The organism is Variovorax jilinensis (assembly GCF_030316885.1).
GTDB lineage: Bacteria > Pseudomonadota > Gammaproteobacteria > Burkholderiales > Burkholderiaceae_C > Variovorax > Variovorax jilinensis.
Map to the genome: position 1 here is coordinate 448,082 of NZ_JASZYQ010000002.1, position 57,671 is coordinate 505,752.

Annotated in this window: 46 protein-coding genes (2 of these 46 running past the window's edge); 26 read left to right on the top strand and 20 right to left on the bottom strand. The window is 69.4% G+C overall.

All coding sequences use genetic code 11. From position 1 onward, the window contains the following. Window positions 1-1,889 carry the start of an alpha-2-macroglobulin family protein gene (locus QTH87_RS09205; RefSeq protein WP_444812760.1) on the bottom strand. 4,096 nt of this gene lie to the left of the window's left edge, so 1,889 of the gene's 5,985 nt are visible here — the first part of the coding sequence; the start codon lies at window positions 1,887-1,889; its stop codon lies off the left edge, out of view. Between the two features lie 128 nt (window positions 1,890-2,017). On the opposite strand from QTH87_RS09205, the gene opgC reads away from it, so the two are divergent. Beyond that, entirely contained in the window at window positions 2,018-3,190 is a 1,173-nt protein-coding gene (opgC, locus tag QTH87_RS09210) for an OpgC domain-containing protein (RefSeq protein WP_286608612.1), read from the top strand. Here the strand turns inward: opgC and QTH87_RS09215 are convergent. The 5 genes from QTH87_RS09215 to argH all read right to left on the bottom strand — a co-directional run bounded on the left by QTH87_RS09215 (window position 3,155) and on the right by argH (window position 8,662). Further along, window positions 3,155-3,925 (bottom strand): SGNH/GDSL hydrolase family protein, encoded by a 771-nt coding sequence (locus tag QTH87_RS09215; RefSeq protein ID WP_286608613.1) that lies wholly within the window; start codon window positions 3,923-3,925, stop codon window positions 3,155-3,157. The genes opgC and QTH87_RS09215 overlap by 36 nt on opposite strands. An 89-nt stretch (window positions 3,926-4,014) precedes the next feature. Then, window positions 4,015-5,388 carry a UDP-glucose dehydrogenase family protein gene (locus QTH87_RS09220; protein ID WP_286608614.1) on the bottom strand — a complete coding sequence of 458 codons (1,374 nt, stop codon included), beginning with the start codon at window positions 5,386-5,388 and terminating at the stop codon, window positions 4,015-4,017. 4 nt (window positions 5,389-5,392) lie between these two features. Continuing rightward, on the bottom strand, window positions 5,393-6,364 hold the full coding sequence (locus tag QTH87_RS09225; RefSeq protein ID WP_286608615.1) for a UDP-glucuronic acid decarboxylase family protein: 972 nt from the start codon (window positions 6,362-6,364) through the stop codon (window positions 5,393-5,395). Window positions 6,365-6,666: 302 nt separating this feature from the next. Next, window positions 6,667-7,260 (bottom strand): LbetaH domain-containing protein, encoded by a 594-nt coding sequence (locus QTH87_RS09230; protein WP_286608616.1) that lies wholly within the window; start codon window positions 7,258-7,260, stop codon window positions 6,667-6,669. Window position 7,261: 1 nt separating this feature from the next. After that, the gene (gene argH, locus QTH87_RS09235; protein WP_286608617.1) at window positions 7,262-8,662 is read right to left on the bottom strand and encodes an argininosuccinate lyase; all 1,401 of its coding nucleotides are present in this window, start codon (window positions 8,660-8,662) and stop codon (window positions 7,262-7,264) included. Between the two features lie 49 nt (window positions 8,663-8,711). Between argH and QTH87_RS09240 the strand changes: the two genes are divergently transcribed. The 3 genes from QTH87_RS09240 to QTH87_RS09250 are packed head-to-tail and all read left to right on the top strand — an operon-like array spanning window position 8,712 to window position 11,844. Continuing rightward, window positions 8,712-9,812, top strand: coding sequence for a sensor histidine kinase (locus tag QTH87_RS09240; protein WP_286608618.1), 1,101 nt, complete (start codon window positions 8,712-8,714; stop codon window positions 9,810-9,812). Next, a complete protein-coding gene (locus tag QTH87_RS09245) occupies window positions 9,809-10,564 on the top strand; it encodes a LytR/AlgR family response regulator transcription factor (RefSeq protein WP_286608619.1) in 756 nt (251 codons plus the stop codon). The genes QTH87_RS09240 and QTH87_RS09245 overlap by 4 nt, the downstream gene beginning before the upstream one ends. After that, complete coding sequence (locus QTH87_RS09250) at window positions 10,561-11,844, top strand: AI-2E family transporter (protein WP_444812761.1); 1,284 nt, start codon at window positions 10,561-10,563, stop codon at window positions 11,842-11,844. Before QTH87_RS09245 ends, QTH87_RS09250 begins: the two co-directional genes overlap by 4 nt. A gap of 12 nt (window positions 11,845-11,856) precedes the next feature. Here the strand turns inward: QTH87_RS09250 and QTH87_RS09255 are convergent, their stop codons facing one another. The 3 genes from QTH87_RS09255 to ppc all read right to left on the bottom strand — a co-directional run bounded on the left by QTH87_RS09255 (window position 11,857) and on the right by ppc (window position 23,298). Next, window positions 11,857-20,052: a glycoside hydrolase family 94 protein gene (locus tag QTH87_RS09255; RefSeq protein WP_286608620.1), complete on the bottom strand. Its 8,196-nt coding sequence runs from the start codon at window positions 20,050-20,052 to the stop codon at window positions 11,857-11,859. Continuing rightward, complete coding sequence (locus QTH87_RS09260; protein ID WP_286608621.1) at window positions 20,049-20,267, bottom strand: hypothetical protein; 219 nt, start codon at window positions 20,265-20,267, stop codon at window positions 20,049-20,051. The genes QTH87_RS09255 and QTH87_RS09260 overlap by 4 nt, the downstream gene beginning before the upstream one ends. Before the next feature lie 184 nt (window positions 20,268-20,451). Then, complete coding sequence (gene ppc, locus QTH87_RS09265; protein ID WP_286608622.1) at window positions 20,452-23,298, bottom strand: phosphoenolpyruvate carboxylase; 2,847 nt, start codon at window positions 23,296-23,298, stop codon at window positions 20,452-20,454. A 53-nt stretch (window positions 23,299-23,351) separates the two neighbouring features. Between ppc and hemC the strand changes: the two genes are divergently transcribed. The 7 genes from hemC (at window position 23,352) to QTH87_RS09300 (ending at window position 31,568) form a co-directional block, all read left to right on the top strand. After that, window positions 23,352-24,287 carry a hydroxymethylbilane synthase gene (hemC, locus tag QTH87_RS09270; protein ID WP_286608623.1) on the top strand — a complete coding sequence of 312 codons (936 nt, stop codon included), beginning with the start codon at window positions 23,352-23,354 and terminating at the stop codon, window positions 24,285-24,287. Window positions 24,288-24,320: 33 nt separating this feature from the next. Further along, entirely contained in the window at window positions 24,321-25,079 is a 759-nt protein-coding gene (locus QTH87_RS09275; RefSeq protein WP_286608624.1) for a uroporphyrinogen-III synthase, read from the top strand. Continuing rightward, on the top strand, window positions 25,076-26,158 hold the full coding sequence (locus tag QTH87_RS09280; protein ID WP_286608625.1) for a uroporphyrinogen-III C-methyltransferase: 1,083 nt from the start codon (window positions 25,076-25,078) through the stop codon (window positions 26,156-26,158). Before QTH87_RS09275 ends, QTH87_RS09280 begins: the two co-directional genes overlap by 4 nt. A gap of 13 nt (window positions 26,159-26,171) precedes the next feature. Further along, window positions 26,172-27,455 carry a heme biosynthesis HemY N-terminal domain-containing protein gene (locus QTH87_RS09285; RefSeq protein ID WP_286608626.1) on the top strand — a complete coding sequence of 428 codons (1,284 nt, stop codon included), beginning with the start codon at window positions 26,172-26,174 and terminating at the stop codon, window positions 27,453-27,455. A gap of 278 nt (window positions 27,456-27,733) precedes the next feature. Further along, window positions 27,734-28,858, top strand: a complete 1,125-nt coding sequence (locus QTH87_RS09290) for a polysaccharide biosynthesis/export family protein (RefSeq protein WP_286609057.1) — start codon at window positions 27,734-27,736, stop codon at window positions 28,856-28,858. A 17-nt stretch (window positions 28,859-28,875) separates the two neighbouring features. Next, entirely contained in the window at window positions 28,876-29,316 is a 441-nt protein-coding gene (locus QTH87_RS09295; RefSeq protein ID WP_286609058.1) for a low molecular weight protein-tyrosine-phosphatase, read from the top strand. Next, on the top strand, window positions 29,313-31,568 hold the full coding sequence (locus QTH87_RS09300) for a polysaccharide biosynthesis tyrosine autokinase (RefSeq protein ID WP_286608627.1): 2,256 nt from the start codon (window positions 29,313-29,315) through the stop codon (window positions 31,566-31,568). The genes QTH87_RS09295 and QTH87_RS09300 overlap by 4 nt, the downstream gene beginning before the upstream one ends. A gap of 232 nt (window positions 31,569-31,800) precedes the next feature. On the opposite strand, the gene QTH87_RS09305 is transcribed toward QTH87_RS09300, so the two are convergent. The 8 genes from QTH87_RS09305 to QTH87_RS09340 all read right to left on the bottom strand — a co-directional run bounded on the left by QTH87_RS09305 (window position 31,801) and on the right by QTH87_RS09340 (window position 43,768). Further along, window positions 31,801-33,027, bottom strand: coding sequence for a glycosyltransferase WbuB (locus QTH87_RS09305; protein WP_286608628.1), 1,227 nt, complete (start codon window positions 33,025-33,027; stop codon window positions 31,801-31,803). After that, window positions 33,024-34,247, bottom strand: coding sequence for a glycosyltransferase (locus QTH87_RS09310; protein WP_286608629.1), 1,224 nt, complete (start codon window positions 34,245-34,247; stop codon window positions 33,024-33,026). The genes QTH87_RS09305 and QTH87_RS09310 overlap by 4 nt, the downstream gene beginning before the upstream one ends. After that, the gene (locus QTH87_RS09315) at window positions 34,244-35,599 is read right to left on the bottom strand and encodes a hypothetical protein (RefSeq protein WP_286608630.1); all 1,356 of its coding nucleotides are present in this window, start codon (window positions 35,597-35,599) and stop codon (window positions 34,244-34,246) included. The genes QTH87_RS09310 and QTH87_RS09315 overlap by 4 nt, the downstream gene beginning before the upstream one ends. After that, window positions 35,596-36,771, bottom strand: a complete 1,176-nt coding sequence (locus QTH87_RS09320; RefSeq protein WP_286608631.1) for a glycosyltransferase family 4 protein — start codon at window positions 36,769-36,771, stop codon at window positions 35,596-35,598. Before QTH87_RS09320 ends, QTH87_RS09315 begins: the two co-directional genes overlap by 4 nt. Next, window positions 36,768-37,808, bottom strand: a complete 1,041-nt coding sequence (locus QTH87_RS09325; RefSeq protein ID WP_286608632.1) for a hypothetical protein — start codon at window positions 37,806-37,808, stop codon at window positions 36,768-36,770. The genes QTH87_RS09320 and QTH87_RS09325 overlap by 4 nt, the downstream gene beginning before the upstream one ends. A 29-nt stretch (window positions 37,809-37,837) precedes the next feature. Next, a complete protein-coding gene (locus QTH87_RS09330) occupies window positions 37,838-39,277 on the bottom strand; it encodes a mannose-1-phosphate guanylyltransferase/mannose-6-phosphate isomerase (RefSeq protein ID WP_286608633.1) in 1,440 nt (479 codons plus the stop codon). After that, on the bottom strand, window positions 39,274-39,996 hold the full coding sequence (locus tag QTH87_RS09335) for a sugar transferase (RefSeq protein ID WP_286608634.1): 723 nt from the start codon (window positions 39,994-39,996) through the stop codon (window positions 39,274-39,276). Before QTH87_RS09335 ends, QTH87_RS09330 begins: the two co-directional genes overlap by 4 nt. A gap of 526 nt (window positions 39,997-40,522) precedes the next feature. Further along, a complete protein-coding gene (locus tag QTH87_RS09340) occupies window positions 40,523-43,768 on the bottom strand; it encodes an Rne/Rng family ribonuclease (protein WP_286608635.1) in 3,246 nt (1,081 codons plus the stop codon). 545 nt (window positions 43,769-44,313) lie between these two features. Between QTH87_RS09340 and QTH87_RS09345 the strand changes: the two genes are divergently transcribed. The 4 genes from QTH87_RS09345 to QTH87_RS09360 are packed head-to-tail and all read left to right on the top strand — an operon-like array spanning window position 44,314 to window position 47,442. Then, window positions 44,314-45,369 (top strand): RluA family pseudouridine synthase, encoded by a 1,056-nt coding sequence (locus tag QTH87_RS09345; RefSeq protein ID WP_286608636.1) that lies wholly within the window; start codon window positions 44,314-44,316, stop codon window positions 45,367-45,369. After that, window positions 45,362-46,030 carry an HAD-IA family hydrolase gene (locus QTH87_RS09350; protein ID WP_286608637.1) on the top strand — a complete coding sequence of 223 codons (669 nt, stop codon included), beginning with the start codon at window positions 45,362-45,364 and terminating at the stop codon, window positions 46,028-46,030. The genes QTH87_RS09345 and QTH87_RS09350 overlap by 8 nt, the downstream gene beginning before the upstream one ends. Before the next feature lie 7 nt (window positions 46,031-46,037). Continuing rightward, window positions 46,038-46,406: a Rieske (2Fe-2S) protein gene (locus QTH87_RS09355; protein ID WP_286608638.1), complete on the top strand. Its 369-nt coding sequence runs from the start codon at window positions 46,038-46,040 to the stop codon at window positions 46,404-46,406. Between the two features lie 7 nt (window positions 46,407-46,413). Continuing rightward, window positions 46,414-47,442 (top strand): S49 family peptidase, encoded by a 1,029-nt coding sequence (locus tag QTH87_RS09360; RefSeq protein ID WP_286608639.1) that lies wholly within the window; start codon window positions 46,414-46,416, stop codon window positions 47,440-47,442. A gap of 7 nt (window positions 47,443-47,449) precedes the next feature. On the opposite strand, the gene QTH87_RS09365 is transcribed toward QTH87_RS09360, so the two are convergent. From QTH87_RS09365 to QTH87_RS09375, 3 genes are read right to left on the bottom strand one after another with little or no spacing between them, the layout of a single operon-like run. Next, window positions 47,450-48,586 carry an MFS transporter gene (locus QTH87_RS09365; protein WP_286608640.1) on the bottom strand — a complete coding sequence of 379 codons (1,137 nt, stop codon included), beginning with the start codon at window positions 48,584-48,586 and terminating at the stop codon, window positions 47,450-47,452. A gap of 16 nt (window positions 48,587-48,602) precedes the next feature. Beyond that, the gene (locus tag QTH87_RS09370) at window positions 48,603-49,364 is read right to left on the bottom strand and encodes an SAM-dependent methyltransferase (protein ID WP_286608641.1); all 762 of its coding nucleotides are present in this window, start codon (window positions 49,362-49,364) and stop codon (window positions 48,603-48,605) included. After that, on the bottom strand, window positions 49,361-49,942 hold the full coding sequence (locus QTH87_RS09375) for a Maf family protein (RefSeq protein ID WP_286608642.1): 582 nt from the start codon (window positions 49,940-49,942) through the stop codon (window positions 49,361-49,363). The genes QTH87_RS09370 and QTH87_RS09375 overlap by 4 nt, the downstream gene beginning before the upstream one ends. Window positions 49,943-49,979: 37 nt before the next feature. Between QTH87_RS09375 and QTH87_RS09380 the strand changes: the two genes are divergently transcribed. The 11 genes from QTH87_RS09380 to QTH87_RS09430 all read left to right on the top strand — a co-directional run. Beyond that, entirely contained in the window at window positions 49,980-50,543 is a 564-nt protein-coding gene (locus QTH87_RS09380; protein ID WP_286608643.1) for a YceD family protein, read from the top strand. A 129-nt stretch (window positions 50,544-50,672) separates the two neighbouring features. Then, the gene (gene rpmF / locus QTH87_RS09385) at window positions 50,673-50,855 is read left to right on the top strand and encodes a 50S ribosomal protein L32 (protein ID WP_213959550.1); all 183 of its coding nucleotides are present in this window, start codon (window positions 50,673-50,675) and stop codon (window positions 50,853-50,855) included. Window positions 50,856-50,950: 95 nt separating this feature from the next. Next, complete coding sequence (gene plsX / locus QTH87_RS09390; RefSeq protein ID WP_286608644.1) at window positions 50,951-52,003, top strand: phosphate acyltransferase PlsX; 1,053 nt, start codon at window positions 50,951-50,953, stop codon at window positions 52,001-52,003. After that, a complete protein-coding gene (locus QTH87_RS09395; protein ID WP_286608645.1) occupies window positions 52,003-52,980 on the top strand; it encodes a beta-ketoacyl-ACP synthase III in 978 nt (325 codons plus the stop codon). The genes plsX and QTH87_RS09395 overlap by 1 nt, the downstream gene beginning before the upstream one ends. A gap of 51 nt (window positions 52,981-53,031) precedes the next feature. Continuing rightward, window positions 53,032-53,985 (top strand): ACP S-malonyltransferase, encoded by a 954-nt coding sequence (gene fabD / locus QTH87_RS09400; RefSeq protein ID WP_286608646.1) that lies wholly within the window; start codon window positions 53,032-53,034, stop codon window positions 53,983-53,985. 25 nt (window positions 53,986-54,010) lie between these two features. Continuing rightward, complete coding sequence (gene fabG / locus QTH87_RS09405) at window positions 54,011-54,754, top strand: 3-oxoacyl-ACP reductase FabG (protein WP_286608647.1); 744 nt, start codon at window positions 54,011-54,013, stop codon at window positions 54,752-54,754. Between the two features lie 100 nt (window positions 54,755-54,854). Then, the gene (gene acpP / locus QTH87_RS09410) at window positions 54,855-55,094 is read left to right on the top strand and encodes an acyl carrier protein (RefSeq protein ID WP_007830471.1); all 240 of its coding nucleotides are present in this window, start codon (window positions 54,855-54,857) and stop codon (window positions 55,092-55,094) included. A gap of 93 nt (window positions 55,095-55,187) precedes the next feature. Further along, window positions 55,188-56,432, top strand: a complete 1,245-nt coding sequence (fabF, locus tag QTH87_RS09415) for a beta-ketoacyl-ACP synthase II (RefSeq protein WP_286608648.1) — start codon at window positions 55,188-55,190, stop codon at window positions 56,430-56,432. Between the two features lie 13 nt (window positions 56,433-56,445). Beyond that, on the top strand, window positions 56,446-56,922 hold the full coding sequence (locus QTH87_RS09420; protein WP_286608649.1) for a hypothetical protein: 477 nt from the start codon (window positions 56,446-56,448) through the stop codon (window positions 56,920-56,922). A 5-nt stretch (window positions 56,923-56,927) separates the two neighbouring features. Further along, a complete protein-coding gene (gene rpoE, locus QTH87_RS09425; RefSeq protein ID WP_444812762.1) occupies window positions 56,928-57,611 on the top strand; it encodes an RNA polymerase sigma factor RpoE in 684 nt (227 codons plus the stop codon). A 13-nt stretch (window positions 57,612-57,624) separates the two neighbouring features. Continuing rightward, a protein-coding gene (locus QTH87_RS09430) for a sigma-E factor negative regulatory protein (protein WP_286608651.1) crosses the window boundary here: on the top strand, window positions 57,625-57,671 show its 5' end (the start). It continues 610 nt past the right edge of the window; only the first 47 of its 657 coding nucleotides appear in the window; its start codon is at window positions 57,625-57,627; its stop codon lies beyond the right edge, outside the window.

Below are 57,671 nucleotides of genomic sequence, written 5' to 3' on the forward strand. Positions count from 1 at the left end.
GTGAAGGCCAGGTCCTCGACGCCGTCGGCGTCCTTCGCGCGTGCGCTCACGAAGTAGGCGGGGGCGTCGTAGTCGTCGTCGCCGTTGCACGAAGGCGCATCGGGCGAGATCCCAGACAGCTGCACGAGGCCGTTGGCGCCGGTGCGGCCGCTGGCCACCTCGCGGCCGTCGCAGGTCGACACGCGCACCATCGCATCGGCCGCCACGCGGCCCTTGTCGAGGGTCGTGACCCAGGCCAGCGAGTTCTCGCGGCCGAGCTTGAAGTGCACCGCGAGGTTGGTGGCCAGCGCCGTGGTGCGCACGTACATCGTGCGACCGCTGCCGTAGCGCTCGTCGAGCAGCGCGTCGCCGAGCTTCTGCGAGGCGATCTCGAGCACGTGGAAGCCCGGTGTCAGCGGGATGCCGATGACCTCGAAGGGCCGCGGATCGCCGCCCTCGGCACGCGGCATGTCGAGCGCGCGCACGCCGGGCTGGCCGCCCAGCAGCGACACCATCCGGGTCTGGACGCGGTCGCGGTCGTCCTTGTCGATCACGGCCGGCAGCGCCCCCCTGACGTCGCGCGAGGCGAGCTTGCGCGTGACCGTGTCGCCGTCGAAGCGCCGCACCCGGCGGAACCAGGCAATGATCTCGGCGTCGCTCTTCGGATTCAGGTCGCTGACCCGGCCCGGCGCGCCACCCAGGGCAAGCGCCTGCACCTGCAGCGCGGGTTCGACCCGCCGCACGGTCACCGGCATCAGCGCCACGCCGCCGGGCTCGGCCAGCCGCTCGACCACGCCGAAGGGCGAGGCCGCGAACTTGGCCAGGGGCGGCATCGCGCCGGTCCCGACCTGCAGCGGGAAGCTGCCGGGCGAGGCCAGCGGTCGGCCCGAGGCGTCCTCGAAGCGCTGCGGCAGCTCGATCGTGTAGCGCGCCTGCTCGGCGAAGGGCGCGGGAAAGCTCACGGATTCGACCACGCCGTCGTCGTCCTTGGCGGCGCCGTCCTCGAAGCGCGGCTTCATGCTCTTGCCGGCGCCCTGCAGCGTGATGGCGGCGGCCAGCCGGCGTGCCACGGGCGCATTGAACTGCAGCACCATCGGCTTGAGCGGCAGGCAGGCCGACTGGGCGTTCTCGCGCTCGCAGCTGAACGAGACCGCGAAGGGCTCGCGCACCTCGAAGGGCAGCCTGCGTTCGACGTTGTTGGCCACGCCCGACGGCGTCGCCACGCCCTTGCCGTACACCAGCTGCACGCGGGCCGCCGGTGGCAGGGTGCGGTTGCACTGCAGCGTGAGAAAGCGCAGCGGCTCGCGCCCGGCGTCCTTGTCGCGCCCGAGCGCCTTCAGCAGCGCGGTGCGCTGTTCGCCGTCGATCCGCTTCACGGGGATGCGCTCGCCGATGCCCGAGGCGCTGCACCAGACGTTGTCCTGCACGCTCTCGGGGGTGGCCGGGCCGTTGAGCTCGAGCATGAAGATCTGCTGCTCGTCGATCCGGCCGTAGCTCGGCTGCCAGTTGCGGATGAAGGGGCCGCCGCTGCTGAAGCGCCAGCTCTCGGGGCCGGTCAGCGCGGCGCCCGCGGCCGACTGGAAGCCGGGCACCCGGGTGACGGTGCAGCGCACGCCGGGCGGCAGGTCGTCCGCGAAATCGAACACCCACTGGCGGTCGGCGGTCCAGCGGCCGCTTCCCTTGCCTGCGGCCGCATCGTCGCACTCGACCTGCAGCGGTGCCGGAGCCTTTGGGTCGCCGAAGCGAACCGCGGGCTGGTCGAACTTCGCGACCACCTGGCGCACGCGCGAGACCTCGCCCTGCGGCACGAGGCTGGCGACCTGCAGCGCATGGGCCGGCAGGGCGAAAAAGACGCCGGCGGCTGCCAGCGCAAGGTGGGTGATCGACTGTCTCAAGGCGTGCTTCTCCATCCGGCTCGCGTCGAGCGTAGCCCATTTGCCGGTGCGCCACGGGGCCTTTCGACGGCCGCGCCTCCCTACAATTCGAGCCTCGTCGTGCGGGTGTCGCGCGGGACCGCCACACAAATCCACGCCGACCGATGAAACGCTTCTGGGAAATCGACGCATTGCGCGGGCTGATGCTCGTGCTGATGACCGTCACCCACCTGCCGACCCGGCTCACCGACCCGCTCGGGCAGCCTTTCGGCTTCGTCTCGGCGGCCGAGGGCTTCGTGCTGCTGTCGGCCTTCGTGGCAGGCCTGGTCTACAGCCGGATCGCGCGCAATCAGGGGGTGGAGCCGATGCGGCGCGCCTTCTGGCGCCGCGCGCTCAAGGTCTACCTGAGCCAGGCGGCGACGCTGCTCTTCCTGTTCACGGTGATCACCTTCGTGGGGCTGCGGATCGACCAGCCCGCCGTGAAGAACCTGCTGTCGTTCTACCTCGCAAACCCGCACGAGGGCTTCCTCTATTCGCTGCTGCTCGTCTACGAGCCGGCGCTGCTCGACATCCTGCCGATGTACGTGTTCTTCATGCTGCTGAGCCCCTGGGTGCTGGCCTACGCGCTGCGCCATGGCTGGGGCGGCCTGATGGCGGCCAGCGCCACGCTGTGGGCGCTGGCGCAGTTCGGGCTCAGCGAATGGCTGTACGGGCTGGCGGTGCGGCATCTCGGCTTGTCGGTTCCGTTCCACGAGATGGGCGCCTTCAATGCCTATGCATGGCAGTTCCTGTGGTTCATCGGCCTGTGGATCGGTGCCGGCCGCAATGCGCCCGACGCGCGGCCGCTGCGCTTCCCGACCTGGCTGGTGGCCGTGGCCGGCGCCATCGCGCTCTACTGCTTCTGGTGGCGACACCACGGGGTCCACGGCCAGGCCCCCTTCGGCGCCGACATCGAGCTCAACCTGCTGTTCGACAAATGGCAGCTCGGGCCGTTGCGGCTGGTCAACCTCGGCGTGCTGGGCATCGTGGCGGTGCGCTTCGGGCCGGACCTGATGCGCCGCATCCCGCGGCTGCATGTGCTCGAGGAATTGGGCCGCGCCTCGCTGCCGGTGTTCTGCGCCCACCTGGTGGCGGTGTTGCTGGTGCTGGCGATCTACGGCGACAGCCAGACCGCGCGGCCCGCCTGGGGCGATGCGCTGCTGCTGGTGCTTGTCTTCGGATGGCTCTATGCGGTGGCAAGCTTCACCAGCTGGTGGGAAGACCGCGGCGAGCGCAGGCGCCGGGGCCAGCCCGGACAGGTGCTACCGGATGCCCTGGGCGACCGAGGTCGAGGGTGAGAGGTGCGAGGCAATCAGCGATTGCCAGAGCCGGTAGCCTTCGTCGTTCATGTGCAGCCGGTCGCCCAGGAACAGCTCGGCCCGCGGCCGGCCTTCGGCGTCCAGCATCGGCGTGAAGACGTCGATGTAGTCGCTGTCGGGCAGCCGCTGCAGATAGGCTTCGATCGCGTGGTTGGCTTCGCGCACGAGCGGCAGCAGCTTCTCGCGCGAGGGGCTGGGCTTGATCGAGATGTAGGCGATGCGCGTGCCGGGCAGCTCGGCGCGCACGGTGTTCACGAACTGGGCAAAGCTCTCGAGCACCTGAAGCGGCGTGCGGCCTTCGGCCAGGTCGTTGTCGCCCGCATAGACGAGCACCAGACGCGGCTGGTAGCGGACCACCAGATCGCGCGCGAACAGGCTGCAATCGGCCATGGTCGAGCCGCCGAAGCCGCGGTTCAGGACCACCGGGTGGTCGCGGAAGTCCTGTGCCAGGCGCGACCACATGCGGATCGTCGAACTGCCGACGAACAGCACGCCGCCGGCTGCGGGCAGGCGGTCGCGGTCGGTCGCGGCGAAGGCACCGAGTTCGTTCCTCCAGCGCGCCTGGGCGGCGGCGTAGGCGGCGGCGGAGGCGGGTGCGGGTGCGGGTGCGGGGGTTGCCGCGTCGGCGGCGGTAGCGGGCTGCGCCTGTGCGGCCAGCGCACTCAGGAGCGCGAGGCAGGAAAGGGCTAGGCGGGCGGTGGCTTTCGTCGGCATGAGGGGACTCAACGCGCCAGGTTGCGAATGCGTTGTCATCGTGCCGCTGCGGGGCCGGAACGGGCCGACCCGCTGCAGCGGCGGCTGGCCTACAGGCTGTTGCGGCCGATGCCCTGGTAGCCCACGCCGGCCTCCTTCAGGACGCCGGGCTCGTAGAGATTGCGGCCGTCGAAGATCTCCGGGGTCTTCATGAGCGACTTGAGCCGCTGGAGATCCGGGCTGCGATAGGCCTTCCATTCGGTCACGATGATCAGCGCATCGGCGTCCTTGAGAACCTCCATAGGGTCCTTGGCGGCGCTGAAGCTGATGCGCTCGAGCAGCGCCGGCGCGTCGGCGAAGTCGAGCTGGAGCACACGGCGGGTCTCGTCGACCGCGATCGGGTCATGCGCCACCACACGCGCACCGGCGCGCAGCAGAACGTCGATGACGACCCGGCTCGGCGCCTCGCGCATGTCGTCGGTATTGGGCTTGAAGGCCAAGCCCCAGAGCGCGAACGTGCGGTCGCTGAGGTCGGGCCCGAAACGGGCCAGCACCTTGTTGGTCAGCACGCGCTTCTGCTCGTTGTTGACTGCCTCGACCGATTCGAGCACCTTGAGCGCCTGGCCGTTGTCGCGCGCGATGCGCGTCAGCGCCTGGATGTCCTTGGGAAAACAGCTGCCGCCGTAGCCGGTGCCCGCGTAGAGGAAGCTGTAGCCGATGCGCGGATCGGAGCCGATGCCCTGGCGCACGGACTCGATGTCGGCACCGACGCGGTCGGCCAGGTTGGCCAGCTCGTTCATGAAGCTGATCCGGGTCGCCAGCATGGCGTTGGCCGCGTACTTGGTGAATTCGGCCGATCGCACGTCCATCACGCGCGAGCGTTCGTGGTTGCGATTGAAGGGCGCGTAGAGCCGGCGCATCCAGACCAGCGCCTCGCGGCCGTCCTCGTCGTCGCTGTAGCCGATCACGATGCGGTCGGGCCGCATGAAGTCGTCGACCGCGGCCCCTTCCTTGAGAAACTCGGGATTGCTGACGACCGAGAAGCGCAGGTCGGCACGGCCGCGCTTGTCGAGCTCCTCCTGGATGACGGCCTTGACCTTGTCGGCCGTGCCCACGGGCACGGTCGACTTGTCGACCACGACCTTGAAGCCGTTCATGTACCTGCCGATGTTGCGTGCAGCAGCGAGCACGTACTGCAGATCCGCGCTGCCGTCCTCGTCGGGCGGCGTGCCGACCGCGATGAACTGGATATCGCCGTGCGCGACCGAGGCCTCGATGTCGGTCGAGAAGCTCAGCCGGCCGGCCGCCACGTTGGATTCGACCACGGCATCAAGGCCGGGCTCGTAGATGGGGATGCCGCCGCCGTTCAGCGTGGCGATCTTGCGCGGATCGACGTCCAGGCAGAACACATGGTTGCCGATGTCCGCCAGGCAGGCGCCGGTGACCAGACCGACGTAGCCGGTGCCGATGATCGAGATATTCATGGGGTCAGGCCGCGGCGGGTTCCGAGAGAATCTGGTCGAAGTAGGCGATGGTCTTCTTGAGGCCTTCCTCGAGCTGGGTCTGTGGCGCCCAGCCGTCGAGTTTCTTCTGGGCCATCGAGATGTCGGGGCGGCGCTGCTTGGGGTCGTCCGCAGGCAGCGGCAGCTTGACCAGCTTGCTCTTCGAGCCGGTGAGCTCGATCACCTTGTTGGCCAGTTCGAGCATCGAGAACTCGCCCGGGTTGCCGATGTTGATCGGTCCCGGCAGGTCGTCGCCGGTGTTCATCATGCGCAGCATGGCTTCCAGCAGGTCGTCGACATAGCAGAAGCTGCGCGTCTGCTGGCCGTCGCCGTAGATCGTGATGTCCTCGCCCTTCAGCGCCTGCACGATGAAGTTCGACACCACCCGCCCGTCGTTCAGGTGCATGCGCGGCCCGTAGGTGTTGAAGATGCGCACCACCTTGATGCGCAGCTGGTGCTGGCGGTGGTAGTCGAAGAACAGCGTCTCGGCGCAGCGCTTGCCTTCGTCATAGCAGCTGCGGATGCCGATCGGATTGACCCGGCCCCAGTAGGCCTCGACCTGCGGATGGATGTCCGGGTCTCCGTAAACCTCGCTGGTTGAGGCCTGCAGGATCTTGGCCCGCACGCGCTTGGCCAGCCCCAGCATGTTGATGGCGCCGTGCACGCTGGTCTTGGTGGTCTGCACCGGGTCGTGCTGGTAATGGACCGGCGAAGCCGGACACGCCAGGTTGAAGATCTCGTCGACCTCGACGTAGAGCGGAAACGTCACGTCGTGGCGCATCAGCTCGAAGCGCGGATGGTCGAGCAGGTGCTCCACGTTGCGCTTGCTGCCGGTGAAGAAGTTGTCGACGCAAAGCACGTCGTGGCCCTGTTCGATCAGGCGGTCGCACAGGTGGCTGCCGAGGAAGCCGGCGCCGCCAGTGACGAGCATCCGCTTGGAGGCGTTGTATTTGCGCATGTGCGTTCTTACTCCCTAAGGTTCGGTTCGAGGAATGTCGGTTGCGCTGCTCATGCAATTTGCGTCCACAGGCACGCTGACGTCAGCGTCTGGGCGAGGGCTGGATCGAAAGCGAGCCATCAAGGAAACCCACGCGGGACAGGCCCAAGCGGAACAGGCAGGCGCAGATGGTAGTTCAGAGAACACGTCGAGGGGCAGGAAGGCATGCCGACGCGCTCGCGGGCCGGCAGCCGCGCGGGCAGTTTTCATCGAAATCGGCGGAAATCCGGCGCGCGAAACGCGGTCGCGCCAGGCCGCCATGCTCAGAAAGGCGGCGCGAAGCGCTTGCGTTCGCGCACCGGACGTGCCGGATTGCCCGCGTAGACGGTCCAGGGGTCGAGCCGGCCGAAGGCGACGCCGCGGGCGCCGAGTACGGCCCCTTCGCCGATCGTGGCGCCGGGGCCCACGAAGGCCTCGGCGGCGATCCAGGCCTGGGCGCCGATCACGATGTCGCGCGCCACGAGCTGGAAGCCGGCATCGTCGAAATGATGGGTGCCGCCGCACAGGCTGGCGTCCTGCGAGACGCTGGCGCCGCGCTCGAGCGTGATCAGGCCCATGTTGTAGCAGTTGACCCTGGGCCCGATCAGGGCCCGCTCGCGCATCACGAGGTTGGGCGGATACCAGACGCGGGCGCTGCCGCGCACGTCGCTGCCGGCATCCATGGTGGCGCCGAAGCTGCGCAGCAGCAGCCGCCGCCATGGCGCGAGCTGGCGCGGCGTCCATGACGCGCAGATGCCCCAGACCAGGATCCAGATCGCGCGCTGGATGCGGTTGCCGAGCGAGAAGCTGGGGCCGCCTGCCGCCATGCCGGCGTCGGGGCCTTCGAGGATCCTGGCCTTGGTCCGGGTGTCGCTCATTTCAGCTGCCCAGCCGCGCGCGGTGGCGCGCGATCTGCAGTCGCACCTGGGCCGGCGCCGTGCCGCCGAGGATGTTGCGCGCGTTGAGCGAGCCGCGCAGGCTCAGCACGTCGTAAACGTCCTTCTCGATCTGCGGATGGAAGGTCTGCAGCACCGCGAGCGGTAGCTTCGACAGGTCGACCTGGTGCGAGATCGCGGCCTTGACCGCATGGGCCACGGTTTCGTGGGCATCGCGGAAGGGCAGACCCTTCTTGACCAGGTAGTCGGCCAGGTCGGTCGCGGTGGCATAGCCGCGCAGCGCGGCCTTCTCCATCGCCTCGGGCTTCACGGTGATGCCGCCGACCATCTCGGCGAAGATGCGCAGCGTGTCCTTGAGCGTGTCGACCGTGTCGAACAGAGGCTCCTTGTCTTCCTGGTTGTCCTTGTTGTAGGCCAGCGGCTGGCCCTTCATGAGCGTGATCAGCCCCATCAGGTGGCCGACCACGCGGCCGGTCTTGCCGCGCGCCAGTTCGGGCACGTCGGGGTTCTTCTTCTGCGGCATGATCGAGCTGCCCGTGCAGAAGCGGTCGGCGATGTCGATGAAGCCGAAGGACTGGCTCATCCACAGCACCAGTTCCTCGCTCAGGCGGCTGATGTGCACCATGGCGAGCGAGGCGGCGGCGGCGAACTCGATCGCGAAGTCGCGGTCGCTCACCGCGTCGAGGCTGTTCTGGCAGACGCCGTCCATCCCGAGGGCGCGGGCCACGGCCTCGCGGTCGAGCGGATAGCTGGTCCCGGCCAGCGCCGCGGCGCCGAGCGGCAACCGGTTGACGCGCTTGCGGACGTCCGCCATGCGCTCGGCGTCGCGCGCGAACATCTCGACGTAGGCCAGCATGTGGTGCCCGAAGCTCACGGGCTGGGCGACCTGAAGGTGGGTGAAGCCGGGCAGGATGACCTCCACGTTCTTGTCGGCCAGTGCCAGCAGCGACTGCTGCAGGTCGGCGAGCAGGCCGCCGATCAGGTCGATCTCGCCGCGCAGCCACAGGCGCACGTCGGTCGCCACCTGGTCGTTGCGGCTGCGGCCCGTGTGCAGCCGCTTGCCGGCGTCGCCGACCAGCTGCGTGAGCCGGGCCTCGATGTTGAGGTGCACGTCCTCGAGGTCGAGTTTCCAGTCGAAGGCACCCGATTCGATTTCAGCGCGAATCTGCTTCATCCCGCCTTGAATGGCGGCGTGGTCCTGCGCGCCGAGGATGCCCTGGGCTGCCAACATGCCTGCATGAGCCAGCGAGCCCTCGATGTCTGCCTGCCAAAGCCGCTTGTCGAAGAACACGCTGGCCGTGTAGCGTTTGACCAGGTCGCTCATGGGTTCGGAGAACAGGGCGGACCAGGCTTCGGATTTCTTGTCGAGTTGGTTTTGGGTCATGGGAGCCGTTCAGGAGGCAATAATGGGTTTGTCACCCATTGTTTCTGCGATGCGCAACCCGACGATTTTATCGGCCAGGCCTCCGGCGTCGGCAGCGACGCCCCAGCCCCCGCTTTCCGCCCCGTCCGCGAGCCCGCGCTCGAAGGCGTCCGTGCGCGCCTCGGGCAGCCCCTTCGACGCCTGCCAGATCGGGGTGGTGCTGCGCGCCGTCCTGTTCGTGCAGCTGGTGGTCGCGATCGCCACCCTGTTCGTGGCGCCCAGCCTGTCGGAATGGCTGCTGCTGGCCGCCACGGTTACGGGTGGCGCCTTGCCGGCCACCCTGATCTGGCTGCTGGCGGCCTGCGCCTCGAAGCGCATGCTGGCCCGGCTGCCTCAGCCGGCGCAGTATGCGTCGGGCGCGGCGCTCGGTGCGCTGGCGGCGCTCTACGGCTGCGGCCTGCTGCGCCTGACTGGTGCGGTGGGTGCCGCACCCTGGCTGGCCAGCGCGCTGGCGGGCGCCCTGTTCGCGGGGCTGATGATGGCGGCACTGGTGCTGCGCGCGCGCGGTCGCACGCCTGCAGCCACCACGGCGCGGCTGGCCGAACTGCAGTCGCGCATCCGGCCCCACTTCCTGTTCAACACCCTCAACAGCGCGATCGCGCTGGTGCGGCAGGAGCCGGCCAAGGCCGAGGCCATGCTCGAGGACCTGAGCGAGCTGTTCCGCCAGGCGCTGGCCGATCCCGGCGAATCGGTGACGCTGGCCGACGAGATCGCGCTGGCCGAGCGCTATCTCGCGATCGAGCAGGTCCGCTTCGGCGAGCGGCTGCGCATTCGCTGGGACATCGATCCCGCGGCGAACGATGCGCGGCTGCCACCGTTGCTGCTGCAGCCGCTGGTCGAGAACGCGGTCAAGCACGGGGTCGAGCCGAGCCCGGAAGGTGCCCGCCTGCGCATCCGCACCGAGCGCCGGGGCAGCACGGTGCTGATCGAGGTGGTGAACAGCCTACCGCCGCTGCGCTGGGCCGACCAGCCGCTGCCGCGTGGCCACGGCATCGCGCTCGCCAACGTGCGCGACCGGCTCCGGCTGCTGCACGACGTGCAGGCGCAGTTCAGCGCCGGCATGGACAACAAGAGCTATCGCGTGCGTATCGCCATTCCCGCTGAACCATGAACACTCCCGCGCTCCGCATCCTGATCGTCGACGACGAAGCCCTGGCCCGCTCGCGCCTGCGCTCGCTGCTGTCCGATTGCCGCGCCCCGGCGGCCGACGTGGTGGCCGAAGCCTCGAATGGCGAAGGTGCACTCAAGCAGCTCGCGAGCACGCGATTCGACCTCGTGCTGCTCGACGTCCACATGCCGGGCATCGACGGCCTCGAGCTCGCGCGCACCGTGCGCAGCCGGCCCGGTGCGCCCGCCATCGTGTTCGTCACCGCCTACCAGGCGCATGCAGTGACCGCCTTCGATCTCGAGGCGGTCGACTACCTGACCAAGCCGGTGCGTGCCGAACGCCTGCAGCAGGCGCTGCAGAAGGTCGAGCGCCATCTCAAGGAGCGGCGGGTGCCGGCGGCGCCCGAGCCGCAGGAGGTGCTGCTGATCCAGGATCGCGGCCGCACCGAGCGCGTGCCGCTGGCCGAGGTGCTCTACCTCAAGTCGGAGCTGAAGTACCTCACGGTGCGCACCGCGCTGCGCAGCCACATCTACGACGGCTCGCTGGCGGAGTTCGAGGAGCGCTATCCGACGCGCTTCGTGCGCGTGCACCGCAATGCGCTGGTCGCGCGCGGCGCGATCCGCGCGCTCGAGAAATACGACGACGGCGAGGACGCCGAAGGCTGGGCGCTGCGGCTGGCCGGCATCGAGGAGCCCGTCGTGGTGTCGCGCCGCCAGCTCTCGACCGTGCGCGAAGCGCTCAAGGAATCGACATGAGTGCGCCGCCAGTGGTTGCCGGGGGCGTGCCGGTGCCGGCGCCGGAAGGCACCCCCGCACCGGCGTCGCCGCTGCCGCCGTCGCCATCGCCGTTAGAGGCCGTCTCGGAACTGATGTCGGACATCGTCTCCCCGCCGGCGCCGACCCAGAAGGCGCGCGAAGCGGAAGCGGAGCGCCTGCTGCTCCACATGCCGGTCGACGTTCGCAGCGCCTCCCTGGTGGTGCTTGCGGTGCTGGCTTCGGTGTTCGCGTTGCGCTGGGCCGCGGCGGTGTTCATCCCGCTGCTGGTCAGCCTGATGCTGACCTATGCGCTGGCGCCGCTGGTCGACCTGCTCGAGCGCTGGAGGCTGTCGCGCTGGATCGGCGCCGCCGTCATCCTGCTGGGCATCGGCGGCGCGCTGGGGTGGACCGGCTATTCGCTGGCCGGCAGCGCCTCCGAGCTGGTCGACTCGCTGCCCGTGGCGGCGCAGAAGCTTCGCATGGCGGTGCGCTCCGATCCGCGGGCGACCGACGCCGGCGCTCTCGACACGGTGCAGAAGGCGGCTGCGCAACTCGAGCAGGCCGCCGAGGAGAACTCGGCCAAGGTCGCCGCGCGCAAGGGCGTGACCCGGGTCGTCATCGAGCGGCCCTCGTTCAACGTGCGCGACTACATGTGGAGCGGAACGGTCGGCCTGGTCGGCGCGGTCGGGCAGCTCACGCTGGTGGCCTTCCTGACCTTCTTCGCGCTCGGATCCGGCGACACCTTCCGCCGCAAGCTCGTGAAGATCACCGGACCGAGCCTGGCGAAGAAGAAGATCACGGTCCATGTGCTCGACGACATCACGGGCCATATCGAGCGCTACCTGCTGGTGCAGATCCTCACCAGCGCGCTGGTGGGCGTGGCGACCGGTCTCGCTTTCTGGGCCATCGGCCTCGAGAACGCGGCGGTCTGGGGCATCGTCGCCGCGGTGACCAATCTGATCCCCTACATCGGTTCGGTGATCGTGATGGGCGCGGCCGGGCTGGTCGCCTTCCTGCAGTTCAACGGCATCGAGATGGCGCTGCTGGTGGGCGGCAGCTCGCTGCTGATCCACACGCTGATCGGCAACCTGCTGGTGCCCTTCCTCACCAGCAAGACTAGCCGCATGAATCCGGTGGCGGTCTTCGTGGGCGTGATCTTCTGGGGCTGGCTGTGGGGCATCTGGGGCCTGCTGCTCGGCATCCCGATCATGATGGTCGTGAAGGCCATCTGCGACCACGTCGAGGACCTGCAGCCCATCGGCGAGCTGCTCGGCGACTAGGGCCTCTTCACGCTACGTCCCGATCTCGACCACGGCACCGTCCGGCCACTGCCGCCAGATCACCCATTCGCCGATCGCCGCACGGTGCGTCACCGCTTCGGCACCGGCCCGGCCGTGGCGCAGCGTGAAGCGCCTGCCCGCCAGGCGCAGCGCGATCTCAAAGCCGGGCCAGGCGGCTGGCACGCGCGGCGTCAGCGACAGCTGGTCGCCGCGCACCGAGAGGCCGAGCAGGGTTTCCACCGCGGCGCGGTGCAGCCAGGCGGCCGAACCGGTGTACCAGCTCCAGCCGCCGCGGCCGGCGTAGGGCGCGGCGCTGTAGACGTCGCCGGCCATCACGTAGGGCTCGATCTCGTAGGCCGGCCCGCGCTGCGGATGGCGCGCGCGGTGCGCGGGGCTCAGGCCTTCGAAGGTCTGCCACGCATCGTCGATGTCGCCGGCCAGCGCCTGTGCCATGAGGGCCCACACCGCGGCGTGCGAGTACTGGCCGCCGTTCTCGCGCACGCCGGGCGGGTAGGCCTGGATGTAGCCCGGGCTGTTGGACGAATGGGCCAGCGGCGGATCGAGCAGCCGCATGAGACCCAGCGGCTCGTCGTGCAGCCGGGCCTTCATCGAGGCCAGCGCGGGCCTCGTGTACGGGTCGCTCGAGGCACCCGACAGCACCGACCAGGCCTGGGCGATCAGATCGATCGCGCATTCGTCGTTGAGCGAGGAGCCCAGCGGTGCGCCGTTGTCGAAGAAGGCGCGACGGAACCAGGCGCCGTCCCAGCCGGCCGCGTGCAGCGCCGCGATCCAGCCCTGACGTGCCGTCTGCCAGCGCTGCAACCGCGCATGCTCGCCGCGCGCCGCGGCGAAGGGCGCATAGCGCTCCACCACGCTGCACAGGAACCAGGCCAGCCAGACCGACTCGCCGCGCCCCTCGTGGCCGACCCGGTTCATGCCGTCGTTCCAGTCGCCCGTGCCCATCAGCGGCAGGCCGTGGGCGCCGGTCGCGAGGCTCTTGTCGATCGCGCGCGCGCCATGCTCGTAGACGGTGGCGTCCTGTTCGCTGGTGCGCGGCGGGTAGTAGGCATCCTCGGCGCCCGGAGGAATCTCGGGGCCGTCGAGGAAGGCCACGCGTTGGTCCAGCACCGAACGGTCGGCGCTGACCTCGACGTAGTGCGCCGCAGCGTAGGGCAGCCACAGCAGGTCGTCGGAGAAATGGGTGCGCACGCCGGCGCCGCCCGGCATGTGCCACCAGTGCTGCACGTCGCCTTCGGGAAACTGCCGGGCCGCGTTCACGAGGATCTGCTCGCGCAGCCGCGCCGGGTCGGTGAGCGCGAAGGCCATCGCGTCCTGCAACTGGTCGCGAAAGCCGAAGGCGCCTCCGGCCTGGTAGAAGCCGGCCTTGGCCCAGAGGCGGCATGACAGCGTCTGGTACATCAGCCAGCGGTTGACCATGGCGTCGAACAGCGGATCGGGCGTGCGCACCTGCAGCCGGCCCAGCAGGTCGTCCCAGAAGCCGCTCGCCTGCGCCAGCGCCTCGTCGATGTCGCGCTGCTGCCAGCGGCGTGCGATCTGCAGCGCGGCCTCGGCATCGTCGGCATGGCCGAGCATGAATGCGAAGCTCGCGCCGGCGCCGGCCGCCAGGCTGAATTCGCCGGCCACGGCGGCGCAGGCGTCGAGTCCGCTGCCGGCGCGGCCAGCCAGGGCTTCGGGCAGTTCGATGCGGCCGTGGCCGGAGAAGAACTCGCTGCGGTCGCAGGTCCATTGCGTGGCGCCACCGAGGCCCGCGATGGCGACGAAGCCGGTGCTGCCGCCGAAGCCGGCGCTCGATTCGCGCTGCTGCCCGAACACCGCGGGCAGGTCCTCGGGCTTCCAGGTGTGGACGGTGCGGCGCTCGCCGCGCGCGGCCCCGAGCTGCCACTCGACCATTGCGACGGCGCGCAGCCGGCGCGTGGCGAGGCCCTCGTTGCGCAGCTTCACGTGCACCAGCTTGATCCGCTCGTCGCGGTCGGCGAAGAAGGTGGTCTCGATCACGATGTTGCGGTGCAGGCACTCGAACACCGTGTAGCCCTGGCCGTGGCGCACCCGGTGCCGGGCCGCCGAGGCGCCGCGGCCGGCCGGCGTCAGCGGCAGCAGCTCGCGCGTGTCGAGGTCCTGCAGCAGGTAGTGCTCGAAGGCCGGGTCCTGCACCGGGTCGTTGGACCAGGGCGTGAGCTGGTGCAGCCGGCTGTTGCCGGCCCAGGTGTAGCCGGTGCCGGCTTCCGACACCTGGAAGCCGAAGCCGGCATTGGCGATGACGTTGACCCAGGGCCGTGCGGTGCGGCGATTGACGTCGACCTCGAAGCGGAATTCGCCGCTCTCGGCATCGAAGCCGCCGGAGGGCACGATCGTCGCATCGGCCACGTGCGCCGCATCGGGCAGCGCGGCCAGTGCGATCCCGGGAGTCGGCGGCGCTTGCGACGGCGGTGGAGACGGCGATTCGTCGGCGTTCGCCGTCGCCGATTCGCGCAGCGCCGCGACCTGGAGCTCGAGCGCGCGTCCGTCGGCCGTGAACACCGCGCGGGCCAGCGTCGACAGTGCGGCACGCTCGGAGGGCGAGACCTCGGCGTCGCGCAGCAGGTAGAAGCCGGCCGCATCGTTGCGCGGGAAGCTGTTCTGGGTCTGCTGGGCCACCCGGCTGCGCAGCGCCTCGATCTCGCGCTGCAGCGGCATCAGGTAGGAATGCGGCTCGCTGTTGAGCACCACCAGGTCGCAGGCCACGCCGCCGAAGCCCCACCAGGGCTGGGCCCGCAGCAGCGTGTCGACCAGGCCCTTGCCGGCCATCGAATGGATCATCACGAGCACGATGGGCTTGTCGCCCGAGATGCCGAAGCGCCAGATCTGGCGCAGGTCGATCAGGCCGCGATCGCGCATGGTGCGCGGCGTGGTGTAGGTCAGGATGGTCGTGAGGTCCTGCAGCGCCAGGTTCTTGGCCGGGTCGATGCTGAGGTCTCGCAGCCGCACCTGCGCCAGCGTGGCTGCCATGCGGGTCGCGCGCTCGACGTGCATCGGATGCATGTAGCGGTCGATGCTCGGCATCAGGGCCTCGATGCTGGCATCGGCCGCGGTCGCGAAAGTCAGGCGCGCGGTGGCGCCGGGGGCGATCGACACCGTCACGCGCAGGCAGGCGATCGGATCGAGGCCGTTGATCTGCCGGCCGTCGGCGGCGAGCGGCTGGCGCTCCAGCGCGGGCTCGGCCAGCGTCCGGTTGCGGCCGATGAAGGCGCGGCGGTCGGTCATGCATTCGATGGCGAGCACCTGCGCATCGACCGCGGCCACGAAATGCGCCGCCGCCACCACCGGGTCGCCGTGCAGCCGCGGCTTGCGCGCCATCAGCAGCGCGCGCCAGCCCGGCTCCCAGCGGCTGTCGACAAACAGGTTCGCGAAGGCCGGATGGGCCTCGTCGGCCTTCGGATTCGACAGCACCGGCTCGAAGTACGAGATCAGCTCGAAGGTGCGCGTCTCGAGGCTGGTGTTGTGCAGCTCGACCGTGCGCAGTTCCGTATCGTCCTCTGGGCTGATCAGCACCGTGATGCGCGATTGCAGGCCCGGCGCGGTGGCCTCGAACTGCACCTGGTCGGCCAGGAAGCGAGCGCTGTAGCGCCAGCCTGCCCCGGGGGCCGGCAATGCGGTCAGCGAGGCCAGCGCATGGGTCTGCACGTCGCGCACGAAGAAGAAGGTGCCGTAGCTGTCGCGCAGCGGGTCGTCGCGCCAGCGCGTCACGTTGAAGGCGCGCCAGCGGCTCACGCCGGCCCCGTTGGCGCGCAGCGCCACCGTGTAGCGGCCGTTCGAGAGCAGGTGGGTGGGCTGGAAGCCGCCGCTGGTCGGATCGACCGTGCGCGGCTGGAACACCGGCGCGGCCTCGCCGCTGGCTGGCTCGGGCGGCGTGCGCGGATCGGCGCTGCCGATGATCTGTCTTGGCGTGCGCTCGTGCAGCAGCGAGGCATGCGCCTGCACCAGCGGCGCGCTGCCGAACCAGCGGCGCGGTGCGTCGTCGCGCACCGCGTTGCACAGCGCCACCAGCGACATGCCCTGGTGGTGCGCCATCACGTTGCGCACCACGGTGAAGGCCTGGCCCTCGATCTGGCGCGAGACGGTGAAGTCGACCGCGTCGTAGAAGCCGAACTCGCCGCGCGCGCCGAGCGACTCGAGCATGCGCAGGTTGTCGACCGCCTCGGCCGGCGCCAGCACCGTGGCCATTGCGCTCGCGTAGGGCGCCACCACGCGGTCGGTCGGCGGCGTGCGGCGCAGTGCGAGGCGCGGCACCCCGAACGGCGAGTACTGGTAGGCCAGCGAGTGGTCGCGGGCGAAGTAGGCCGATTCGGAAACGCCCCAGGGCAGGTTCTGCGCATTGCCGAAGGCCTGCTGCTCGCGGATCGCCGCCTGGTTGGCCACCTCGAGCAGTCCGCCGACCGGCTCGGCCATCACCAGCGTCGGCATCAGGTACTCGAACATCGAGCCCGACCACGACTTGAGACCCGGCCGCACGCCGACCGACAGGAAGGGCCGACCGAGCGCCATCCAGTGGCGGCGGGGCACGTCGCCCTTGGCGATCGCGAGGAAGCTCAGCAGGCGCGATTCCGATGCCAGCAGGTCGTAGTAGCTGGCATCGAGCAGGTTCTCCTCGACTCTGAGACCGATGTGGAACAGGTGCCGCTTGGTGTCGTAGAGGCCGCTGAAGTCCATGCCGGCGCAGAGGACCTCGCAGCGCCGCGCGATCGTCTCGAGCGCGCTGTCGTCGTCGTCCGCGCGCTCGGCCGCGAAGCCGCGGCAGGCCTGGGCCACTGCCAGCAGGTGGCCCGCCAGGTTGCCGCTGTCGACGCTGGACACGTAGGCCGGCGGCAGCCTGGCGAGCGACTGCGTGTCGTACCAGTTGTAGAGGTGGCCGGCATGCTTGTCGAGCCGGTCCAGCGTGTCGAGCGTGGCGGTCAGGCGCTCGGCCAGGGCCTGCGTCGTGATCCAGCCGAACTCGCGCGCGCAGCAGCAGGCCAGCAGGTACATGCCGATGTTGGTCGGCGAGGTACGGTGGGCCACGGTCGGCTCGGGGTCGAGCTGCAGGTTGTCGGGTGGCAGGTGGTTGTCCCCGGGGCCCACCACCTGTTCGAAGAAGCGCCAGCAGTCGCGCGCGAGCGTCTCGAGGTAGCTGCGGCGCTCGCTGCCGAGCAGGTCGTCGGGGCCGTCCGGTGTGCGACTGCTCCACCAGGCTGCCACCGGCGCCAGCGCCCACAGCACGAAGAGCGCGGCGCCGAGCACCGGATGCGGGCTCCAGAGCGCGGCCGCGACCGCGAGGGCCAGGCAGGCCACGCTGGTGAAGGCCGAGCCGCGCACGAAGTCGGGCAGGGCGTAGCGCGCCTGGGCCTGGGCCTGGTCCGCGGTGGTCCATTCGAGCAGGTGCCGGCGGCTCACGACGAGCCGCCAGGCGGCGCGGCCGGTGGCATCGAGCAGCAACCGCGCCTGCGCCGCCAGCTGCACGAACTGCCAGCCGGCACTGGCCAGCGCCCGCAGTAGTTCGGAGGCACCGACGTCGAAGAAATGCGGCAGCTCGATCGAGCGGCGCGTCGGTACCAGGCCGGCCAGTGCGCCCAGCAGCGGACCCAGCACCAGGGCCGCGATCACCGCGGCGAAGGCCCAGGCCAGCGGCAGCGCGTCGGTGAACATCACCCAGGTCAGCAGCGCGGCCGATGCCGGCACCACCAGCGCGCGGCGCAGGTTGTCGCTCATCTTCCAGAGCCCGAGCGCATCGATGCCGAAGTGCCGCGCGCGCAGCATCAGCGGCAACAGCTGCCAGTCGCCGCGGGTCCAGCGGTGCACGCGCGAAGCAGCGACGCCGGCGTGGTGCGGATGGTCCTCGATCAACACGAGGTCGCTCGCCACGGCGCAGCGTGCCACCGTGCCCTCGAGCAGGTCGTGGCTCAGCACTGAGCCGTCAGGCAGGCGCCGGTCGAGCGTGGCATGCACCGCCTGCACGTCGAGCAGCCCCTTGCCCGTGAAGGAGCCGGTGCCGAAGACGTCCTGGTAGATGTCCGAGGCGCTGTTGCTGTAGGGGTCCAGGCCGCACTGGCCGGCGAACATCCAGTGGAACGGCGAACGCTCCTGCCGCTCGGGGAAGGGGGTCACGATGCGCGGCTGGAGGATGCCGAAGCCCGCCGCCACGCGGCGCTGCTCGATGCGCGGCGCATTGAGCGGATGGGCCGCGACAGCCACCAGCTCGCGCAGCGTGCCGGGCGGCAGCGCGGTGTCGCTGTCGAGCGTCATCACGTAGGAGATGCGCGCCGCGAGCCGATCGCCTGCCGAAGGCAGGAAGCCGCCTGCATCGCCCGCGGCCAGCAGCCGCAGCAGCATCTCGAGCTTGCCGCGCTTGCGCTCCCAGCCCATCCAGCGCTGCTCGCTCTCGGACCAGGTGCGCGGCCGGTGCAGCAGCAGGAAGCGGGGCAGGGCGCCGTCCGACGGATAGCGCGCGTTGAGCGCATCGATGCGGCGCTGCGCATCGTCGAGCAGCGGCGCGTCGCCCGGCAGCGAGGCCTGGTCGGCATCGCTCCAGTCGGTCAGCAGCGCGAACTGGGCCTGGTCCTCGCGGTTGGCGAGCCAGTGCAGTTCCAGACGGTGCGCGAGCGCGGCGCTGGCCTCGACCGAGCTCAGCATCGAAGGGATCACGACCAGCACGCGATACGCCTCGGGAATGCCCTGCGCGAAGTCCAGCCGGGGCAGGGCGCGCACCCGGGCCGATTCGGCGACGACACGATGCACCAGTGCGATCACGGCTTCCGACAGCGGCCAGGCCAGCAGCACCAGCGCCACGATCGCGGTCCATCGGGGCTCGGGCCAGCCGTGCCGGTCGAGTCCGTGCACCGCGGCCGCCAGCAGCAGGGCGGTGCCGGCCGCGATCGCCGCGAGATAGAAGCCGAGGCGCCAGGAACGCGGCGCGGCCGGCTGCCTTCCGGTGCGTTCGACGGCGCCGTCGTTGCGTGCCGACGCCAGCGCGGCCACCAGCTCGGGCCGGCCCTGGCCGAACAGGAAGTAGCCCGCGGTGTTCTCTGCCTGTGACCGGCGCGTCGCCTCGTCGGCTTCGGTCGCAGGGTCGGCGGCCGGCGCGCCGAGCGCGAGCCGCACGACGGCCTGCGCCACCTCGCGCTCGGACCGGCGGCTGCTTCGCGCCACCTGTTCCATCGCCTGGGTGATCTGCTGTCGCGTGAGTTCGCTCTCGCGCCCGAAGCTCGGCAGTTCGCGCAGCACGCGCAGCGATCGGCTCACCGGCTCGATGAGGTCGGCCCAGTCGACCTGGCCGATCATGCGCAGCGTCGTGATGATGTTGCCGACCGTGAGGTTGGCGGCGGCCTGCGCGCCCTGCGCCTCGGCGATCAGCGCCGGGCCGTTGGGGCAGTGCTGCTCGGTCCACTTGACCAGCGCGGGCGGATGCTCGCCGTGCTCGACCGGCAGCCGCTGCCAGAGTTGCGTCAGGTAGCTCTCCTGCATGCCGCGGCTCTGCAGCGCGCGGTAGAGCACGTCGAGCTCGTGCGTCGAGAGCGTCTCGGCGGCGTCCCAGGCCGCGTGCGCGACCTCGCGTGCCACCTTGTTCTCGGCGATGCTCTCGGCCACGCGCCGCAGGTTCTCGAGCAGCACCACGCGCAGCGTGGTCGGCAGCGCCCACAGTTCGCCGAGATTGAGCTCGTCGATGTCCTGGTAGGCGTCGAGGAAGGCGGTGAACAGCTCCTTGTTGAGCACGCTGTCGGTGTGCGCCACGTAGGCCCAGGCGATGCCGTAGACCCGCGGCAGGCCCGCCAGCGGCGCGGCCGCCAGCTTGGGCAGACGCGCGTAGTAGCTGCGCGGCACGCCCTCGCGGATCTGCTGCAGTTGCGCCTCGACCAGATGGAAGTTGTCGAGCAGCCATTCGGCCGCAGGCGACACGTAGCGCCCGCTCTGCGACACCAGCGCGATGTGGTCGAAGGCCTTGCGCAGCGACGCCAGGTTGGTGTCGACCCGGGGAAAGAACGGGGTGCTGTCTCCGCGCGACGGCCCGCGCTGCACCACCTGGGCCCGCGCGAGGCTGTGGCCGTGCTGCTCGAAGCGCTGGGCTCCGAACAGCTCTGCGCGGATCGGCGCCTCCACCGGCTCGTGCGGCGCGAGCAGCAGCTCGCGCGCGTAGGAACTGAGGGTGTCGAGCCGGTCGACGACCGATGCAGCGCTCAAGCGACCGCGAAAAGTCCGATGCCCAGCAACACCGCCACGCAGGCCATCGTCACGATGCGGCCCGCCGCGACCGAACGCACCTGCTGCATCTGGCTTCGCAACGAGAACCATCGCCCCTGCGCGCGCGCGCAATGTCGCATGTGCGAAGCCAGCGCGTCGAAGTCGCCGCTGACGAAGTCGATGGTGGAACTGACGAGCGATTGCGGGGAAGACATGGCGGAGATTCCTGTGAACGACCCTGAAGCCGCCGCGCGATTGCGAGAGCTGTGAACGTATGGGTCAGGGTACTCCCTATGCAATGGCCTTTTTATTCCGTTCGCCGCCAGTTGCTGTAGGAGGCGACGCACAAGACCGGATCGGGCGCGCCGCCACGCCCGTTCCGGAGGCGCCGGGCTATCGCTAGCCGGTGTTGCGCAGGCCCGCCGCCACGCCGTTGATCGACATGTGGATGCCCTTCTGCATCCGGTCGTCCGCCTGCCCCGCACGGTAGCGCCGCATCAGCTCGACCTGCAGGTGGTGCAGCGGATCGATGTAGGGGAAGCGGTGGCGGATCGATCGCTGCATGTCCGCGTTGCCCTCGAGCCGCTGCTTGCTCCCGGTGATGAGCGCCAGGGCGTCCGAGGTCCGGTGCCATTCGGCCTCGATCATCGAGAACACCTTGTGGCGCAGCTTCTTGTCGGCCACCAGCTCGGCATAGCGCGAAGCCAGTGCCAGGTCGCTCTTGGCCAGCACCATGTCCATGTTCGACAGCAGCGTGCGGAAAAACGGCCATTGCACGTACATGCGCGCGAGCAGCGCCTGGCGCTCCTTGCGGGCGGCCGGCGTCGGCGCGGCGTCGAGGAAGCCCGCGATGGCCGAGCCGAAGCCGTACCAGCCCGGCAGCGTCAGGCGGCACTGGCCCCAGCTGAAGCTCCATGGCACGGCGCGCAGGTCCTCGATGCTGCGCGTGGCATGACGGGAGGACGGCCGCGAGCCGATGTTGAGCTCGGCGATCTCGCGGATCGGCGTGGCGCTGAAGAAGTAGTCGCCGAAGCCCGGGGTTTCGTAGACCAGCGTGCGGTAGGCGGCCATGCTGGCCGCCGACAGCTCGGCCGCTGCCGTGAGGAAGGTGGCCGGTGCCGCCTTGGCGGTCGGCAGCAGCGTGGCCTCGAGCGTGGCTGCGACCAGCGTCTCGAGGTTGCGGCGCCCGATCTCGCTGTTGGCGTACTTGGAGCCGATGACCTCGCCCTGCTCGGTGAGCCGGATCTGGCCGCGCACCGTGCCGGGCGGCTGCGCGAGGATCGCCTGGTAGCTCGGGCCGCCGCCGCGACCCACCGTGCCGCCGCGGCCGTGGAACATCCGCAGGCTGATCGGCACCTTGCTGCCCTTGTTGAGCTCGTCGAACAGCGCCACCAGCGCGAGGCCCGCGCGGTACAGCTCCCAGTTGCTCGTGAAGATGCCGCCGTCCTTGTTGCTGTCGCTGTAGCCCAGCATCACGTCCTGCTCGGCGCCCGAGCGCTGCACCAGCGCGTGGATGCCCGGCAGCGCGTAGAAGGCACGCACGATCGGCGCCGCGTTGCGCAGGTCCTCGATGGTCTCGAACAGCGGCACCACGATCAGGTCGCAGGTGGCGTTGTCGCTCAGGGTGCCGCGAAGAAGGCCGACTTCCTTCTGCAGCAGCAGGGCTTCGAGCAGGTCGCTCACGGTCTCGGTGTGGCTGATGATGTAGTGGCGGATCGCGGCCGCACCGAAGCGCGCACGGGCGGTGCGCGCGGCCGCGAAGATCGCGAGTTCGCTGCGGGCCAGCGGCGAGTAGTCGGCATCGGGCACGCGCAGGGGCCGGGCGTCGTCGAGCAGGCGCAGCAGCAGCGCCTGCTTGTCCTCTTCCGCCATGGCGGCGTAGGCCGGCTCGATGCGCGCATTGGCGAGCAGCTCGGCCACCACCGCCTCGTGCTTGTCCGAGCTCTGCCGCAGGTCGACCGTTGCCAGGTGGAATCCGAACACCTCGACCGCGCGGATCAGCGGGTGCAGCCGCGGCGCCGCCAGCACGCTGCCGTGCTGGTCGGCCAGCGATTCCTCGATGGTGCGCAGGTCAGCGAGGAACTCCTCCGCGTTCGCATAGGGGTTCTGCGGCTTGACCGCATGGCGCGCGGCCTCGCCGCCCGTGAGCTCGCGCAGGGTGGCGGCCAGGCGCGCATAGATGCCGGTCAGCGCGCGGCGGTAGGGCTCGTCGGTGCGGTGCTCGCTCTTGTCGGGCGAACGGTCGGCCAGCGCGTTCATCTCGACCGACACGTCGACCAGTCCGGCCGAGAGCGACAGCTCGCCGCCCAGGTAGTGCACCTCGGTCAGATAGTGGCGCAGCGCCAGCTCGCTCTGCCGCCGCAGCGCGTACTCGAGCGTCTCGGCCGTGACGTTGGGATTGCCGTCGCGGTCGCCGCCGATCCACTGGCCCATGCGCAGGAAGGAGGCCACCGAGGGCACGTTCCCGCCGTGCGCCAGCGCGCGCTCGAGCTCGGCATAGACACGCGGGATCTCGCGCAGGAAGGTGGCCTCGTAGTAGCTCAGCGCGTTCTCGATCTCGTCGGCCACGGTCAGCTTGGAGAAGCGCAGGAGGCGCGTCTGCCACAGCTGGGTGACGCGGGTGCGCATCTGGCGTTCGTTGTCGGCGTACTCGATCGGCGTCAGCGCGTCCTTGCCGCCGGCGAAGGCACGCTGGCGCAGCGCGATCTCGTCGCGCGCCGCGAGCAGCTGCGCGATCGCGCGCTCGGCATCCAGGATGCTCTTGCGCTGGACCTCGGTGGGGTGGGCGGTCAGCACCGGCGAGACGTAGCTGTGGGCGAGCGACTCGACCACCGCCTCGGGCTTGATGCCGGCCTTGCGGATGCGCGCGAGCGCGGTCTCGAGGCTGCCCTCTGCGGTCTCGCCCGCGCGCTCGGCCTCGGTGCGGCGCCGGATCTGGTGGCGGTCCTCGGCCAGATTGGCGAGATGGCTGAAATAGGTGAAGGCGCGGATCACGCTCACGGTCTCGGCCGCACTGAGGCCCTTGAGCAGGTTCTTGAGCGCGCGGTCCGCGGCATGGTCGGCATCGCGGCGGAAGGCCACCGACAGCGTGCGGACCTTCTCGACCAGGGCGTAGCTGTCGTCGCCCTCCTGCTCTCGGATCACGTCGCCGAGGATGCGCCCCAGGAGCCGGATGTCGGCGATCAGGGGCAGGTCTTCGTCACGGGGCCGGCGCTTGGTTGCGGCCGGTGCGGGGCTCGTCTTCATGCGGAACTTCTCCTCGGGGACGGGGGGATGCCGCGACGTTGCTGCGGCGCAACATGCTAGCATCCCGCGGTCTCTTTCTCATTGGAAAAACGGTCTTGACCAACATCGTGATCGCCACGCGCGAAAGCCGCCTGGCCATGTGGCAGGCCGAACACGTGCAGGCCCTGCTGCAAGAACAGGGCCATGCCGTGCAGCTGCTCGGCATGACCACGCGCGGCGACCAGATCCTCGACCGCTCGCTCAGCAAGGTCGGCGGCAAGGGCCTGTTCGTCAAGGAACTCGAGCTGGCGCTCGAAGAGGGGCGTGCCGACATCGCGGTGCATTCCCTCAAGGACGTGCCGATGGATCTGCCCGAAGGCTTCGTGCTGGCCTGCGTGCTCGAACGCGAAGACCCGCGCGACGCACTGGTGTCGCCCAGGCACGCATCGCTGGCCGATTTGCCTCAGGGCGCGGTGGTCGGCACCTCGAGCCTGCGCCGCATCGTGCTGCTGCGCGCGCTCCGGCCCGACCTGCGGATCGAGCCGCTGCGCGGCAATCTCGACACCCGGCTGCGCAAGCTCGACGAAGGCCACTACGACGCCATCGTGCTGGCCGCGGCCGGACTCATGCGGCTCGGCCTCGAAGGCCGCATCCGCGAACGCTTCGAACCGGACGCCATGCTCCCGGCCGCGGGGCAGGGCGCCCTCGGCATCGAGGTGCGTGCCGACCGCGCCGACCTGCTTGCGCTGCTGGCGCCGCTCGCGCACCGCGCCGACGGCCTGGCGACCACGGCGGAGCGCGCAGTCAGCCGGACGATGGGCGGCAGCTGCTCGATGCCGCTGGCGGCCCATGCACGCTGGCAGGCCGACGGCCGCCTGCGCATCGACGCCGCGCTCGGCGACCCCGAGGGGCAGGAGCCCCTGCGGCGCGTGCATGCGCTCGCACAGGCCGGCGATGCGGCGCAGGCCGACGCGCTCGGTCAGGCGGTGGCGCGCCTGCTGCAACCCTGAGTGCCTGCGCACGCCAGGGGCCCGAAGAACCGCATGCTGCTCGTCACACGCCCCGCCCGCGAGGCCGCGCGCTGGGTCGATGAACTGCGCTTGGCGGGTGTGCCGGCGACGGCGCTGCCGCTGATCGCGATCGAGCCGCTCGACGATCCGGCGCCGCTCGGCACCGCCCGCAGCCGGATTGCCGAGTTCGATGCCCTGATGTTCGTGAGCGCCGCGGCCGCCGAGCATTTCCTGTCCGACCTCGATCGGCCGCTGCCGCCCGGCCTGCGCTGCTGGGGCACCGGGCCGGGCACCGTGCGCGGCCTGCGCGAGGCCGGCGTGCCGGAACAGGCCATCGACGCACCGCCGGCCGACGCACCGCAGTTCGATTCGGAGCAGCTCTGGCGGCGCGTCGCGCCGCAGGTGCACGCCGGCACGCGTGTGCTCGTCGTGCGCGGCGGCGGGGTCGACGGCCGGCCTGCGGGCCGCGACTGGCTCGCCCGCAAGATCGTGGCCGCAGGCGGCCGCGTCGACGAGGTGGCGGCCTACCGGCGGGTGCTGCCGGCCTTTGGCGAGACCGAGCGCGGGCTCGCCACCGAGGCCGCGGCTGGCCGCGCGACCTGGCTGTTCAGCAGCTCCGAGGCGATCGGCAACCTGTGTCGCCTGATGCCGGCGCTTCGATGGCAGTCGGCGCGCGCGATCGTGACCCACGAACGCATCGCGCAGGCCGCGCGCGAGGCGGGTTTTGCCCGCCTGAAGGTCTCGCGGCCGTCGCTGGCCGCGCTGGTCGCGTCGATAGAATCCTTCGCATGAGCGACGCCCCCGTCTTCAACGAGCCCCTGCCGGAACCCGCGCTGCGTGCGCCGGTGCCCGCACCGGCGCCGGTGGCGGCCGGTCACGCGGCCGCCACGGCGCTGCTGGCCAGGCTCGCGCTGGGCATTCTGGCCATCGTCGCCGTCGTGGCCCTGGTGGCGGTCCTGGTGCTTTGGCAGAAGGTCGGCGGCATGCAGGAACAGCTCGCCCGCCAGAGCGCCGACGCCGTGGCGCAATCCATGGAGGCGCGCACGCTGGCGCGCCAGGCGCAGGAAGTGGTGCGCGACACCGCAGCCCGCCTGGCGCTGGCCGAGACCCGCGTCGGCGAGGTCGCGCTGCAGCGCTCGCAACTCGAGGAGCTGATGCAGAGCCTTTCGCGCTCACGCGACGAGAACCTCGTGATCGACATCGACTCGGCGTTGCGGCTGGCGCTGCAGCAGGCCCAGGTCACGGGGAGCGTGCAGCCGCTGCTGGCCGCGCTCAAGGCCGGCGAACAGCGCATCGCGCGCGCTTCGCAGCCTCGGCTGGCACCGCTGCAGCGGGCCATGCAGGCCGATGCAGACCGCCTGCGCAGCAGCGCCGGCGCCGACAATGGCGATGCGTTGCTGAAGCTCGACGAACTCACGCGACTGGTGGACGACCTGCCGGCGCTCAACGCGGTCGCGCGGGGCGCCGCACTCGACACCCTGCCCAACGAACCGCTGCCGGCCGATGCGCCCTGGTGGCAGCGCTTCTTCAAGATGGTGCGCACCGAGGCGCGCTCGCTGCTGCGGGTCGGCCGTATCGAACGGCCCGAGGCCGTGCTGCTGACGCCCGAGCAGACCTTCTTCCTGCGCGAGAACCTCAAGCTCAAGCTGCTCAATGCCCGCCTTTCGCTGCTGTCGCGCCAGGTCGACACGGCGCGCAGCGAGATGACGACCGTCTCGTCGTCGCTCAACCGCTATTTCGATCCGGCCTCGCGCCGGGTCCAGACCGCGGCGACGCTGGTGCAGCAGGTGCAGGCGCAGATCCGCACAAGCGAGCCGCCGCGCATCGACGACACCCTGGCGGCCCTGGCCACGGCGGCCGCCGGACGCTAGGCGCCCCGAAGCCATGCGCGCCGCTCTCTGGCTCCTCGCCCTGTTCGGCATCGCGTCGGCGGTGGCGCTGTTCGCGGGCAACAACCAGGGCACGATCACCGTCTTCTGGCCGCCCTGGCGCGTCGACCTGTCGCTCAATCTGGTGCTGCTGCTGCTGTTTGCCGCCTTCGTGCTGCTGCACCTGGCGCTGCGCGGCTTCTCGGCGCTGTTCTCGCTGCCGCGGCAGGCCCGCCAGTGGCGGTTGCAGCAGAAGGAACGGGCACTGCACGCCTCGCTGCTCGATGCCGCCTCGCAACTGCTGGCCGGGCGCTTCTCGCGCGCCCGCAAGGCGGCCCAGGCCGCGCTGGCGCAGGAACGCCGCCTGGCCGCGCTCGATGCGCGGCTGCCGCAGGCGCTGCAGGTTCGCGTCATGGCGCATCTGTTGGCCGCCGAGAGCGCGCAGGCACTGCAGGACCGGCCGGCGCGCGATGCCCACCTGCAGCAGGCGCTCAACGAGAGCGCCGATCGTGGCGCGCTCGGCACGCCCGAAACGCGCGAGGGCGTGCAGCTGCGCGCCGCGCGCTGGGCGCTCGACGACCGCGATGCGCCGGCGGCGCTCGGTCGGCTCGAGGAATTGCCTCAGGGCGCGCAGCGCCGCACGCTGGCACTGCGGCTGCGGCTCAAGGCGGCGCGGCTCGACCGCCGCACGCTCGAGGCGCTCGAGACGGCGCGGCTGCTGGCCAAGCACCGGGCCTTCTCCGATTCGGCGGCCGAGAGCATCGTGCGCGGGCTCGCGACCGAGCTGCTTTCGGGTGCCCACGATCCCGCGCAGCTGGTGCGCGCCTGGGCCGAACTCGAGCCGTGGGAGCGTGATCTGCCCGAAGTCGCGATCCATGCGGCGCAGCGCATGGTGGCCCTGCGCGGCGACCTGGCGTTGGCCCGTGCCTGGCTGCTGCCGGTCTGGGAGCGCTCGATCCAGCACCCCGATGCGCTGGGCGAGTCGCTGCGGGTGAAGCTGGTCCGGGCACTCGAGGCCGGGCTCGATTCGGTCGACGCCGACTGGCTCTCGCGCATCGAGGCCGCCCAGCGCAACAACCCGCGCGACCCCAATCTGCAGTACCTCGCGGGCATGACCTGCATGAAGCGGCAGCTCTGGGGCAAGGCGCAACAGTTGCTCACACAGGCCGGACTGGGCCTGAAGGACACCAACCTGCACCGGCGGGCCTGGCAGGCGCTCGCCCAGCTGGCCGAAGGCCGCGACGACCCGGATCAGGCGCAGGCCGCCTGGAAGCGCGCGGCGCAAACAGAGAATCCCTGAGTTTTTCAGACTCCGCAACGTGTCGATGCTATTGAAAATATAGCGTCACATCGAAGGAGGCACGCGCCAAGCGGGCCTGGGGGCGGCCTTGACAGCCGCCAAAAGTGACGAATTCCACTGTTCCATGGCCCTGTTTCATCTATCTAAAGCTCTAAGCCAAGAAAGGGTTTGAGTCGGTCCCAGACCTGATGTACAGTCGTAACTGTTTGCAAAAGTATTCATTTCAGGGTCACGATGCGGAGTTGCACTTGAAGCATTTTTTACTACATGCCACGTTGGTGATCTCAGCGAGCGTGCTGGTTCAAGGCTGTGCGCCTCTCGCGCCGGGCTTTCGGTCGTCCAGCATCGATGCCAGCAAGGCGGTATCGCCGGCCGGCTTCTCCACGCCCGAGATCGCCCCGCCACCGCCTGGTGCGCTGACCGAGATCACGCCTGCACTGATCGATGCCCAGCGCGCCGCGATCCGACAGACCCGGCTCGACGTCGACACGATGGGCCTGATCGCTCCGATCGAGACCTACCGCATCGGCGCGGGCGATGTCATCGGCATCGTGGTCTATGACCATCCCGAGATCGTCTCCAGCGGCGTGCCGGCCACCACGGTCGCGGATCCTGCGAGCGTCTCGCCGGCGCCCGGCTACATCGTCTCCAACACCGGCCAGCTGAGCTTCCCGTACGCGGGCACGTTCAAGGTGACGGGCATGACGATCCAGGAGATCGAGGACAGCCTGATCAAGCGACTGGGCCGGGTCTTCAAGGACCCGCAGGTCAGCGTTCGGGTCGCGGCCTTCCGCAGCAAGCGCGTCTACATCGACGGCGAAGTGCGTCAGCCGGGGCTGCAGATCTTCACCGACATCCCGATGACGCTGGCCGAGGGGATCAACCGGGCGGGCGGCCTCACGGCCACCGGCGACCGCTCGGCGATCAACCTCACGCGCGACGGCAAGACCATGCCGCTGGACCTGATGGCGATGGCCGACGCGGGCATCGACCCGAACCGGCTGCCGCTGCGGCCCGGCGACCTGATCTACGTGCGCAACCGCGACGAACGCAAGGTCACGGTCATGGGCGAAGTCACACAGCAGACGGGCGTGCTGATGCGCAACGGGCGGCTGAGCCTCAACGACGCGCTGACCGAGGTCGGCGGCGTCAACCTGAACACGGCCAATCCGCGCCAGATCTACGTGATCCGCAACGAGGTGCAAGGCCAGTCGATCTTCCACCTCGACGGCCAGACGCCGACCGCGATCGCGCTGGCCGACGGCTTCGCGCTCAAGGCCAAGGACGTGGTCTACGTCGATCCGGTGCCGCTGGTGCAATGGAACCGCGTGCTGAACCTGATCCTGCCGACGGCCACCACCGCGGGCCAGTACCAGAACCTCGGCAGCAGCAACAACCGCTAGCCGAAGCGCCCGTGACCATCCGGAACGTCCTCGTCGTGTGCATCGGAAACATCTGCCGCAGTCCGATGGCCGAAGGCCTGCTCGCGGCCGCGCTGCCCGATGCGCAGGTCAGCTCGGCCGGGCTCGGTGCCCTGCTCGGCGAACCTGCAGACCCGATCGCGCGCGAGCTCATGCAGCAACGCGGCATTCCGATCGACAACCATCGCGCGCGCCAGATCGCGCTCGACCAGTGCCAGCGTGCCGACCTGATCCTCGTCATGGACGGGAAGCAGCGGCGTGCGATCGAGGAACGCTACGTCTTTGCAGCCGGCAAGGTGTTTCGCCTCTGCGAGTTCAGTGATCAGGACGTGCCGGATCCGTACCGCGCCGGCCGTTCCTCCTTCGAGCGGTCGCTCGCGCTCATCGAAGACGGTGCCCAGCAATGGGTCAAACGCATTTCAAGAGTATCCAGTCGATGAATTCCACACTCACTCCTCAAGCCGCCCAGACCCGTCCACGTACGCAGGACGAGGACGAGCTCGATTTCGGGCGCTACCTCGAGGTCCTGGTGGCGAACAAGTGGCTGATCGCCGCGGTGACGCTGGTCGTGTTCCTGCTGGGCACGGCCTACGCCTTCCTGCAGCGGCCGGTGTACGAGGCCAACATGGTGATCCAGGTCGAGGACCCCGATTCCGCGCGGGGCGTGGGCGCCCTGCGCGAAGCGGGCGGCCTGATCGACGTCAAGACACCGGCCGTGGCCGAGATGGAAATCATCCGTTCGCGCCTGATCTCGGGTCAGGCGATCGACGCGACCAAGCTCTACATCAACGCGATACCCAACTACGCGCCGCTGGTCGGCGGCTGGATGGCACGCCGCGCGACCGGCCTGTCGGAGCCGGGCTTCCTCGGCATGGGTGGCTACGTCACGGGCACGGAGCAGATCCAGGTCGGCCAGTTCGACGTGCCGGCGACGCTCGAGGGCGCGCGCTTCGTCGTCACGGCAAAGGGCGGCGGGCAGTACACGCTGACTTCCGACAGGCTGTCACAGGCCCTGGTGGGCGTGGTCGGCACGCCGATGAAGGCGCAGACGCCTGACGGCCCGATCGAACTCAACATCTCGGCGCTCAGCGGCAAGCCGGGGGCCGAGTTCAATCTCACGCGCCTGCCGACCCTGCCGACCACGCTCGGCCTGCAGTCAGGGCTGACGCTGAACGAGCGGGTGCGGCAGTCCGGCATCATCAACGTCACGCTGCAGGACGTGGACCCGAATCGCGCGCGCCAGGTGCTCAACGCGATCGGCCAGCAGTACGTGCTGCAGAACGTCGAACGCAAGTCGGCCGAGGCGCAGAAGTCGCTGGCCTTCCTCGACGCCCAGCTGCCGCAGTACAAGCGCCAGATGGAAGCGTCCGAGGAGACCTACAACCGCTATCGCAACCAGAAGGGCACGGTGGCCTTCACCGAGGAAGCCAACCTCATCCTGGCCCAGGCGGTCGATCGCCAGACCAAGCTGCTGGACGCCGAGCAGCGTCGGCGCGAACTCGAGGCGCGCTTCACCTCCTCGCATCCGCTGGTGCAGACGCTCGATTCGCAGATCGCGGCCTACAAGGCCGACATGGCCGGCATCCAGTCGCGCATCAAGGGACTGCCGCTGATCCAGCAGGAAGCCGTGCGCATGGAGCGCGAGGTGCGGGTCAACACTGAGCTGTATCAATCGCTGCTCAACAACGCGCTGCAGCTGCGCCTGGTCAAGGAGGGCAAGGTCGGCAACGTGCGCGTGCTCGACGAAGCCATCACCACGCCTGTGCCGGTCTCGCCGAACCGCAACGTCATCATGGCGGCCTCGCTGGTGCTCGGCCTGTTCCTCGGCGTCTGCGCGGCCTTCCTGCGCAATGCCTTCGTCGAACAGCGCATCCGCGATCCGCACGAGGTGGAGGCCGACCTCGGCATGCCGGTGTTCTCGACCATTCCGACCAGCCCGGCGCAGGAGGCCATCGCCAAGAGGCGCCTGAGCGGCGCCACCGGGGTGCGGCTGCTGACGATCGAGAAGGCGGACGACCCCGCGGTCGAAAGCCTGCGCAGCCTGCGCACCGCGATGCAGTTCGCGATGCTGGAGGCTCCCAACAACCGCGTGCTGATCACCGGTCCGACACCGGGCGTCGGCAAGACCTTCGTGTCGTCGAATTTCGCCGCGCTGATGGCGGCCGCTGGGCGACGCACGCTGCTGATCGACGCCGACCTGCGGCGCGGCCACTCGCACCAGTATTTCGGCCTGCAGCGCCATGGCGGCCTGTCCGAGCTGATCGCCGGCAGCCTCACGGTGCAGCAGACGGTGCACCGGCAGGTGGTGCCGAACCTCGACTTCCTGGCCACCGGCCAGTTGCCGCCCAACCCGGCCGAACTGCTGGTGTCGGATTCTTTCAAGAACCATCTCGAGAAGCTGTCCGATCAGTACGACCTCGTCGTGGTGGACGCGCCTCCGGTGCTGGTCGCGGCCGACACGAGCACGATCGCGACCCACATGGGCACGGTGCTGCTGGTCGGCCGAGTCGACCAGTCGACCATGGGTGAACTGAAGGAAAGCACGCGCCGCCTGGCCATGGGCGGCAAGGCCGCCACCGGCATGCTGCTGAACGGCATGAACGTCAATCGCCGGGCCTATGCGCCGTACAAGTACGGCCGCTATCGCTACACCAGCTACGACTACGAGAGCATCCTACCCGAAGAACAGTGACTCGCCTCCCAGCCTCGAAGGACAAGCTCGCCCCCCAGCCTCGCTCACGCAGCTTCGCTGCGAGCAGCTCGGGCACCCCCCTGCCGGGGGGCAACACCTGAGGCCCGGCGAAGCCGGTTCCTCGGTGTTTCGCGAAGGGGGACCTGGCTTCGCCGGTCCCTGGGGAGCGGGAATGTACAAGAAAAGGGCCTGGCGCATTGCCAGGCCCTTTTCCTTTTGCGGCGTGCTGCCGCTATTTCTCGGCGATGACGGTGCGCAGATCCTGTTCCAGGCGCGTCAGTACGGCATCCCGGTCGAAGTGGCGTTCGGCATAGGCGCGCGCGCTCAGGCCGAGTTCGCGGCGCCGCTCGGGCTGGGTCGCGAGGTCGAGCACGGCGTCTGCGAAGGCGCGCGGGCTGTCGGGCGGGACCGCAATGCCGCACTGTGCGGCGACGCGGCCGACTTGCGTGTCGGGGGCGGCGCCGGCGACCACAGGGCGGCCGCTGCTGAGCATGCCGGTGAGGCGCGAGGGCATCACGAGGTCGGCGGCATCGGCGCGTTGCGGCAGCAGGTGGATGTCGGCCATGCCGAGCAGATCGCCGAGGCGCTCGACCGGTTGCAGGTCGAGAAAACGCACGTTCGACATGCCTTCGCAGCGTTTCACGAGATCGGCACGTCCGGCGCCGTTGCCGCAGAAGACGAACTCGAGGCCCGGCTGATCCTTGAGCATGACGGCCATCTCGGCCAGCAGCTCAAGGCCCTGCTTGGCGCCCATGTTGCCGGAATAGAGCGCGACCACCGCGTCGTGTGCGATGCCCAGTTCGGCGCGGTAGGGACTCGGGCCCGTCAGCGGGCGCAGGCCGGCGACATCGGCCCAGTTCTCGAACAGCACGCGCCGCGCGTCATCGGTGCCCTTGGCTGCCGCCATTTGCAGCATGGGCTGCGAGATGGTCGAGATGCGATCGAAGCCGCGCATCAGCGAGCGCTCCACCGAAGCCACGAAGGCGCGCACGCGCCGGCCCTGCAGCAGGCCGAGCTCGAAGGCGGCGTCGACCTCGTAGTCCTGGATGTGCAGCCAGGACTTGGCACCGCGCAGCTTCGCGAATGCCAGCGCCGCCGGCGCGCAGAACAACGGGGGCTCGGTGACGAACACCAGGTCCGGCTTCCAGCGCCACTGCGCCAGAAGCGAGGGAATGCTCGACAACGCGAAGCTGGCGAGGTGAAGCAGGCGCTTGGTGCCGGTCACCTTGCGAGGCACCCAGAGCGGCGTGCGGAAGACCGTCGCGCCCTGCCACTCCTCGCGTGTGTACTGGCCCGCGTTGTAGCCGGGCCAGACCGCCCAGTCGGGGTAATAGGGCGGGGCGGTGACGACGCGCACCTCGTGGCCGCGGGCGGCGAGCCAGGCCACCATCTCGCCGGAGTATTTGCCGATGCCGGTCAGTTCCGGTGCGAAGTTGATTCCGTAGACAAGCAGTTTCATCGATTCTGGCGCCGCATCGCGGCCACGGCGCCGGGCGCCCTGGGAAGGGCCGAGACATCGGACCCGGGCAAATGTTCGGCAATGATGCGCAGCAGCGTGGCGGCGACTTCGCCAACCTGGAAGCGCTGCGCGAAGCTGTGTCGGGCAGCCGCCCGCATTGCCTGCGCTTCCGCCGGCGGCAGGGCCAGCCAGCGCCTGAGGTTGTCGACGGTGCCGGCTTGCGTGTCGGTGGCAACGAGGCCGGCGCCATCCTGCTCGATCTCGCGCCAGATGTTCACCTTGTCGCTGATCAGAACCGGCGTGCCGCAAGCCAGGGCCTCGACCACCGCGATGCCGAAGTTCTCCTGGTGCGATGGCAGACAGAAGGCGTCGGCGGAGCGGAAGGCGCCCCACTTGAGGTCGGCATGCAGCATGCCGGTCCAGGTGATGCGGGGCGCGATTCCGAGCGCGTCGGCGCGGCGCCGGAGTTCTCCGACGAGCGTCTCGTCGCCGGGGCCGGCCATCACGAGGTGCAGGTCGGCGGCATCGGCTGCGACGCGTGCGAAAGCCTCGATCAGCAGGTCGCCGCCCTTCTTCTCATGGATGCGGCCGAGGTAGAGCAGTTGCCGCTTGCCTTGCAGTTCGGGAAAACGGGCCATGAAGGCCGCCTGGGTCGCCGCCTCGGCATCGGGCGGCGGCGCAGCCGTGCCGTAGGAGCCCACCACCTCGTTGGCGCGATAGAGCCAGAACGACTCGCGCGCGAGCAGGCGTTCTTCCTCGCAGGTGAAGAGCACGGCGGCTGCATCGCGCAGCACGCGGTACTCGCCCCAGGGCCAGTAGAGCCACTTCTTGAGGTGCTTGAGCGGATAGCGCTTCTTGAACCACGGGTCGAGCATGCCGTGGGTGTAGACGAAGTAGGGCGTGGTCGAGCCGCGCAGGGCCCGCCATGCCGCCAGGCCCACGTACTGCCACAGGCCGTTGACGATCACCGCGTCGTAGTCGGCCGCATGCGCGCGCAGCCACTCGACCGTGCGCGGGTTGTAGCCGTAGCCGCCGCGCGAAGGGCCCGTCGCATGCACCGGCGCCAGGCAGGCGGCGACGAAGGGCGCGGCCGGGTCGTCGAGGCTCAGCAGTTCGCTGTGGTGGCCGAGCGCCACGAGCGCCTCGTGGATGCGCAGCACGCCTTCGATGGGACCGCCGGTGTTGGGGTCCACCGACGGGATCATCTGAAGCAGCTTCACGATCGGGCTGACGCGCGGGCCGGGAAGAATTCGGCTTGCGGGTACTTGAAGACGAGCAGGCCCATGGCCAGCAGGATGCCCAGCATCCCGTGCGCCGAGAGCTGGCCGATGCTCGACCAGGTGAGCAGCGCGAGCGACACCGCGAGCCACAGCAGGACCGGGTATGGCGAGCGGACGCGGTAGGAAAGAATCAGGCTCTTCGAGACGCCGACCGCGATCACCCCGACCTTGAGCGCGGTGTAGGCATAGCCGAGCAGTCCGCCCTCGAGCAGGATCCGGCCGGCCTCGAACTCGGCAAGGGCAAATTCCTGACTGCCGATGCGCACATAGCTTGCGAGGTTCGATCCCAGCCCGAGGCCCAGGCCCAGCCAGTCGACCCTGTCGTGGACATAGGGCTCGCCGATGAAGATCGTGAGCAGCCGGACCCAGAAGTCCTCGGACTCGGCCGCGGTCTCGAAGCGCTGGCTCGCGATCTCGATGGCGCCGCTGAAGACGAAGAGGAGTACCCCGATCAAGATCACGCCGCCGAACACCGCGAGCGCGGCACGTGTCCGGGCCGGGCCCCTGGCGAACCACAGCCGTCCGAGGAAATAGGCCGGGAGGAACACGATGGCATAGACGATGGTGGCGCGCGATCCGCTCACCAGGCTGCCGGCCACGAGTCCGGCGAGCGCGAGCACCGCGAACAGCGACTGCAACGGATTGCGCTTGCGCGCGGCCAGGACGCCGAAGACCAGCGGTGCGACCAGCGCGAGGTAGGTCGTGTAGCCCAGCGTGAAGCTGAAGAAGCCCGTGGTGCGGACCACGCCCGCGGCCACCAGGAAGATCTCGTCCTCTTCGCCGCCCACCTGGCTGTTGATGCGTGCGCCCGGTGGCGACACCGACTGCACCAGGGCCAGTGGCACCATGATGACGAGGATCCAGACTGCGGTCAGCACCGCCACGCGGTAGTCGGTCTCGTTCATGGCCGCGGCCGCCGCGACCGCGAACCAGATGTAGAGCAGCCAGAAGCGCAGGCCGATCAGCAGGATGATGGGCGAGCTCTGCCCGGCGACCAGCTGGAACAGCCCCCAGGCCACCACCATGCACGACCAGACCAGCAGCACCATCGTGACGCCGCGCTGGCGCTGGAGATGCCCGTGGGTGAAGGCGTAGGCGATCACGTAGATCGCGAGCACGTCGCGCAGCAGCAGCAGCGGGATGGTCGCCGAGGCGCTGCCCCACTTGCGGACCGCGCCCTCGAACACCAGGACCAGCAGCACGCCGATGAAGGCCCGGCCCGCGCGGGTCATCGAGGCGCGACGCGCCACGGGGGGGGCGGCGGGCAGGGAACTCGCAACGGCACTGTTCATCGCACGAAATCCTCAAGCAATCGGCCCGCGCGTTCGCGGTAGTCGGCCCACGAGAACGCCTGGCCGGCGCTTCGAGCTGCCGGGCGGGCGGCGCGCACGCGTTCGGGATTCTCGATCAGCCCGCGCAGCGTGTCATGCAGATCGTCCGCGTCGGGTTCGACGATCCAGCCGCTGCCCGGGTGGTTCTCGATCATGGCCTTGGCGCCGGTCTGGGTCGTGACGATGGCCGGCGTGCCGCAGGCCATGGCCTCGGCGACCACCATGCCGAAGGAATCCGAGCGCGACGGCAGCAGCAGGCAGTCGGCCTGCGCGAGCGCGGCGTAGAGCTCCTTTTGCGGCACGTTGGTCCGGTAGCGGGCGTTGGGCGTGGCCGCCACTTCGGCAATCCACACCGGGTCCTCGACGCCGCCGATGAACTCGAGCTCGTAGCGCAGTCCCTCGGCATGCAGCCGCCGGAAGGCCGCGAGGATGAGGTCGATCGACTTGCGAAGGCACAGCACGCCTGCGAAGACGAAGCGCAGCGGGCCCTCGGAGGGTTGCCACTCGGGCGTGTTGCGCGGGGGCTCGGCACCCAGCAGCAGCGGGTGCAGCTTGTCGCTCGGCACGCCGTTCGCCACGTAGCTTTCGGCCGCCAGTGGCGAGCAGGCGAGGATCATGTCGGCCAGCCGCACCTCCTCGTCCTTGCGCCGGTTGATCTCCGGCGTGTAGGGCGTGTCGAAGCCGCCGAGCAGTTCGAGCGCGGCCTGGTGGTGAAGCGCCGCGGCATCGAGCACGCAGCGCGCGCCCACCGCCTTCGCGGCCCGGAAGGTGTGGAAGGCCGCGTTCTCGTAGGCGACCACGACCTGGGGCCGGTCGCGCATTACCTGGCGTGCGGCCCAGGCATCGAACCAATGGAAGATCCGATGCATGTTGTCGGAGTCGGCCAGGCGCAGGGCGCGCGCCAGGCGCGTCGTGGCCTGGAAGCGCGCCGGATGGCGTCGCAGCGCACGCGGGATGTCGATGGTCCGGATGCGCTGGCGCCAGCGCGCGGGCATCCATCTCGGCGGCGCCTCGCCGGTCTCGATCACGGGCACGCCGGACCAGAATCCCTGCAGCAGCGCCCGCTCGTGCAGCGCCAGCGCCATCTGGTGCGCGTGCTGCAGGACGGGACTGGTGACCAGCACGGTGTTCATCGCTGCGTCCCGAGCCCGTGCGCGGCGGCAGGCGCCGATGCCAGTGGCAGCGACTTGGCCCTGCGTGCCTCGGCATCGAGCTCCAGCAATGCCGCCTGATGGACCGCGATGCAGTGTGGCTGGTACCAGTCGCGGGCCTGCCTGCCGATCAGCGCCGCATCGAACGACGGCTGGCCGACCGACTCGAAGCCGGCCAGATAGTGCCGTCCGGCGACCAGGCCGTCTGCTTCTTCGTACGAGGGCGCCAGCAGCACCGGGCAGGCGCCATGGGCGGCATAGGCCGCGAAGATGCCGCTCTTGGCGACGAAATGCAGTTGATAGGCGACCACGCCATGGCTGGATTCGGACAGCAGCGCGCTCACCGCTTCGGCCGGCAGCTTGCCGTGTACCACGGCCTCGGCCTGGCCGAGCCGGGCCGCAATCAAGGTACCGGCGGCAAAGCTCGCGCCGATGTCGTGGATGCGGAGCCCAAGGCGCTGCGCGCAGCGGAAGATCTCGCCGTCCTGCCAGGCGTAGGCCTTCTCGCGCACCTCGCGCGTCCCGAACACCACCAGTCGCGGCTGGCGCGGCTGGTCGACCGGGTCCGGTTCGCCGACGTTCGAGAAGATCGGCAGCACCCGATGGGGCACTTCGCGCTTCTGCACGCCGTGCAGCCAGCGCGCGGAGCCCTCGCGGCTCGTGATCCAGAAGTCCGCCAGCCCGAGCAGCTCGCGCGCGATGTGCTTCTGCATGCCCGAGACCCAGAAGGCCGAACGCCACGGCGGACCGGTCGCGAACAGCTCGTGGAACACGATGCCGATGTTGTCGAAGCGCGGCCGCATCTCACGCATGGCGCGCAGCAGCCAGAACGGCACGCCGCGCTTCTGGAAGCCGTAGCCGCTGAAATGCAGGCACAGCAGGCGACCGCCATAGCCGTCGATGCGCGAATCGGCCGCGAGTTCCACCACCGGCGCGTCCAGACCCCTGCCCATCAGGTGGGCATAGTCGAAGACGCCGCCAGGTCCCGGAGGAATGACGGAAATGAAGTCGTTGCGCATTCCTAGCTCGACCGCGAAGGGGCGCGGCCTCAGGCGAGCTTTCGCGTCTCGCCGAGCACCTGGGTGCCGCCTTCGTCGAAGCGCACGATGTCGTCATCGCCCAGATAGCCGCCGGTCTGAACCTCGATCACCTCGAGCGAGGTCTTGCCCGCATTCTCGAGCCGGTACACCGCGCCCACGGGGATATAGATCGACTCGTTCTCCTTGACCAGCTGCGCCTTGTCGTCGCACAGAACGCGCGCCGTGCCCTTGACCACCACCCAGTGCTCGGCGCGGTGATGATGCATGCGCAGCGCGAGTCTCGCGCCCGGCTTGACCGTGAGCCGCTTGACCGCGAAGCGGTCGCCGGCGTCGATGCTGTCGTAGGCGCCCCAGGGCCGCGGAATGCGGCGATGCTGCGTCGCCTGGCTCTGGCCTTGCGTGGTCAGGAGCGTGACCACGTCCTTGACCTGCTCGGCGCAGTCGCGGTGCATCACGAGCAGCGCGTCGGGCGTATCGACCACCAGCAGGTCCTTGGTGCCCAGCGCCACCACCGGGCGGCAGGGCGCATGGATGAAGGTGTTGCTCGCGCCCATGGCGTAGCCCTGGCCGCTGATCTGGTTGCCGTCGGCGTCGGCGCCGTGCAGGTCCGCGACCGCGTTCCAGCTGCCGACATCGCTCCAGCGCCCCTGGAACGGAATGACGGCGACACGCTCGCATTTCTCGAGCACCGCGTAGTCGATGCTCTGGCTGCGGCAGCGCGCGAAGGCGGCGCTGTCCATGCGCAGGAAGTCGCCGTCGGGCTGCATGTCGGCAGTGGCCAGGCGGCAGCTGTCGAGGATGTCGTCGGCATGCGCCTGCAGCGCCGCGATCAGCACTTTGGCCTGCACCAGCAGGATGCCGGCGTTCCACAGGTTGCCGCCTTCCAGCAGCAGTTGTTCGGCCCGTTCCGCAGCCGGCTTCTCGATGAAGGCCGCGACCGCATGGCCGGCGTCGTCGCCGAGCGCCGCATCCAGCCTTTCGCCCTGGCGGATGTAGCCATAGGCCGTGCTCGGGAAAGAAGGCTCGACGCCGAAGGCCACGACATGGCCGGCCAGCGCTGCCGGCACACCCTTCAGCACGGTGGCTGCGAAGCGCTCGGGATCGGGAATGTGATGGTCGGCCGGCGCGAACAGCAGCAGCTGCTCGGGGTCGGCCAGAAGCGCCACCGCGGCCATCGCCGCCGCCGTGTTGCGGGCCACGGGTTCGAGCAGCTGCTTGCCGCTCACCTTGGCGTCGTCGATGGCCTCCTGGACCAGGAATCGATGCTCCTCGGCCGCCACGCAGGTCACGTTGGGGTTGAGCAGGCGCAGCCTTTCGAGCGTGAGCACCAGCAGGCTCTTGTTGCCGATCAGCGGCGCGAACTGCTTGGGCAGCGTCTTGCGCGAGAGCGGCCAGAGGCGGGTGCCGCTGCCACCGCACAGCACGACGGGTTGGATCTGGTGAGTCATCGCGAGCCGTCCCCGGTGATCACGGTGCGCACGGTGCGCAGCAGGATCTTGATGTCGAGCCAGAGCGACCAGTTGGTCACGTACTCGACGTCCAGTTCGACCCGGCGCGCATACGACAGCCGGTTGCGGCCGCTGACCTGCCAGAGGCCGGTGATGCCCGGACGCATGGCGCAATAGTGCTCCCAGCCGCGGCCATAGAGGCTGCGCTGGCGTTCCATGCAGGGCCGCGGTCCGACCAGGCTCATGTCGCCCTTCAGGACGTTCCAGAACTGCGGCAGTTCGTCCAGGCTCAGCTTGCGGATGATCTGGCCGATCGGCGTGATGCGGGGGTCCTTCTCGAGTTTCTGGAAGGTGTCCCACTCGGTGCGGGCCATGTCGTTGCGGGTCAGGAATTCGTCGAGCACAGAGTCCGAATTGCGCACCATCGAGCGGAACTTGAAGAAGCGAAAGCGCTGGCCGCGCTCGCCGAGCCGGGTCTGCCAGAAGTGCACGGGCCGGCCCATGCTGACCAGCACCCCGACCGCGACCGCCAAGTAGAGCGGGCCGAAGACGGCGAAGAAGAAGAGTGCGCCGACGATGTCGAGCGTACGTTTTGCGATGCGTTGGGACATGGTCAGCGCACGGGGCCGCGCGAGCACAGGGGGCGCCGAGGGGCCGCCGCCGTCGGGGGAGAAGCGTCTGACCAGGTTGCCGCTGGCGTTCGAATCTGAACGAAACATCTGAAATTCCCCTGTAACGGGTGGTGCCTCAATCTGGAGCGTGGCAGTGTAACGCTTTACTACTATCGGCAAGAATTTGAACATATGTCGCAGACAAAGTAGTGTCAACAAAAGACCTAACTCATCCGCCAAACGGCGTAGGCTGCTTCCCTCTGTACGCGTCGGGCTCGGCGCCGGATGGTGCGCTGCAACAAGTTCTCATCGAGTTGGCAAAGTGTAGTCCTTTTGTATAACAAGTTGTTAACGCAAAGTGAGTCCAGGGTGTTGTTTGTGCGCGCCGTTCGAGATTTCGAGAACTAATACCTATGACCTCGTTTCCCGTTACACGGGCAAGGGCGGGCGGACGACGGTCGAAAACCGTCGAAAACGGTCGATCCGGGCAGATTTGGCGATCCGACGAACGGTAGGGGGAGAAGCCGCAGCCTGCGAACGAGGCCGGGGAAAGCAGACGGCGTCAGGCCGCTGCGGCGGGTCCGCGTGCTGCGGTCCCGCGAAAAAGGGGGAGGCGTGGCGCCTCCCCCTGGCCTCAATGCGAGGCGTTGGCGCCGCGCGCGGCGTCCTCGAAGGGCAGGGCCATCGCGCCGAGGTCACGACGGGTTTCCACCAGCACCAGCGGGCCTTCGTCGGTCACGACCACAGGTGGGCGCTCGCGCGGCACGTGCACGGGCCGGGGCTCGGCCGCGATGGCAGCGCGAACCTCGGCCACGCGCTCGGCGTCCGAGTTGATCCAGTGCAGACCCGAGCCCTCCGCCACCTGCGCGAGTTCGTCGAGCGGCAACTGGAACGGCACCACCTTCGGCAGCGCACGTGCGGACGGCGCCGCAGCCGGCTGGACCGCGATCGGCGCGATCGGGGCGGGCGGCACGGCCGGTGCCGGGCGTTCGGCGCGCGGGGCGACAGGCGCCGGTTCGGTCGCTTCGACCGGCGTTGCTGACGCCGGGAAGGCGGCAGCGCCGGCATCCGCGCCATTCAGGGACTCGGCAGGGCCGGCTTCGGCACCTTCCTCGCGCGGCGCCCGTTCACGACGATCGCGGCCGTAGCGATCCCGCGAGCGACCGCGTCGCTGCTCGTCGCCTTCCCGGCGCGGGGCGGCGGCGTCGAAGCCCGCTTCCTCGTTCGAGATCGCGGCAGCGCCGGCATGGGCCGGAGCCTCCGTGCCCCCTGCTTCGCCGTTGAGCGCGGAAACGCCCTCGTTGCGACGCTCACGACGGCCATCGCCACGATCGCCACGATCACCGCGCGGTGCGCGCTCCTCGCGCGGGGCGCGCTCTTCACGCGGGCCACGGTCGTCGCCGCGGCCGTTGCGCGGAGCGCGTTCGGCAGTCGCACCTTCCGGTGCGCCTTCGCCACCGTCGGCGGCGGGCCGCCCGGAGTCGCCATTGCGCTCGCGGTTGCCATCGGCGCTGCGTTCGCCGCGCTCGCTACCGCGCTCGCCACGTTCGCCACCGCGTTCACGGCGCTCGCCACGACCGCGCGGGGCGCGATCGGCCGGCGCACCGGCTTCGTCGCCGTTGCCGACGCCGTTCACGCCGTTGGCGTCCGCCAGGGCCAGGGCCTGGGCCTCGAGCTGGACATCGGCACCTTCCGCGGCCTGCGGACGGCCTTCGCCGTCACGGCGCTCGCCGCGACCGCGGCGTTCGCCGTCGCGCGGGCCACGACCCTCGCGCGGCTCGCGCTGTTCACGCGGCTCGCGGGGTTCGCGGGGTTCACGCACCTCGCGCGGCTCGCGGACCTGCGCATCGCTGCGGGCCTCGGCGCGCGGCTCACGGCCCTCGCGCCCTTCACGGCCTTCACGTCGTTCCCCCGAGCGGCCATTGCGGCGTTCGCCATCGCGGCCGCCGCGGCCCTCGCCGCGACCGTCGCGGCCTTCGCCGCCACGTCCGCCGCGGCGCTGCTCGCCACCGCCTTCGCGTGCTGCACGGCCTTCGCCGTCACGACCGCCGCCGCGGCCATCGCGGCGCGGCTTCGGCGCTTCCACCGGGATCACGGCGGCCGGAGCCGGTGCCGGAGCGGCTGCCGGCGCGGCGCCGAACAGGCTCTTGATCCAGCCGAACAGGCCCGATTCCGCCGACCTGGCGGGTGCGGCGGCCACCGGGGCCACCGGCGCGGGTGCCGGCGCCGCCACCGGCGGGCGCACGACTTCGGGCTTGGGCACCGCCACCGGCGCCGGGGCGTCGGGCAGCACGCCCTTGATCACCGGCGTCTGCTTGTTGGTCGGCTCCTGCGAGCGGCGCGTGACCGAGGTCGGATCCTCGATCTCGTCGGCCATCTTGTAGCTGGCCTCGATGTGGTCGAGGCGCGGATCGTCGTGCTTGAGGCGCTCGAGCTTGTAGTTGGGCGTCTCGAGCGTCTTGTTCGGCACCATCAGCACGGTCACGCGCTGCTTGAGCTCGATCTTGGCGATCTCGGGGCGCTTCTCGTTGAGCAGGAAGGACGCCACCTCGACCGGCACCTGGACGTGCACGGCGGCCGTGTTGTCCTTCATCGACTCTTCCTGAATGATGCGCAGGATCTGCAGCGCGCTCGATTCGGTGTCGCGGATGTGGCCCGAGCCGCCGCAGCGCGGGCAGGGGATGGACGAGCCTTCGCTGAGCGCCGGCTTCAGGCGCTGGCGGCTCATCTCCATCAGGCCGAACTTGCTGATCGAGCCGAACTGGACGCGTGCGCGGTCCTGGCGCAGCGCGTCGCGCAGGCGGCTTTCCACTTCGCGACGGTTCTTCGACTCGTCCATGTCGATGAAGTCGATGACGATCAGGCCGCCGAGATCGCGCAGGCGCATCTGGCGCGCCACTTCGTCGGCGGCTTCCAGGTTGGTGCGGGTGGCGGTCTCCTCGATGTCGCCGCCCTTGATGGCGCGCGCCGAATTGACGTCGACCGAAACCAGCGCCTCGGTGTGGTCGATCACGATCGCGCCGCCGCTCGGCAGCTGCACCGTGCGGGCATAGGCCGATTCGATCTGGTGCTCGATCTGGAAACGGCTGAACAGTGCCGCGTCGTCGCGGTAGCGCTTCACGCGCGCCGCATGTTCCGGCATCACGTGCGCCATGAACTGCTGCGCCTGGTCGTAGATGTCGTCGGTGTCGATCAGGATGTCGCCGATGTCGTGATTGAAGTAGTCACGGATGGCGCGGATCACCAGCGAGGATTCCTGGTAGATCAGGAAGGCGCCCTTGGCGCCCTTGGCAGCGCCGTCGATGGCGCTCCAGAGCTTGAGCAGGTAGTTCAGGTCCCACTGGAGCTCGGGCGCCGAGCGGCCGATGCCCGCGGTGCGCGCGATGATGCTCATGCCCTTCGGGTATTCGAGCTGGTCCATCGCTTCCTTGAGCTCGGCCCGGTCGTCGCCCTCGATGCGCCGGCTGACGCCGCCGCCGCGCGGGTTGTTCGGCATCAGCACGACGTAGCGGCCGGCCAGCGAGATGAAGGTGGTGAGCGCCGCGCCCTTGTTGCCGCGCTCTTCCTTCTCGACCTGCACGACCAGTTCCTGGCCTTCGCGGATCGCGTCCTGGATGCGCACCTGGCTGGCCGAGACGCCTTCGGCGAAGTACTGCTTGGAGATTTCCTTGAACGGCAGGAAGCCGTGGCGGTCTTCGCCGTAGTCCACGAAGCAGGCTTCCAGCGAAGGCTCGACGCGCGTGACGACGGCCTTGTAGATGTTGCCCTTGCGCTGCTCGCGCCCTTCGATCTCGATCTCGTAGTCGAGGAGCTTCTGTCCGTCGACGATGGCCAGGCGGCGCTCTTCAGGCTGCGTGGCGTTGATCAGCATCCGTTTCATGATGCGTTGTCCTTATGTCTGTTCGTATCGTTCTTGCGGTCCGTGAAGGACCCAACGATGCACTGACGACGTCGCACGAAACGAAGGAATTGCCGCTCGGGCCCTGGCTGCTGGGGTCGTTCGCGCCGGGCGCGCAAGACCGCATCGAATGTTCAGCTCGATGTCAGACGGGGCGGGGGCGCATGGATGGGGGCGAGCCCGAAAGGATGTCGATTCGCTATGTTTTTTATAGCGATTGGCGCAATGGTGGCGCGCACTTCTGGCGATTCAATGCCTGGACTCGCCGGCATCAGCCAGCGCAGGAGCAGTTGAATCAGCAGCATCAACACTAGGTACTCGCTTCGATCCGCCGGCAGCTTGGAGGCTACCGGCTGGGTATTCCGTATCGGTGTTTCGTGGGCGTCGGCTTGACTCCGGAGCAGGGTTCGCCGCCTTGCGCTCTTGCGCGTGGCTGGCGGACGCTGCCTCAAAGCGGCATCGACCTCACAGCGCTTCCTGCGGTGCTCTAAACTTCTGCTTAATCAAGCACTTACAAGTCCGCGCTGGTGAAAAACATTATAGGTGCGAAGCCGGAAGCCGCGGCAGCCGAAGTTCGCTTTCTGACGGTCGACGAGAATTCCGCCGGCCAGCGGCTGGACAATTACCTGTTCCGTCATCTGAAAGGCGTACCCAAGACCCACGTCTACCGGATCATCCGATCGGGTGAGGTGCGCATCAACAAGGGCCGCGCCCAGGCCGAGTCGCGGCTGGCGGAAGGCGACCTCGTGCGCCTGCCACCGGTGCGCGTGGCGAGCCGCACCGAGGCCGATGCGGCACAGGCCGCCGTGCCCGGCCGCGAGTTCCCGCTGCTGCTGGAAGACGACGCCATGCTCGCGATCGACAAGCCCGCGGGCGTGGCGGTGCACGGCGGCAGCGGCGTGAGTTTCGGCGTCATCGAGCAGCTGCGCCGCGCCCGGCCGGCGGCGCGCTTCCTCGAACTGGTGCACCGGCTCGACCGCGAGACCTCCGGCGTGCTGCTGGTGGCCAAGAAGCGCAGCGCCCTGGTGGCGCTGCAGGACCAGTTCCGCGACCGCGAGACCGGCAAGACCTACCTCGCGCTGGTCGAGCGCGACTGGCCGGCCAACAGGAAGGTGCTCGACGCCCCGCTGGCCAAATACCTGCTGCCGGGGCCCGATGGCGCGGCCGACGGCGGCGAGCGGCGCGTGCGCGTGGTCGCCAAGGACCATCCGGATGCGATGCGGGCCGTCACGCTGGTGCGGGTGCTGGCGCGCTTCGCCCTGGCCGGCGAGGCGGCCGGCTGCTCGCTGCTCGCCGTCACCATCAAGACCGGCCGCACCCATCAGATCCGCGTGCACCTGGCCTCGGCCGGCCATCCGATCGCGGGTGACGACAAGTACGGCGTCTTCGAACGCAACAAGGCATTGCAAAAGCGCGGCCTCAAGCGCATGTTCCTGCATGCGTGGCGGCTGCAGTTCACCCATCCCGTGAGCGCCGAACGCATCGCGCTGCAGGCCGACCTGCCGCCCGAGCTGCAGGCGCTGTTGCCCCAGGCCGTGCGCGAGACGCTGGCCCTCCATCCCTTCGCCCAGCCCCATGACTGACTCCCGACCCCGCCGCTTCGACCTCATCGCCTTCGACTGGGACGGAACGCTCTACGACTCCACGCGGCTGATCACGCGCTGCATCCAGGCCGCCGTGGTCGACGTCGGCGGCGCCCGTCCGAGCGACAACGACGCCGCCTGGGTCATCGGCCTGGGCCTGGCCGAGGCGCTGGCCCGCGCCGCGCCCGATGTCCCGCGCGAGAAGTACGCCGAACTCGGCCATCGCTACCGGTATCACTTCCTGCAGCACCAGGATGACCTCGTGCTGTTCGACGGCGTGCTGCCGATGCTCGACGCGCTGAGCGCGCGCGGCCACCGGCTGGCGGTCGCCACCGGCAAATCGCGCCGCGGCCTCGACGAGGCGCTCGGCACGGCTGCACTGCGCGACCGCTTCGACGCCTCGCGCACCGCCGACGAGACCTTCGGCAAGCCGCACCCGCGCATGCTGCTCGAGCTGATGGAAGAGCTCGACGTGCCGGCCGCGCGCACGCTGATGATCGGCGACACCACGCACGACCTGCAGCTGGCGCTGAACGCCGGCTGCGCGAGCGTCGGGGTGAGCTACGGCGCGCACGAGCCCGAGGCCTTCGAGGCGCTGGGCCCGCTGCATGTGGCCCATTCCGTCCCCGAGCTGGCCCAATGGCTGGCGGACAATGCCTGACCCAGTCATGAGCGACGAAGCCATTCCCCTGTGCAACGCTGCCGATTTGGTCGAGGGCGGCAACGCGGTGGGCTTCGACGTGGTGTTCGGCGGCGAGAGCTGCCGAGCCTTCGCGGTGCGCTTCGAGGGTCTGCCGCACGCCTACCTGAACCGTTGCACCCACGTGGCGATGGAGATGGACTTCCAGCCCGACCGCTTCTTCGACGACAGCGGCCAGTGGCTGCTGTGCGCGACCCACGGCGCGGTCTACCGCCCCGACAGCGGCGAGTGCGCGGGCGGCCCGTGCCGCGGCGGGCTCGTGAAGATCCCCCTCAGCGAGCGCGACGGCGTGGTGCACTGGCATACTTCCTGGAACCTCCAGCCGCTGGCTTTCTGAAGCACCAATGACCGATTCCAACCGCACGGAACCCGAGGGTTTCGAGCCTTTCGAGCGCCCGGCGCCGATCTCCACGACACACATGGCCAAGAACGATTCGACGCATTCCCCGGGATGGGAGCGCGCCACGCTCGAGAAACTCGCCTTCGCGGCGGTACGCGAGCAGCGCGCCACGCGCCGCTGGAAGACCTTCGTGCGCCTCAGCTGGCTGGCCTTCTTCGTCTTCCTGGTCTGGTTCGCGATGTCGCGCGGCGCGCCAGCCACCGCCAAGACCACGGCCCACACCGCCGTGGTCGAGATCAAGGGCGAGATCGCCGCCGGCGCCGATGCCAGCGCCGAATTCGTGGTCGCCGCCATGAAGGCCGCGTTCGAGGACGACGGCGCCAAGGGCATCGTGCTGCTGATCAACTCGCCGGGCGGCAGCCCGGTGCAGGCCGGCATCATCAACGACGAGATCCGGCGCATGCGTGCCAAGTACAACAAGCCGATCTATGCGGTGGTCGAGGAGACCTGCGCCTCGGCCGCGTACTACATCGCTGCCGCCACCGACCAGATCTACGTCGACAAGGCCAGCATCGTCGGCAGCATCGGCGTGCTGATGGACGGCTTCGGTTTCACGGGCCTCATGGACAAGGTCGGCGTCGAGCGCCGGCTGATCACCGCTGGCGACAACAAGGGCTTCCTGGACCCGTTCAGCCCCATCAAGGAGGGCCAGGTGGCGCACGCGCAGCAGATGCTCGACCAGATCCACGCCCAGTTCATCGAGGTCGTGAAGGCTGGCCGCGGCGACCGCCTCAAGACCAGCGCGCCGGGCCTCTTCAGCGGCCTGTTCTGGACCGGTCAGGAGTCGATCGGTCTGGGCCTGGCCGATCACCTCGGCAACGTGGACCTGGTGGCGCGCGACGTCATCAAGGCCGAGGAAGTCATCGACTACACGCGGCGCGAGAACGTGGCAGAGAAGCTGGCCAAGAAGTTCGGTGCCGCGCTCGGAGACGCGACGGTCCGCGCCATGCGCACCATGCCGACGCTGCGCTGAGACCGGATCAGTCGGCTCCGCCGTAGCGCGCCGACGCCGCCAGCGCGATGGCGAATGCCACGACCAGGTACAGCGCGTGGGTCAGCGAGCTGGCCTGCGCCAGGAAGCCGATCACCGGCGGGCCGGCCATGAAACCCAGGTAGGCCGCGGCTGAGACCGCCGCGATGCCGCGTGCCGGTTCCACGCCCGGCACGCGCGCCGAGGCCGCGAAAAGAATGGGCACCACGTTCGCGAAGCCGATGCCGACCCCCGCAAAGCCCGCCAGCGCAAGCCATGGAATGTCGGTCAGCAGCACCAGCGTCATCGAGGCCGCAGCCAGCAGCGCACTGCTGCGCAACAGAAGGGCGGGCGCGAAGCGGGCCCGCATCGCGTCGCCGCCGAAGCGTGCCAGTGCCATCGCGGCCGAGAAGCTGGCATAGGCGAGCGCAGCCTGCTGATGCGGGCTGCCGATCTCCTGGCGCATGTAGAGCACGCTCCAGTCGTAGATCGCGCCCTCGGCGATCAGGCCCAGCGCCGCCAGCAGCCCGAGCAGCGCCAGCGTGCCGCGCGGCAGCCGGAAGCCGCCGTCGCCGGCCGCGAAGGCGGTGGCGGCGCGCGGCAGCATCGAGCGCGCGGCCAGCAGCACCGCGCAGGCCATGAGGACAGCCACCAAGAGCAGGTGCCAGTGCGGCCGCAGGCCGGCCGCCAGCGCCGCGCTGCCCGTGACCGCGCCGACCATGCCGCCAAGGCTGAACATGCCGTGCATGCCGCTCATCAGCGGCCGGCCCTCGCGCAATTCGAGCTGCGCTGCCTCGGTGTTGATCGCGACGTCGAAGACGCTGGTCACGACGCCGAACACCGCCAGCAGCGCCAGCAGCGCCGCGAAGCCCGGCATCGCGAGCAGGCCGGCGAGCAGCAGGGCATAGACCGTTCCGCAGACCATCGTCGTGTGGCCGGCGCCGTGGCGCCCGATCCAGCGGCTGGCCTGGGTCAGGCCCAGCAGCGCGCCGCAGCCGGCGGCCAGCATCGCGAGGCCCAGCTGCGCCTCGTCGATGCCGTAGTGCGACTTGACGGTCGGTATGTGAACGCCCCAGGTCGCGAAGACGAAGCCGGAGCAGAAGAACTGGGCGCGCGCGGCCCAGCGCATGCGGATCGAAACGTTCATCGAGGCAGCGCCGGCCTCAGCGGCCGATCGCGAAGACCGCCGGTGCGCGATCGTCGCCCTGCAGCGGCTTCGCGCGCCAGTTCCTGACCGTGTCGCTGCGCACCTGGCAGGAGGCCAGCGTGAGCCCGCGCGCGACCGCGAGCCGCGTGTGGTGCTGAAGCGTCTGGGTCAGCGACTGCAGCAGTGCCGCGTTGCGATAGGGCGTCTCGATGAAGAGCTGGGTCTGGCCGGTACGCAGGGCCAGCGCCTCGAGTTCGCGGATGCGCTGGACGCGGCCTTCGGCGTCCTGCGGCAGGTAGCCGACGAAGGCGAAGTTCTGGCCGTTGAGGCCGCTCGCAGCCAGCGCGAGCAGCAGCGAGACCGGCCCGGTCAGCGGCACGACCGTGAGCCCGAGCTCGTGTGCGGCGCGCGCCACCGACGATCCCGGGTCCGCCACCGCCGGCATGCCGGCTTCGCTGAGCAGGCCCACGTCGTAGCCTTCCAGCGCCGCCGAAAGCAGCGGTCTGGCATCGAACTGCCCTGCGTGATCGCCTTTCTTGTGCACTTCGCGCGGCAACTCCTGGATCTGTTGCGCCTGCAGCGGCGCCGCCAGCGGCACGACGGCGTCGATGCGCTTGAGGTAGGCGCGGGCCGACTTGGCGTTCTCGCAGATCCAGTGCGTGATGCCGGCTGCGGCCTCCAGCGTGCCGCGGGGCAGGGCCTGTTCGAGCGGTGCCTGCTCGTCGCAGCCGAAGTCGAGCGGCGCGGGAACCAGGTAGAGCTTGCCGGGAGCGGTCATAGGAGGTCGATCCCGGCTGCGCGCAGCATGCGTGCGGTGCGGATCAGCGGCAGGCCGACCAGCGCGGTCGGGTCGTCGCTGTCGATGGAATCGAGCAGCGCGATGCCCAGGCCTTCGCTCTTGGCGCTGCCTGCGCAGTCGTAGGGTTGTTCGGCACGCAGGTAGCGCTCGATCGCGGCGTCGTCGAGGTCCCGGAACACCACGCGCACCGGCGCCAGGTCGCGCTGTGAAAAGGCGCTGGCCTGGCAGACCACGGCGACCGCCGTCTGGAACACCAGCGTCTGGCCGCGCATGCGCTGGAGCTGCAGCGCCGCGCGCGCGTGGTCGCCGGGCTTGCCCAGCGGCTCGCCTGCGAGGTCGGCGACCTGGTCCGAGCCGATCACGATGGCCTCGGGGAAGCGGCGAGCGACCGCATTCGCCTTTTCGAGCGCGAGGCGCTCAGCCAGTGCGCGGGGCGTTTCGCCGGCGAGCGGGGTCTCGTCAACCTCGGGCGCATGGACTTCGAAGGGCAGGCGCAGGCGCGTGAGCAGCTCGCGGCGGTAGCGCGAGGTGGAGGCGAGGATCAGGTTGCGTTGCATGGCCATGATTGTGCGGGAGCGGTTTAGACTGCCGGGAATGTCCAAAGAATTTGCCCCCGGCCGGCTCGACGTGAACGGCTTTGCCGCCGCCGCGGCCACGCTGTCCGGCGATCCGCCGCTGTCGAGCTTTACTCGGCTGGTCACCGAGCTGGTCGATCCTTCCCCCGACGCCCGGGTCCATTGGCAGGCGGCCGGCGAGTCGCGCAGCGGCGCCGACGGCCAGCCGGCGCCCTGGCTGCACCTCGAAGCCCAGGCCGCGGTGCCGATGATCTGCCAACGCTGCCTGGCGCCTGTCGAGGTCGACCTCGACGTCGACCGCTGGTTCCGCTTCGCCGCCGACGAGGACACGGCCGCCCTGGAAGACGAGCAGTCCGACGAGGACGTCCTGGTCGCGAGCCGCGACTTCGACCTCCACGCCCTGATCGAGGACGAACTGCTCATGGAGCTTCCGGTCACCCCCATGCACGACGTCTGCCCGCAACCGGCCAGGCTGTCCGCCGTGGACGACGACTTCGACGGCCCCGACGCTGCGCGGCCCAATCCCTTCGCGGTCCTCGGCACCCTGCGTTCGGGCGGCGACGACAAGTCCGGGAAGTCCTGAACCGGGGCCCTGCTGGCCTTCGGGCCGGGCATGGGCTATAATCATGGGCTTCGCGCGCGCCGCTGCAGCCAAGGCAATCCTTTCGCCCCGCCCGCGCCCCGCCAACCCAACCCCATTCCAGGAGCCAGCATGGCCGTCCAGCAAAACAAGAAGTCGCCCTCGAAGCGCGGCATGCATCGTTCGCACAACGCACTCGATGTGCCCGGTATCGCGGTCGAACCGACCACGGGTGAAACGCATCTGCGTCACCACATCAGCCCGAACGGCTTCTACCGCGGCCGCAAGGTTCTCAAGACCAAGTCCGAAGCCTGATTTCGTTCCAAGGCCGAGGCCCGAGGCTACTTTCGCCGTAGCGTCGGGCCTTCGTTTTGATGGACTCGCCTTCAGCTTTCGTTTCCCCTCCGTCCGTGATCACGCTGGCCGTTGATTGCATGGGCGGCGACCATGGGCCGCGCGTCACGCTTGCGGCCTGTCGCTCATTTCTCGATCGCCACCCCGAATCCGCGCTGTTGCTCGTCGGCGCGCCGGCGGCGCTCGCCAGCTTCACCCATCCACGCGCGACCGTGATCGGCGCCAGCGAAGTGGTCGGGATGGACGACCCGATCGAGGTCGCGCTGCGCAGGAAAAAAGATTCGTCCATGCGGGTGGCGATCCAGCAGGTCAAGGACGGTGCCGCCCAAGCTGCGATATCGGCCGGCAACACGGGCGCATTGATGGCGATCGCTCGCTATCTGCTCAAGACGCTCGACGGTATCGATCGTCCGGCGATCGCACCGCAGCTGCCGAACAGCAAGGGTGGCGCCACCACCGTGCTCGACCTTGGCGCCAACGTCGATTGCGATGCCGAAGACCTGCTTCAGTTCGCCGTGCTGGGTTCGGCGCTGGTCTCTGCACTCACGGGCAACGAATCACCCAGCGTCGGCTTGCTCAATGTGGGCGAAGAGGCGATCAAGGGCAGCGAAACTATCAAGAAGGCAAGTCAACTGCTTCGAAAAGCGGCGAACTCGCAGGATCTGAACTTCTACGGCAACGTCGAGGGCAACGATATCTTCAAGGGAACCACCGACATCGTGGTGTGCGACGGTTTCGTCGGCAACGTCACCTTGAAGGCCAGCGAAGGCGTCGCCTCGATGATCGTGGATTTCCTTCGCATCGAATATTCGAACGGCATCTTCAGCAAATTTGCTGCCATCGTTTCCTATCCGGTTCTAAAAGCGCTCAAGAAGCGTCTTGACCATCGTCGCTACAACGGCGCCGCGCTGCTCGGCCTGCGCGGACTGGTCTTCAAGAGCCATGGCTCGGCCGACGAAGTGGCTTTCGGCCATGCCCTCGATCGCGCTTATGATGCCGCTCGCAACAACCTGCTCGACCGCGTGCGAGCCCGCATCGCCCACGCCGCGCCTCTGCTAGCGCGGCAAGACCCGGCGGCGCCGGCCGACTCAGCGGCGCTCCACGTCTGATGACCCCATATTCCCGCATCACCGGCACCGGCAGCTACCTGCCGCCGCGCCGCGTGACCAACGACGACCTCGCCCGCGACCTGGCCGAGAGAGGCATCGAAACCTCGAACCAGTGGATCATCGAGCGCACCGGCATCCATGCCCGGCACTTCGCTGCGCCCGAGGTCTCGAGCAGCGATCTCGCACTCGAGGCGTCGCAACATGCGCTCGAGGCCGCGGGCCGCAGCGCCGCCGACGTCGACCTCATCATCGTCGCGACCTCGACGCCCGACATGGTGTTTCCGTCGTCGGCCGCGATCCTGCAGAACAAGCTCGGCATTGCGGGCTGTGCCGCCTTCGACGTCCAGGCGGTCTGCAGTGGGTTCGTCTATGCGCTGACCGTCGCCGACGCGATGATCCGGACCGGCAGCGCAAAGTGCGCGCTGGTGGTCGGCGCCGAAGTGTTCTCGCGCATCCTCGACTTCAACGACCGCACCACCTGCGTGCTGTTCGGCGACGGCGCCGGCGCCGTGGTGCTCGAGGCCAGCGACGAGCCCGGCATTCTCGCGAGCGACCTGCATGCCGACGGCAAGCATGTCGGCATCCTTTGCGTGCCGGGCCACGTGTCGGGCGGCGAGGTGCTCGGCAAGCCGCTGCTGCACATGGACGGCCAGGCGGTCTTCAAGCTCGCCGTGCGTGTGCTCGAGGACGCCGCGCGCGCCACGCTCGCCAAGGCCGGCAAGACCGAGGCCGACATCGACTGGCTGATTCCGCACCAGGCCAACATCCGCATCATGGAAGGCACCGCGCGCAAGCTGAAGCTGGCGCGCGAGAAGCTGATCGTCACGGTCAACGAGCACGGCAACACCTCGGCTGCGTCGATTCCACTCGCGCTCGACGACGCGGTGCGCTCGGGCAAGGTGAAGAAGGGCGACCTGCTGATGCTCGAAGGGGTGGGCGGCGGCTTCACCTGGGGCGCGGTGCTGCTCAACTACTAGATAGAGAGCGTCGTGCCCGCAAGGGCAGCGGCGCCTCGGAGACACGCCATCATGAAAAAATTCGCTTTCGTCTTTCCGGGTCAGGGTTCGCAGGCCGTCGGCATGCTCGACGCCTGGGGCGATCACCCCGCGGTCGTGTCCACGCTGCGCGAGGCTTCCGATGCGCTCGACCTGGACGTTGCGCACCTGATCCACGAAGGCCCCAAGGAAGCGCTGGCGCTGACCACCAACACCCAGCCCGTGATGCTGGTGGCAGCGATCGCGGCCTGGCGCGCCTGGCTGGCCGAAGGTGGTGAGGCCCCCGCGGTGGTCGCCGGCCACTCGCTCGGCGAGTATTCGGCGCTGGTGGCGTCGGGCGTCCTGACGCTCGCCCAGGCGGCGCCGCTGGTGCGTTTTCGTGCCCAGGCCATGCAGGAAGCGGTGCCGGTGGGCGTGGGCGCGATGGCGGCCATCCTCGGCATGGAGGCTGCGAAGGTCCAGGCCGGCTGCGCAGAAGCCACCGCCAGCTTCGGACCCGGCAGCGCCGAGGTGGTGGAAGCCGTCAATTTCAACGACCCGATGCAGACCGTGATCGCGGGCAGCAAGGCGGCGGTCGACAAGGCCTGCGAGCTGCTCAAGGCCAACGGCGCCAAGCGCGCGCTGCTGCTGTCGGTTTCGGCGCCGTTCCACTCCAGTCTCATGAAGCCCGCCGCCGAGGCGCTGCGCGAACGGCTGGCGACGGTGAACTTCGCGGCACCGCGCATTCCGGTGCTCAACAACATCGATGTCCGGATCGAGACCGATGCCGACCGCATCCGCGACGCGCTGGTGCGCCAGGCCGCAGGCCCGGTGCGCTGGGTCGAGACCGTGCAGGCACTCGAGGCTCAGGGCGTCGAGGCGATCGTCGAATGCGGACCCGGCAAGGTGCTCGCGGGCATGGCCAAGCGCATCGCACCCACGCTCGCGGCCTCGTCGGTCTACGATCCGGCGACCCTCGCCGATACCCGGCAACTGCTCGGCGCCTGAGCGCGCCGCCCTCGAGGTCCCTTTCATGAGCATTCCCAAGTTCGAAGGCCAGGTCGCCCTGGTCACCGGCGCCACCCGCGGCATCGGCGCCGCCATCGCGCTCGAGCTGGCCCAGCGCGGGCTGACGGTCATCGGCACCGGCACCACGGAAGACGGCGCCGCGAAGATCACTGCCGCGCTGTCGGCCCATGGCGGCCGCGGCTGCGCCCTCGACGTCAACGACGGCGCCGCTGTCGAAGCGCTGGTCGAGGAGATCGTCAAGGTCTACGGCGCCCTGCACGTGCTGGTCAACAACGCGGGCATCACGCGCGACATGCTGGCCATGCGTCTCAAGGACGCCGACTGGGACGCGGTGCTCGACACCAACCTGAAGGCCGTCTTCCGCCTGTCGCGCGCAGTGATCCGCCCGATGATGAAGCAGCGCTACGGCCGCATCATCAGCATCACGAGCGTGGTCGGTGCCTCCGGCAACGCGGGCCAGGCCAACTACGCGGCCGCCAAGGCCGGCGTGGCCGGCATGACCCGCGCCTTGGCGCGCGAACTCGGCAGCCGCAGCATCACGGTCAACTGCGTGGCGCCCGGCTTCATCGAGACCGACATGACGGCCAGCCTGCCCGAGGCCCAGCAGCAGGCCCTGCTCGGCCAGATCCCGCTGGGCCACCTCGGCAAGCCGGCCGACATCGCGCATGCGGTCGCCTACCTGGCTTCACCGCAGGCGGCCTATGTCACGGGGCAGGAACTGCACGTGAACGGCGGCATGCACATGTAGCCCCGCGAGCGCAACACCTTTCATCCACGGTCGTGCGGCAAATGCCACAATGCGGCCGGCTAAAATCAACCGATTACCTACAACCCTCAGAGGGAACCAAATGAGCGATATCGAAGCACGTGTCAAGAAAATCATTGCCGAACAACTCGGCGTGGAAGAGTCCCAGGTCACCAACGAAAAGGCTTTCGTGGCCGACCTCGGCGCAGACTCGCTCGACACGGTCGAACTCGTGATGGCGCTCGAAGACGAATTCGGCATCGAGATCCCGGACGAAGACGCCGAGAAGATCACGACGGTCCAGAACGCCGTCGACTACGCCACCAAGAATCAAAAGGCCTGATACGGCCGCGCTGAGCGCCCGCCCTCCCGGTCCTCGGCTTCCATGCCGACGAGCACCGACCGGCGGCCTCGGCTCCCAGAAAGGTTTGCCGGCATGACCAAACGCCGCGTCGTCGTGACCGGACTCGGTTGCCTCGCTCCCGTCGGAAATTCCGTCACCGAATCCTGGGCCAACCTGTTGGCCGGGAAATCGGGCATCGAGACGATCACCAAGTTCGATGTGAGCGCCTTTTCCTGCAAGTTCGCAGGCGAGGTCAAGGGCTTCGACATCAAGGAATACATCCCCGAGAAGGAAGCGCGCCACATGGACCGCTTCATCCATCTCGGGCTCGCGGCCGCCATCCAGGCGGTGCGGGACAGCGGCTTGCCCACCGGCGACGACCTGTCCGAGGAAGAGGCCGTTCGCATCGGCTGCAACATCGGCTCCGGCATCGGCGGCCTGCCGCTGATCGAGGACACGCACGCCGAACTCGTGAATCGCGGCCCGCGCCGGGTGTCGCCGTTCTTCGTGCCGGCATCGATCATCAACATGATCTCGGGCCACGTCTCCATCAAGTATGGATTCAAGGGCCCGAACATCGCGATCGTCACGGCCTGCACCACGGGCCTGCATGCGATCGGCACCTCGGCACGCATGATCGAGTACGGCGACGCCGACGTGATGATCGCGGGCGGTGCCGAATCGACCGTGTCGCCGCTCGGCCTCGGCGGCTTCGCGGCCGCGCGCGCACTGTCGACCCGCAACGACGATCCCCACACCGCCTCCCGGCCGTGGGACAAGGACCGCGACGGCTTCGTGCTCGGCGAGGGCGCCGGTGTCGTGGTGCTCGAGGAATACGAGCGCGCCAAGGCCCGCGGCGCCAAGATCTACGCCGAAGTCTCCGGCTTCGGCATGTCCGGCGATGCCTTCCACATGACCGCACCCAACGTCGACGGCCCGCGCCGCTCGATGCAGATGGCGCTGGCCAATGCGGGCGTCAATGCCGACCAGGTGCAGTACGTCAACGCCCACGGCACCTCGACGCCGCTCGGCGACCTGAACGAGACCAACGCGATCAAGAACGCCTTCGGCGATCACGCGAAGAAGCTGGTCGTCAACTCGACCAAGTCGATGACCGGCCACCTTCTGGGCGGCGCCGGCGGCATCGAATCGGTGTTCACGGTGCTCGCGGTGCATCACCAGAAGAGCCCGCCGACCATCAACATCTTCAACCAGGATCCCGAGTGCGATCTGGACTACTGCGCCAACGAGGCGCGTGATCTCAAGATCGACGTCGCGGTCAAGAACAACTTCGGCTTCGGCGGCACCAACGGCACGCTGGTGTTCAAGCGCGTTTGAAGCGCCTCCTGCGATGCACAGCGCGCCGTCGGTGAACTACCCGGTGGGGCGTTCGCGCCGCGCCGAACGGCTCCTGATGGCGCTGTGGGCGCTGGGCGTCGCCAGCGTCACCGCCGCCTGCCTTGCCGATGCGGCTGCCCTCGACTGGCGGCAGGCCATGCTGGCCGCCAGCGCGGTAGTGGCCGGCGTTGCCGCCTGGACCGGCGTGCTTCGCAGCTCCGCGGCCGCCGAACTGGGCTTCGACGGCCATGCCTGGTCGATGTCGGGCGAAGCGAGCCGGCGCAATGCCGGCGTCTGCGTGGCGCTCGACCTGCAGTCGCTGATGCTCGTGCGCCTCGTGGGGCCGGGCCGGGCGGCACACTGGATCTGGCTCGACCGAGAGGCGCTTCCCGAGCGCTGGCTCGACCTGCGACGCGCGCTGTACGCGCGCCCCGGCGCTGCAGCCCCCGTGTCTGCGCCCGCGCCCGGTGCGCGTCACTCCTCGCCATGACAGCCTTGCCGCCTTCGCCGCCGCCGCCCGCGCCGCCGCCATCGGGTCCGCTCGATGGCGCCGAGGCGCCGCTCGCGCCGCGGCCCGGCGAGGTCGATTTCCAGCTGGTCCAGCGCACCGTCGCGGGCGACCAGAAGGCCTTCGAGCTGCTCGTCATCAAGTACCAGCGCCGGATCGAGCGCCTGATCGGCCGCATGGTGCGCGATGTCAACCTGGTCGAGGACATCGCCCAGGAGACCTTCATCCGCGCCTACCGCGCGCTGCACCAGTTCCGCGGCGAAGCCCAGTTCTACACCTGGCTCTACCGGATTGCGGTCAACACGGCCAAGAAGGCGCTGGTCGACATGAAGCGCGACCCCACGATCACCGAGAGCGCCCTGCGTTCGTCTTCCGACGACGAGGATGAAACTTACCGGCCCAGAAACGAACCAATCAGCGACGAGACCCCCGAATCCGTGCTTGCAGCCAATGAGATCGCCGCCGCCGTCGAGGCGGCGATGGAGGCTTTGCCGGCCGAATTGCGGCAGGCAGTGACCCTGCGCGAGATCGAGGGCATGAGCTACGAAGAGATTGCCGAGGTCATGAACTGTCCGATCGGCACGGTGCGGTCGCGGATTTTCCGTGCCCGCGAGGCGATTTCGACCCGGGTCAAGCCCATGCTGGACAGCCAGTCGGGCAAGCGTTGGTAAGCAGGTGAACCAGATGAAGCAAGAACATACAGTCCAGGAACAGCTCTCGGCCCTCGCCGA

Coding starts and splice junctions, on each gene's coding strand:
- opgC (WP_286608612.1), top strand. CDS start 2,018: ATGAAACGCTTCTGGGAAATCGACGCATTGCGCGGGCTGATGCTCGTG.
- QTH87_RS09215 (WP_286608613.1), bottom strand. CDS start 3,925: ATGCCGACGAAAGCCACCGCCCGCCTAGCCCTTTCCTGCCTCGCGCTC.
- QTH87_RS09220 (WP_286608614.1), bottom strand. CDS start 5,388: ATGAATATCTCGATCATCGGCACCGGCTACGTCGGTCTGGTCACCGGC.
- QTH87_RS09225 (WP_286608615.1), bottom strand. CDS start 6,364: ATGCGCAAATACAACGCCTCCAAGCGGATGCTCGTCACTGGCGGCGCC.
- QTH87_RS09230 (WP_286608616.1), bottom strand. CDS start 7,260: ATGAGCGACACCCGGACCAAGGCCAGGATCCTCGAAGGCCCCGACGCC.
- argH (WP_286608617.1), bottom strand. CDS start 8,662: ATGACCCAAAACCAACTCGACAAGAAATCCGAAGCCTGGTCCGCCCTG.
- QTH87_RS09240 (WP_286608618.1), top strand. CDS start 8,712: ATGCGCAACCCGACGATTTTATCGGCCAGGCCTCCGGCGTCGGCAGCG.
- QTH87_RS09245 (WP_286608619.1), top strand. CDS start 9,809: ATGAACACTCCCGCGCTCCGCATCCTGATCGTCGACGACGAAGCCCTG.
- QTH87_RS09250 (WP_444812761.1), top strand. CDS start 10,561: ATGAGTGCGCCGCCAGTGGTTGCCGGGGGCGTGCCGGTGCCGGCGCCG.
- QTH87_RS09260 (WP_286608621.1), bottom strand. CDS start 20,267: ATGTCTTCCCCGCAATCGCTCGTCAGTTCCACCATCGACTTCGTCAGC.
- ppc (WP_286608622.1), bottom strand. CDS start 23,298: ATGAAGACGAGCCCCGCACCGGCCGCAACCAAGCGCCGGCCCCGTGAC.
- hemC (WP_286608623.1), top strand. CDS start 23,352: ATGCTAGCATCCCGCGGTCTCTTTCTCATTGGAAAAACGGTCTTGACC.
- QTH87_RS09275 (WP_286608624.1), top strand. CDS start 24,321: ATGCTGCTCGTCACACGCCCCGCCCGCGAGGCCGCGCGCTGGGTCGAT.
- QTH87_RS09280 (WP_286608625.1), top strand. CDS start 25,076: ATGAGCGACGCCCCCGTCTTCAACGAGCCCCTGCCGGAACCCGCGCTG.
- QTH87_RS09285 (WP_286608626.1), top strand. CDS start 26,172: ATGCGCGCCGCTCTCTGGCTCCTCGCCCTGTTCGGCATCGCGTCGGCG.
- QTH87_RS09300 (WP_286608627.1), top strand. CDS start 29,313: ATGAATTCCACACTCACTCCTCAAGCCGCCCAGACCCGTCCACGTACG.
- QTH87_RS09305 (WP_286608628.1), bottom strand. CDS start 33,027: ATGAAACTGCTTGTCTACGGAATCAACTTCGCACCGGAACTGACCGGC.
- QTH87_RS09315 (WP_286608630.1), bottom strand. CDS start 35,599: ATGAACAGTGCCGTTGCGAGTTCCCTGCCCGCCGCCCCCCCCGTGGCG.
- QTH87_RS09320 (WP_286608631.1), bottom strand. CDS start 36,771: ATGAACACCGTGCTGGTCACCAGTCCCGTCCTGCAGCACGCGCACCAG.
- QTH87_RS09325 (WP_286608632.1), bottom strand. CDS start 37,808: ATGCGCAACGACTTCATTTCCGTCATTCCTCCGGGACCTGGCGGCGTC.
- QTH87_RS09330 (WP_286608633.1), bottom strand. CDS start 39,277: ATGACTCACCAGATCCAACCCGTCGTGCTGTGCGGTGGCAGCGGCACC.
- QTH87_RS09335 (WP_286608634.1), bottom strand. CDS start 39,996: ATGTTTCGTTCAGATTCGAACGCCAGCGGCAACCTGGTCAGACGCTTC.
- QTH87_RS09340 (WP_286608635.1), bottom strand. CDS start 43,768: ATGAAACGGATGCTGATCAACGCCACGCAGCCTGAAGAGCGCCGCCTG.
- QTH87_RS09350 (WP_286608637.1), top strand. CDS start 45,362: ATGACTGACTCCCGACCCCGCCGCTTCGACCTCATCGCCTTCGACTGG.
- QTH87_RS09355 (WP_286608638.1), top strand. CDS start 46,038: ATGAGCGACGAAGCCATTCCCCTGTGCAACGCTGCCGATTTGGTCGAG.
- QTH87_RS09360 (WP_286608639.1), top strand. CDS start 46,414: ATGACCGATTCCAACCGCACGGAACCCGAGGGTTTCGAGCCTTTCGAG.
- QTH87_RS09365 (WP_286608640.1), bottom strand. CDS start 48,586: ATGAACGTTTCGATCCGCATGCGCTGGGCCGCGCGCGCCCAGTTCTTC.
- QTH87_RS09370 (WP_286608641.1), bottom strand. CDS start 49,364: ATGACCGCTCCCGGCAAGCTCTACCTGGTTCCCGCGCCGCTCGACTTC.
- QTH87_RS09375 (WP_286608642.1), bottom strand. CDS start 49,942: ATGCAACGCAACCTGATCCTCGCCTCCACCTCGCGCTACCGCCGCGAG.
- QTH87_RS09380 (WP_286608643.1), top strand. CDS start 49,980: ATGTCCAAAGAATTTGCCCCCGGCCGGCTCGACGTGAACGGCTTTGCC.
- rpmF (WP_213959550.1), top strand. CDS start 50,673: ATGGCCGTCCAGCAAAACAAGAAGTCGCCCTCGAAGCGCGGCATGCAT.
- QTH87_RS09395 (WP_286608645.1), top strand. CDS start 52,003: ATGACCCCATATTCCCGCATCACCGGCACCGGCAGCTACCTGCCGCCG.
- fabD (WP_286608646.1), top strand. CDS start 53,032: ATGAAAAAATTCGCTTTCGTCTTTCCGGGTCAGGGTTCGCAGGCCGTC.
- fabG (WP_286608647.1), top strand. CDS start 54,011: ATGAGCATTCCCAAGTTCGAAGGCCAGGTCGCCCTGGTCACCGGCGCC.
- acpP (WP_007830471.1), top strand. CDS start 54,855: ATGAGCGATATCGAAGCACGTGTCAAGAAAATCATTGCCGAACAACTC.
- fabF (WP_286608648.1), top strand. CDS start 55,188: ATGACCAAACGCCGCGTCGTCGTGACCGGACTCGGTTGCCTCGCTCCC.
- QTH87_RS09420 (WP_286608649.1), top strand. CDS start 56,446: ATGCACAGCGCGCCGTCGGTGAACTACCCGGTGGGGCGTTCGCGCCGC.